We start from the raw sequence: 41,902 nt of genomic DNA on the forward strand, positions 1-41,902 counted from the left end.
ATTTTAGATTTTCAGTTTGCTTTAAGAAGGCATTCGACTTTATGAAATTTTAATTGCGATCGGGCAACCATTTATTTTTTTTAGATGGCTGTCAAAAAAACTCACCAAAGCATGAAAGCCGATCGCCTAAAAAAACCTTTCTAGCTTTTGTCAATTGATGACTAAATCACCAACTGTCAAATTATCAATTGTCCTGGTTTCGTCCCTTAATTTTTCTGGCAACTTTCCCATAAAATCCAAGGCAAATTGTGATATAATTTTAGGAGTAATTTGCAATATTTGGCAACTCTACTGAATCCAAATCGATTTTATCGCATTTTGGCATTTATAGCGGTCAAATCTAAAGTTTTAACGGAGTTTTTCAACCTATGAGTATCTCTGAGTCGCGGATAATCCCGACGGATCTGGGTGGTGAGATGTCCCGATCGTACTTGGAATACGCCATGAGCGTAATTGTCGGTCGGGCGCTACCAGATGCGAGGGACGGTCTCAAGCCCGTTCACCGACGCATTCTTTACGCCATGAACGAATTGGGCTTGACTCCCGATCGACCATTCCGCAAATGCGCCCGCGTCGTCGGGGAGGTGCTGGGTAAGTATCACCCGCACGGAGATACAGCGGTTTACGATGCCCTAGTGCGGATGGCTCAAGATTTCTCCATGCGAGAACGCCTAATCAACGGCCACGGCAACTTCGGCTCCGTTGACAACGACCCGCCCGCGGCCATGCGGTACACCGAATGTCGCCTCACAGCCCTGACTAGCGACTCCATGCTGCGCGACATCGACTCCGAAACAGTAGATTTCGGCGACAACTTCGACGGTTCCCAACAAGAACCCCTCGTACTACCGGCACGCATCCCCCAAATTTTGCTCAACGGTTCCTCCGGGATTGCCGTAGGGATGGCCACCAATATTCCGCCGCACAACTTGGGCGAAATAATTGACGGTTTCTTAGCGCTAATCCACAATCCAGGCATTACCGACCTGGAATTGATGGAGTACATTCCCGGCCCGGACTTTCCCACCGGAGGGCAAATTCTCGGCAGAGGCGGCATTCGCGATGCTTACACCACCGGGCGCGGTTCGATTACCATGCGCGGAGTCGCTGGCATTGAAACCATCGAACACGTCGGCCGCCCCGACAAAGAAGCAATTATTATCACCGAATTGCCTTACCAAACAAACAAGGCCGCGCTAATTGAGAAAATTGCCGAACTTGTCAACGACAAAAGATTAGATGGGATTTCCGACATTCGCGACGAAAGCGATAGAGACGGAATGCGCATCGTGATCGAACTCAAGCGCGATGCCTATCCCCGCGTCGTCCTCAACAACCTCTATAAACAAACACCACTCCAATCAAATTTTGGAGCCAATATGTTAGCGCTAGTAAATGGGGAACCCCAACTACTGACGCTCTCACAATTCCTCAATGTCTTCCTCGACTTCCGCATTGAGACAATTACTCGCCGGACTCAATACGAACTCCGCAAAGCAGAAGAACGCGACCATCTCCTGCAAGGCTTATTAATTGCGCTAGATAACTTAGATGCAATTATTCACCTAATTCGTGCCGCTGCCGACTCCGCAGCAGCGAAACAGGAACTGATCGATAATTACGGTCTTTCCGAACAGCAATCAGACGCAATTTTGCAAATGCAGCTTCGGCGTTTGACAGCATTAGAAGCACAAAAGATCCAGCAAGAACACGAAGAACTGCGAACAAAAATCGCCGATTTGGAAGATATCTTAGCGCGCCGAGAACGCATTTTAGAAATCGCCGAATTTGAAGCTCTCGAAATCAAAAATAAAATCGCAACTCCTAGACGCAGCGTCATCGAACACGCCGAAGGAGAAATCGATGAAAGAGATTTAATTGCCAACGAACAAGCAATTATTCTGATCACAGAGCAAGGCTACATCAAGCGGATGCCTGTCAGCACTTTCGAGGCCCAAAGTCGCGCTACTCGCGGCAAAGCAGGCGCGAAAATGAAGGAAGATGATGGAGTCGAACATTTCCTTTCTTGCTGCGATCATGACAGCGTTTTGTTCTTCAGTGACAGGGGCGTAGTTTACTCTGTCAAAGCTTATCAAATCCCCATTTGTTCGCGGACTGCCCGTGGTACTCCCGTGGTGCAACTGCTGCCGATTCCGATAGAAGAAAAAATCACTTCTATGGTGTCAGTGACAGAATTTACCAGTGAAGAATACTTGGTGATGTTGACTCGCGGCGGCTACATCAAGAAAACCGCACTTTCAGCTTTTGCTAACATCCGCACTAATGGCTTAATCGCGATTTCTCTGGAAGAAGGCGACCAATTGCGCTGGGTACGGAGAGCAAAAGTTGGTGATAGCATCATCATCGGCACGCGCCAAGGCATGGCGATTCATTTCCGCACCAATCATGAACAGTTGCGCCCTGTTGGCCGCGCGACGCGGGGTGTGAAATCGATGAAATTGCGATCGGGCGATGAGTTGATCAGCATGGACATTCTGCCGAGTTCCATTGTTGCCGAAATTGCTGATACTGAAGATTCGGAATTGGAAGGAACAGATATTGCTCTGTTAGAAACAGAAGATTCGGAATTGGAAGGGGCAGAAATTGCTGAATTGGAAGCAGAAGATGTGGAATTGGAAGACGAAGAATTAGACACGCAAGCTGAGGAAATTGAAGGCGAAGATGCCGAAGAAATTCCCACAGTTAGCAGCGAAATTCCTTCGGTGTTGGTAATCACAACTAACGGCTACGGAAAGCGGGTTCCAGTTTCTCAATTCCGCCTCCAAAGACGTGCAGGTAAGGGATTGACGGCTACTAAATTCAAGTCTAAAAAAGGCAAGGATCAGGTGGCCGCGCTGCGAATTGTCAACGAAAGCGATGAGTTGATGATTATTACCAACCGAGGGATTATTATCCGTCAGGCTGTGAGTGCAATTTCTACGCAATCGCGCACTGCAACAGGCGTGCGGGTGCAGCGCTTGGATGAGGATGATTCGATCGTAGCTGTGGCTTTGGTGCCGCCTGCGGGTGAGGAATCGGCCGAAGAAGCGGCATCCGAGGAAGTGGCAGAATAGTCATAGGTTAATGGTTTGTAGGGTGCGCTTCGGTGCACCTTACTGCTGCTGAATGCTCAAAGCAATTGGACTCGGCGGTTGAAACCGCGTCTATACAAACGATGTCCGCCTCCGCGGACTAAAGAATAAAGCTAAAACTGCGATCGCCCCTACTCAGAAGTCTTCCTTCCAAAGTCAAAGATTGTTCTCGGTGAGGTAATGATGACTCAACTCCAAGCCAAACTACTAACTGATACCTGGGTTACGGCGACTTGGGATGAATATATAGAAATCATTAAACAGCCGGAGTACGATCGCGCAAAATGCTACTACTACAACGGACAGTTGAGGATTGAAATGGCAGCAGTCGGGCCAGATCATGCTGATGATAATGGAATTATCGTCATCTTAATCAATTTATTTGGCATTGCTAAAGGTATCAAAATGAGACTGCTGGTCAATTGTAGCTACGCCAAAACGGGTGTCAGAGGTGCTCAACCTGATGCTTGTTACTACATCGGAGAGAGGGTACAAACAGCGCCTCGCGGTAGTTCTGTGGTGAATTTGGATAGCGCAGCGGCCCCAGATTTGGCGATCGAAATTGCCGACAGTTCTCTCGTTGACGATTTGGGTACAAAAAGAATGATTTATGAAGAATTAGGAGTGTCTGAATATTGGGTAGTAGACGTACAAAAAGCCCAAGTTATTGCTTTTAAAATAATTGCTAACCGGGGAAGCCAACGTCTGACAGAATCTCAAGTTTTGCCTGGGTTAAAAGTTGCTTTGTTAGAAGAAGCTTTGCGCCGCAGTCGCCAGACGGACAATACAGAAGTAGGTAACTGGTTTTTAGAGGAAGTTCGTAGTTTGTAGGGTGTGTACTGTGCACAGGCTGACGCCAAGGGCGAGAAACCCGGTTTCTACGAGTTTTATGTTTAGTAACGAGAAATCACGCAAGAAACCCGGTTTCTGATGTCTGCGTGTATCCGGCGCTGGAATCATTGACAATTGACACGATAATTGCTATAGCATAAGAGAATCAAAAAGTTAATAGCAAAAGTCTGTAAAAATGCCTTATTTAACAGCAGAAAACGACATCAAAGCACTAATCGCTAAATTTTCGCAAGCTAAAATCCTGTGGGTTGACACAGAAATAGCAGACTATAAATCCAACCCCAGATTATCTCTAATTCAAGTCTTAGCAGACTCCACCGATGCGACAGGAGATGCTACTTTTTTACTAGATGTCTTGGATAAACCGGAATTGGCAAAAGATTTCATCAGCCAAATCATGGTAAATCCAAATATTGAAAAAGTCTTGCACAACGCCAGCTATGACATCAGATTTCTCGGCAATGACGACGCGCAAAATGTCACTTGCACATTGCAAATGGCTAGAAAGATTCCAGCTTACATTCTGCCCTTACCTAATCGACAACTCAAAACTTTAATCGAAACACTTTGCGGCATTGCTTATGTAGATAAAACAGAACAAAGCGGCGATTGGGCAAAGCGTCCTCTGACGGAGAAGCAGCTAGAATATGCCAAGATGGACGCGGTTTATTTAGCCAAAGTGCATCAGCGACTGCTAGAAATCCTTGCCCAATGTTACCCCGAACCGGCAACGGAAAACTTGATATCATTGGGGGAAAAATATCAGGAAATAGAATCTCATTGGAAGCCACTAGATTCAGAAATTGCTGAAGTTAAAGAACGATTTAAAGCGGGGATGATGGCGCAAAAGCTCAAAGATAGTGCTTATTTTCAGCTTGCAAGTTCGATAACGATGAAAGTTGATTTTATGACGCTGGCGAAACTAACGCAAACTGAGGGAATTGAGTTAAATTTTCCGGTGACGCTGACAAAAGAAATTCAAAAACAGTTAGGAGAAGTCATCGCTCATCCATCTTTGCAAGTTGAAGATATTGCTAGTTGGCGGTTGAATTCTACGATGAAGCAGGGTCGAAAATCAACTACTAAGAAAATTGTGCCGGAACCGGAGACTGAGGATTTAACAGTCTTGGGGAAAAGGTATCAAGAAATTTTGCCTGAATGGAAGTTGCTGGATTCGGAAGTTGAGCATCTGAAAGAGCGGATTAAAAAAGCAATGTTGGTGCAAAATAAGGGCAATACTCCTCATTTTAAGTTATCAAGTTCCTCGATTTTGAAGGTGGATTTTGCTAGCTTGGCTAAACTTGCGCTATCTGTGGGAGTTGAGTTAGATTTTATGGTGACGCTGACTCAATACATTCAAAGGCAGTTAGGGGATGCGATTAACAAAATTGATGTGCAAATTGAGTATATTACCAGTTGGCGGATGACTGCTAAGACTGTGGAAGATGAAGATGAGGAAATTCCGTTTTAAGTGGAGGGCGGTTTCAACCGCCGTCCTATCTTAAATCTAATTGTAAGGATTTAGTAGATTGCCTGCCTCCTCTCGAAGCTTCTCAATAGAATCTTTTAAAGTAGGTAAGGAGTTGTCACTTGTTGATTGTGATCCTGAACCAAAAACAGCCTTAATTTGTGTATCACATTCTCGAACTGGAACAATCAAATCTCGAATAGTCTCAAATCCGTAGTCTTCAATATTTTTGAGAACAAGCTGTTCTAAACACCATAATCGATTACTTAGAGATTGTTGAATGATAGGTAAGTTAACCTTGGCTAAGGCTTTGATGAATCTTTTATCTCCAGTAAAAATCTGAGCAGATTTATCGTTTTGAATAAGTTTGATAGCATGAGTTGTGAGAATCGCCTCACCTTCATCGATATTTTCAATATTAGATAACTGGATAAAAATTTCTCGATCAATATCAGCTTCAGATATGTTTGCTAAATTTTTAGTAAGGTAAAGAACTTGTTTATAGTTAATAACACGATCTTCTGTTTTTCGACTTTTCCCTCCTTCAAATTTTTCCCAATCTTTTTGAAATTTATATTTTGCAGTTTCTAGGATTTTAACTTGCTCATAACTAGCATCAAATAATTTAAGAGTATTATCGAATAGCTGGAATGTAGCAAGCTTTTTGATGATGTCATTATCGATGCAATAGATACAAGCAGACAAAGCTATTCTCCTAAAATCTGGTCTAAGTAATCAGCATTGTCGTCACTTAATTCATCCCAATTTAGGTGCTGCTCTAAAAATTTGTTAATAGTCTTGTGTCCTTCTTTAGCAGGATTGATTAAATTTACACATCCCATAGACAATGCAAAATAATCTTTATTATACCAGCCATAATTTAAAGCTAATGCAGAAGGATCAATAGTTGAGTCACTTTGAATAAGTTGAATGATTTTATTCTTTAGATCTTTTGCATTGTTAAATCTTTTCTTGCCGACGGAGTTGTCAAAACTGTTGACTAGCAGTTTAACTGCAAATCGATTGCTATCTATTTCTTCTCGATCATCAGAGTCTCGCTTAATATCATCATCAATCAAAATACCTTCTTGAATATGACCAAGGGCGAGATGACCTAGTTCATGGGCAAGATCGAATGCTAGACATACGGGTTGTGTCTTACCACTACTCAAGACAATCACGGGATGCTCGGCTTGCCATTGGATCATACCTCTAATTTTGCGGGTATTTTTAGGGTAATTCTTAAAATAGACAACAGCGATACCATGTTCCCAACAGTAATCGAGCAAGCTGTATAAAGTGACTTGAGGATGTTTGGCAACTATCTCTGAACGAACTTGATGAGGGTCGGATGGGATGGGCTGAAATTCGAGCTTTATAGTATCAGCTACGACTTCCGCAACCCGTGAGGCAAGTTGATGGGCAACATCAGGTACGTCTGCTTTATCCTGTTGATGGTACTTGAACTTGGTATGGAGTAAGGGCTTAAACTGAGGCTTCTGATTATCCTCGGCTAAGAGACTCTTGAGGTCTAGATGCAGGCGTTGGGCAATATGACCAGCGCCCTCTAGGACGGCGACCGGTTTGTTGTCTAGTTCTTCATTCCACCAACTGGGCAAACCTTTCTCTCGAACGAAGTTTTTGGGAAAACCGATCGCCGAGAGTTTTTTATAGAGAACAGACATTGATAATGTTTGTGTCATTGGCTTGCCCTCCGTATGAGAATTCGCGTTGTTATATCATTATAACCTAATTGCAGAGAATTTGGCTACTAGATTTTTTAGAGAGCGTTAATCTCTATCCTATGATAGGATAAACTTTCGCAAAAGTAATACCAAAGGAAAGTTACAAACTCGAAAGATTCCCATCATAGAAGATTTGCTATCGCTCCTTTCGTCTTGGCAACCTAAGACTAACCCTAATCTACCTATTTCCTAGTCGCCACCGCTGCACCTTTGCATTTCATTTCAATCAGCCATATTTAATCAAGGTGGGCATTTGCCCACCCTAATTCCTACCTGCCTACTGTGAAATACTCATTCTTAGCATACACGCTAATAATGCAGTCGCCGACTTCAAAAAACATCCCTTCTTGCTCATCTTTAGAAAATTGCAAGTTGCCGTATTTAGAATTGATTTCCTCAGCAGTCGCCGCTTTTGCCTCCATTTCATCGGGGATAAGTCCGGTTGAACCGATGTAGAAAACTAGCGGGGAAACTTTCTCGCTGTACACTTTTTCGGCGTAGGTTTCGAGTTGCTCGTTTGCACGGGTTAAAGCAGCTACAAACTCGTCTCGATTGACATCTTCTTCCTGCCATTTAGCTTGCAGAAGCCGCAGCAAGCTGTCTGCACCAACTTGTGCTAAAGTAGCAGCAACAATTCCGTTATTATCTAACCCCAGAAACTCATCGAAAATCAGTTTCATTAAATCGTCAACTTTGGTGATTTTGGTTCGGGATGACAGCGTTTTGTGGGCGAAGACGACTGGCTCGTTTAAGGTGATGTCGAAGGTTGGTTTTGCTAGCTTTTCGCCCGTGTTTTTGTGGTAAACTTCATAAAGGCGATCGAGAAATTTGTTGGCTGAGTGCAATTTGCCGAAGTTGAGGATGTTTTTGCTGCCGATGTCGATTTTGTAGCTGACTCGCGAATCTACTCCACCGTTGGCGATCGCACTTTTCAATTCCGTATATTCTGTAGTCGTCGGAAAGTTGATGTACAAGCTTTTCGACAGATAGTGCTGTTTCAATTCTTCCAACTGTTGAGCCGTGTAACTCTCGGATTCTTCCTTCAAATAAGCCGAGAGGATGCTGGAGATAATTTTAATGTTTGCGAGTTCCTCAAACACTCCGTCAAGGCTGCCGTAACGCCCGTCAAAAGGCACTAGCGGCAAACTCTCTAATTTAATATCGTACTCTGCATGGAAGTCAAATTCTGCCACAGGCGAGCCGTCTTTTTCCAGTACACCGCTTTTGTTGAGCAAATCAAACACTGCTTTGCTGCTGATTTTGGTTCTGAGTGACTTGATATTAACTTCGCCGTCGCTGACAATGGTATAATTGTTGAAAATATTGAGATCTGTTACCAAAATTCCCGCCACTTCAGTTATTGAACTTCCATCCTCAACTTTTACCAGCTTAACTTTTCTGGCAATCAGCATATTGATGGTAGCGGTATTTTGATTGATCGCAAATGAACCCATTTGCACGTATTCGCCACCATCTATAAATTCTGTTTTCAGCCAAGGCTTGACAAGGTTGCCGTTTTCGTCTCGCTTTCCTTCAATTCGCTTCAAACCTTTGCGCTGATAGTTTTCTTGCAAGTGTTTCAAGTTGATGATGATGCTGTTTTTGTTTTCTTCCAATATCTCGATTAACTCCAGCAGGGAAATTTTGTCGCTGACTTTTACCCGATCGCCAATTACATCATTTTGCAACACATCAGGCGAAAACACAGCCCCTTCCAAATCCTCCGTAAACCCCGCTATTTGGGCATTTGTCAAAGCTTTCGCGTGTTTTTCCGTCAAAGTAGCATCGAAAGTGCTCGCCAGCGCATACTTCGCCGTATTTAAGTTACCGTCAGCGAGATTAGCTTTCGCAAAAGCAAACACCGACTCATCAGTTTGAGCAACCGGCACCTCTAGTTTGTCATACTCTTCTTTGGTTAGTTTCTGATATTTGTAAAACAGTCCCTGATCGTCTGCTTTCAGCCCGCAGATTTTCAGCGTGCTCGATGAACCGTTGATTTTCTTGCCACTTTTGGAAACAAAAATTTGATAATCGTATTCCTTAATTAACGGTTCTTCCAGCGGCGGTGTCACGGAACCGCCTAACAGTTTAGTGCTGTCGTAAAGAGCATCATAAACCATTTTTACTTCGCCAGCACGGATGCAATTTCCAGATAAGGTGTTGGCGATTTTGGAGAGCAGTTTGAAGTCAGCACAGCCATAGGATATCGTGTTGGTAAACACATCCATGTCTTTGAGTTCGTCGCAAATTTCCGTTAGTTTTGCAGCTTCGGAATTAGCACTGGGATCATTAGCATAGCCGTCTGTGTGCAAATTAATTGCGGTCACTTCTCCGGCTTTCACCAGAGTTTTTGCAAGCTGCATCGACTGCGAGATGCAGGTACAGCCAGCGGTGTGAATCTTTTGAATTGCTTTGATGTATTGAGAGTCCATTTTCATCACTTCTTGAATCGGAATTCGCTGGAAGTGACAAATTACATCTCCATTGTCTGCATAGGAAATCAGGCTGATTATTAGCTGGTAATTGTTGTATTCGTCTAAGGTCAAAAGCTTGATTAGGGTTTCTTTCAGCGGCTTTAAGTCATAATACATTGAGCCGGAGCGATCGATGATGATGATGCTGTGGGCGACTGATTTTTCTGGGATATCGCCTGGTGTTCTTTCGAGATTTGTGCGATCGACTAAATAGAATGCCTTTTCGTTTCCGGCAAAATTGTAGAGGGTAAATTTGGTGCGAGTATTGGAGGCTGCTTGGCTGCTGGAACTTTTGACCTGAGATGATTGTTTTGCTTGCCGTGCCATCGTTTTCACCTGTGTTGATTTATTCCTCAACACAATTTTGACACGCGCTTTTGTCGGTGTCAAGGCCTGAATCGAAAATTATCTGCTAGGCTAAATAAGCATTAATACTTAGCAACGGTTGCCAAAAGTAGTGTGCATCTAGGCCACAGAAACCGGATTTTTTACCGAATCTGCGGGTAACAACGAAATATTTTGGTAAAAACCTGGTTTCTGACCGCCCGCGCCAGTCCTGAAGTATTTAATTAATCATGCTTTATTTAGAAAATCCGCTGCTCAAACTTTATCTAAATCTAGTCGGATGGGTGGCGTTGGGATTCATTCTCGGCCGCCTGCTACCGAGACGCTATTCTACATATTTAGCCAAGTTTCTGTTCTTTTTTGGCACGCCGTTGAGCATTGTTGCTTTCATCCGCCGCGCCAATTTGTCTGGCGCTATTTTGATTGCGCCGCTGACAGCTTGGGTGGCAATTATAGTAGGTGGGGGACTGGCTTGGATTTTGATAAAGTTTGTCAGCGTGGAACATTTTAAGACTCTTAATCGACTCGCCCAAAATACCCCAAAACACAAAACTGCTTGGAGTTTGCCCACTCAAGGCAGTTTCTTATTAGCGGCGATGTTTGGCAATACAGGTTTTTTAGGCATTCCCGTCAGCTTGTCCTTATTGGGGCCAGAACACTTTGCCTGGGCGTTGTTTTACGACTTGCTAGGTACTGGTACGGCAATCAATTTACTCGGAATTGCGATCGCTTCTCACTGCGGTAAAAGTCGGCAGCATCAGGATTGGTTAACTCCCCTGCGGGCAATTTTTCAGAATCCGGCACTGTGGGCTCTCTGTTTGGGATTTGTCTCCCGCAGCTTGCCACTGTCGGCAAAAATCGAAGAATTGTTAACAACAGGTGCTTGGACTGTAATTACTTTATCTTTAATTACGATCGGGATGCAGTTGAGCAATTTGAATTCTTTGCATAATCTCCAACAAGTTTTGAGTTGTCTGGTGATTAAAATGCTGTTGATTCCTTTGGTATTTGGCGCGGGTTTAACGTTTGTTGGTATCGTGGGCGCGCCGCGACTTTCGCTGGTGCTACAGATGGCCATGCCTCCGGCTTTTGGTACTACTTTGTTGGCAGAAGTTTTTAATCTCGATCGCGAATTAGCAGTAACTGCGATCGGCATGGGCTGCCTTAGTTTATTATTCACTCTTCCAATATGGATGAGGCTATTTAATTTTTAAATAAAATTGGATTGGTTTATTTTAAAAAATGCAGTTTCTAGTGATATAAATCACAAATCTTAGCGATTTCAGTCATATTCATTATACTTAACTATCACAGGAGTTGGAAACTATCTTCCCTTCTGTTAAGCTACAAACAGCCCCCCCCCATGAGGCAGATAATAAAAATATGAAAACTCAAAATTTTACATTGATAGGTTATCAAACGCTCGATCGCATTTACTCAGGAACTCGCACCCTAGTTTATCGCGGAACTCGCCAATGCGACAAACAGCCCGTTGCCATCAAAGTCTTGCGGACTGAGTATCCCAACTTCAGCGAGCTCGTGCAATTTCGCAATCAGTACACGATCGCCAAAAACCTCAATTTACCCGGAATCATCGAAACCTACAGCTTGGAAGCTTACCAAAACAGCTGTGCGCTGGTAATGGAAGACTTCGGGGGAATCTCTCTCCAGGCATGGACGGAACAAGGGGAAACTCTACCGAATTTGAGGGATTTTTTGCAAATGGCGATCGACATCACCAATACATTAAATATACTCTGCCACCACCGGATCATTCACAAAGACATTAAACCCGCCAATATTTTAATTAATCCCCAAACGAAACAAGTAAAACTCATTGACTTTAGTATTGCATCTTTGCTGCCCAGGGAAACTCAAACCCTGATCAATCCTAACGTACTCGAAGGAACACTTGGCTATTTGTCACCAGAACAAACTGGAAGGATGAATCGCGGCATTGACTATCGCACAGATTTTTACTCTTTGGGCGTGACTTTTTACGAATTGCTGGCGGGACAATTGCCGTTTCAATCCAACGATGCGATGGAATTAGTACACTCTCATATTGCCAAGCAACCGCCATCACTACATGAAATCAAGCCGGAAATTCCGCCGGTACTCTCGGAGATTGTCAGCAAATTGATGGCCAAAAATGCCGAAGACCGCTATCAGAGCGCTTTGGGGCTGAAATTTGATTTAGAATTGTGTTTGCGTCAATTACAAGAAAGTGGTAAGATAGAAGATTTTGAAATAGCTCAGAGGGATGTGTGCGATCGGTTTAGTATACCAGAGAAACTCTACGGTCGCGAAACCGAAGTAGAAACCCTACTCGAAGCCTTTGAGCGCGTCAGTAGCGGCACAACTGAAATGACTTTAGTAGCTGGTTTTTCAGGGATTGGGAAAACAGTTGTAGTTAACGAAGTCCATAAACCAATTGTCCGCCAGCGCGGCTATTTCATCAAAGGCAAATTCGACCAATTTAACCGTAATATTCCATTCTCAGCATTTGTGCAAGCGTTTCGAGATTTAATGGGACAATTGTTGAGCGAAAGTGACGAACGACTGGAAAATTGGCAAACTCAAATATTGCAAGCACTGGGCGAAAATGGGCAAGTAATTATTGAAGTAATTCCCGAACTAGAAAAAATTATTGGTCAACAACCACCCGCCACCGAACTTTCAGGAACTGCGGTACAAAATCGATTTAATTTATTATTTCAAAACTTCATTCGAGTATTTACCGCCAAAGAACATCCCCTGGTGATGTTTTTGGACGACTTGCAGTGGGCAGATTCTGCCTCGCTACAGTTAATGCAACTGCTTATCTCCGAATCGGAAACCAGCTATTTATTAGTAATTGGTGCCTACCGAGATAATGAAGTCTCGCCAGCACATCCGTTGATGCTGACACTGGATGCAGTGGTCAAAGCTGGAGCAACTGTGAATACTATTACTCTGGAACCGTTGAGTTCAGAAAGTCTAAATGATTTGGTGGCTGATACCCTCAACTGTACTCCAGATTGGGCAAGACCATTGACTGATTTGGTGTCACAAAAAACCAAAGGAAATCCCTTTTTTGCGACGCAGTTTCTCAAGACACTGCATCAGGATGGGCTGATTAGTTTTACCCCCCCAACCCCCCCTTACCAAGGGGGGGCTACGGGGGGGTGGCAGTGCGATATCGTCCGAGTGCGGGAGGCGGCACTGACGGATGATGTGGTGGAGTTTATGGCGTTGCAATTGCAGAAACTGCCTGCAATAACTCAGGATATTTTGAAGTTAGCGGCTTGTATTGGGAATCAGTTTGATTTAAATACATTGGCAATCGTCTCTGCTGAGCCACAGACAGAGGTGGCAACATCTCTATGGAAAGCTTTACAAGAAGGATTAATTCTGCCCCAAAGTGAAGTTTATAAGTTTTATGTGGGACAGTCAATTCACGACAAGGAGCAAGATTCGCAGACTGTTAATTATAAATTCCTCCACGATCGCGTTCAACAAGCTGCTTACTCTCTGATTGCTGAAGACAAAAAACAGTCAACCCATCTATCAATTGGGCAGCTATTGTTACGCGATTCTTCAACCAGTGAACGGGAAGAGCGGCTATTTGAAATTGTCAACCATTTGAATGTTGGCATTGCCCTAATTACGCAACCCCAGGAACGGGAAAATCTGGCAGAGTTAAATTTAGCCGCCGGAGGAAAAGCTAAAACTGCCACAGCCTATGGAGCGGCGATCGACTATTTCGCAACAGGAATCAGACTTTTGCCCGAAACTGCGTGGGAAAATCGCTATCCCCTGATGTTGTCACTGCATGAAGAAATTGCGGAGGCGAGCTATCTCAACACCGATTTTGAGCAGATGGAACAGTGGGTTAGGGTGGTGCTGCAACAGGCTAAAACGTTACTAGATACAAGCAAAATTCAGCAAACTCGGATTTTGGGAACTAAAGCCCAAGGGCAACTCCTAGAGGCGATTCAGATTGGTTTACAGATGTTATGCTCTCTGGGAATTGAACTTTCAGAACAACCGACGGAGGCTGATATTGGACAAGCTTTTGGGGTGACGCGCGAGCTGTGGGCAGACAAACCACCCCGTACTTTGCTGGATTTGCCAACCATGCGCAATCCCCAGCTTTTGGCAGCGATGGAAATCTTGACGGCTTTGGTTCCTGCTTCCTTTGTAGCTGCTCCTACCTTGATGCCGTTGCTGATTTTCAAGCAAGTCGAATTATCCATCCAATCTGGCAATTGTCCAATTTCTATATTTGCTTACGGTGACTATGGTTTGATCTTGTGTGGCATCATCGGCGATATCGAAAACGGTTACGAGTTTGGGGAATTGGCATTAAGCCTTCTGGATCAGCTCCAACTGACACCCTTTAAATGCCGAAGCTGGTATGTGGTTCATACCTACATCAAACATTGGAAAATAACCCTCTCTGAAATCGTTCCGGCATTGCAAGAAGCCTACCGCAGTGGGATAGAAACCGGAGATATTGAAATAGGTTGCCTAAGTGCTACGGCGTACAGTTATTACGCTTATCATGCGGGGCAGGAATTAGCAGGACTGGCTCAGACAATGGATGCCTATCGTCAAACCATTCATCAATATAAGCAAACAGCAGCCCTATATTATCAAGAGATTTATCAACAAACTGTACTCAACTTATTGGGGCAGACCGAGGTTTCTTATCGCCTGACTGGGGCAATCTTTAACCAGGAAAAATCCCTCTCTGAACTGCAAGCAGCCAATCAACGCACTGCATTGTTCATGTGGCACATCAACCAAGCCATTCTTTATTATCTCTTTGGACAGGATGAGAACGCGGCTCAAAGCTCCGCCCAAACCTCCCAATACCTTGACGGTTGCGTGGCGACGTTCATGGTTCCCCTATACTCCTTTTTTGATGCGTTGATTCAATTAACCCAGTATGCAAACGCCTCCCCAGGAGAGCAACCGTCAATCCTTCTACAAGTGCAACAGCATCAAGACAAATTGCACCATTGGGCAGCTTTGGCTCCTACAAATCATCAGCATCGCTGGGAACTGGTGGCAGCCGAGCAATATCGAGTTTTAGGCAATAAACTCGAAGCTATTGAAGCTTACGATCGCGCTATTTACAGTGCCAAAACCAACCACTTCATTCAAGATGAAGCACTCAGCAACGAATTAGCCGGTAAATTCTACCTCAACTGGGGCAAAGAAAAGGTCGCCGCTGCTTATATGCAAGACTCCTACTACTGCTATGCCCGATGGGGGGCAAAAGCCAAAGTTGCAGACCTAGAAACCCGCTATCCCGACTTGCTGCACCCCATATTGCAGACCCAACAAAATCGTTATGCAATCAGCGAAAGCCGCCTCCAAACTATTAATAAATCCTCAGTCTTATATCAAACCATCCAAACAACTCAATCTAGCAGTAGCAGTATTTCCGAAGCCCTAGATTTCGAGACTATTCTCAAAGCCTCCCAAGCTCTGTCAAGTGAAATAGAATTAGAAAAATTGCTGGCTGCACTGATGTCTGTGGCGATCGAAAATGCTGGGGCAACAAAAGCAGTTCTGCTGTTGCTTAAGGATGGGAATATCGCGATCGAAGCTGTCGCATCCTTCAAGGAAGATGTCATCTCAATATCTCTACCGCTGTCAGCCAAAGAAGCGGTTCCCGCTGCTGTGGTTAACTATGTTAAGCGCACTTTAAAAACTGTGGTTTTGGATAATGCAGCAGCACAAAACGATTTTATGGCCGAGCCGTATTTGATGGAGAAAAAGCCCAAAAGTGTGCTGTGCGCGCCGATTTTGCATCAGGGTAAATTAATCGGGTTGCTATATCTAGAAAATAATTTGACAATTGGGGCATTTACGGGCGATCGCATTGAAGTCATCCAACTGTTGTGCGCCCAAGCAGCTATTTCTTTAGAAAATGCGCGCTTGTACCAACAATCCCAAGCTTACGCCCAAGAATTAGAACGATCGCTCTTTGACTTACAGCAAGCACAGTTACAGCTCGTGCACAGCGAAAAAATGTCCGCTTTGGGCAATCTCGTCGCCGGAGTCGCCCACGAAATCAACAATCCCGTCGGCTTTATTGCGGGTAATTTGACAGAAGCAAATGCTGGCTTCAATGATCTCATTGGTCAGTTGCAATTATATCAGAAAAAATTCCCTGATGCCGGATCTGAAATTGAGCAAAATGCTGAAAATATTGATTTAGATTATCTGGTAGAAGATTTGCCCAAGATGCTGTCGTCGATGAAAGTCGGGTGCGATCGCATTCGCGGCATCAGCACCAGCCTCCGCACCTTCTCCAGGGCCGATAAAGACTACAAAGTTCCCTTTAATGTCCATGAAGGGATTGAGAGTACGATCTTAATTTTGAAACATCGGCTGAAAGCTAACGAACACCGTCCGGCGATCGAAGTCGTCACAGACTACGGGAATCTCCCCAAAATCGAATGTTTTCCCGGTCAACTGAATCAAGTATTTATGAACTTGCTTGCAAATGCGATCGATGCGCTGGAAGAGTCGAGTCAAGGTCGTAGTTTCGAGGAAATTGAAGCGAATCGCAACTGTATCACGGTTCGGAGCAGTTTGGAGGGCGATCGCCACATCCTGATTACAATTGCCGATAACGGTGCGGGGATGAGTGACTCTGTGAAACAGCGGATTTTTGACCATTTATTTACTACAAAAGCTGTGGGTAAAGGTACTGGGTTGGGATTAGCGATCGTCCGCCAGATTGTAGTCGAAACCCACGGCGGTTCAATTCACGTCAATTCAACACCGGGAGCGGGAACAGAATTTATCATCAGCTTACCAACTTAAGTAGAGCGAAACAGTTAATTTTTTTCCTGACTTTCATACTCATTAACAAACCACTCACTAATTTTATGGAAAGAATAGCCATGAATAACTCCCACCAAAATCAGAACCAAAGCACAAACAGTCAAATTTTCAACTATCAAATTATTCAAACAATTTATGACGGGACTCGCACCTTAGTTTATCAAGCCATCCGTACCGATGACCAACTACCGGTTATTATCAAACTACTGAAAAACGACTATCCCACCTTCAGCGAACTCGTGCAGTTTCGCAATCAATATACCATGGCTAAAAATCTCAACTTGCCCGGAATTATCCAAACCTACAGCTTGGAAGCCTACCAAAACAGCTATGCGCTAGTAATGGAAGACTTCGGTGGAATCTCTCTAAAACAATGGGTGGAACAAGGGGAAACTCCGCCCGATTTAAGCGACTTTTTGCAAGTGGCGATCGACATCAGCAACATCTTAGATATACTCGGACGCCACCGGATAATTCACAAAGACATTAAACCAGCCAATATTTTAATCAATCCCGAAACCAAACAAGTTAAACTAATCGACTTTAGTATTGCATCACTATTATCAAAAGAAACCCAAACTCTGCTCAATTTCCATGTGTTAGAAGGAACACTTGCTTACATTTCTCCCGAACAAACCGGAAGAATGAACAGAGGAATTGACTACAGGACTGACTTTTATTCTTTAGGTATTACCTTCTACGAATTACTGACAAACGAGTTACCATTTCAATCAAATGACCCGATGGAGTTAGTGCATTGCCATATCGCCAAAGCAGCACCATTAGTAAATGCTATTAACCCACAAATTCCATCTGTACTCTCAGAAATTGTCAGCAAATTGATGGCAAAAAATGCGGAAGACCGCTATCAGAGTGCGTTAGGGCTGAAAACCGATCTAGAAAAATGTTTAGATAGGCTTAAAGAAACTGGGGAAATTCAGAGTTTTGAAATTGCACAAAGGGATCTGTGCGATCGATTCCTAATTCCCGAAAAACTTTACGGACGAGAAGCTGAAGTATCAACACTGCTGCAAGCATTCGATCGAGTCAGTCTTGGCGCAACAGAAATGATGCTGGTAGCTGGTTTTTCTGGGATTGGTAAAACAGCAGTAGTCAACGAAGTGCATAAACCGATCGTGCGCCAACGCGGTTATTTTATCAAAGGCAAATATGACCAATTTCAGCGTAACATTCCCTTTAGTGCCTTCGTGCAAGCCTTTCGGGATTTAATGGGGCAATTGCTGAGTGAAAGCGATGCCCAAATCAAACAATGGAAAACTAAGATTTTAGAAGCCCTCGGTGACAGCGGACAAGTCATTATTGAAGTCGTTCCCGAAGTAGAAATAATTATCGGTCAACAGCCACCTGCTCCAGAATTAGCAGGAACAGCAGCAAAAAATAGATTTAATTTATTGTTTCAAAAATTCACCCAAGTCTTTACCAGCGTAGAACATCCCTTAGTGATATTTTTAGATGATTTGCAATGGGCAGATTTGGCATCACTGAACTTAATGCAGCTTTTAATGGCTGATACAAGTCATCTTTTATTAATTGGTGCGTACCGTGATAATGAAGTCAACCCAGTACATCCATTAATCTTGGCTTTGAGCGAAATCAAAAAAACACAATCGACTATTAATACGATTGTTTTAGCACCCTTGACTCAAGTAATAGTAAATCAATTAGTTAGTGAAACGCTGAAATGTACAAGAATTTTTGCAGGTACTCTTTCACAATTAATATATCAAAAAACTAAAGGAAATCCGTTTTTTGCAACTCAACTTCTCAAAGCATTACATCAAGAAAATTTCATTAAATTTGATTTTGATGCGGGCTGCTGGCAATGCGACCTTGCTCAAGTGAATCAGCAACTGCTTACAGATGATGTTGTAACTTTTATGGCATTGCAGTTACAAAAATTGCCACCATCGACTCAAAATGTATTAAAGTTAGCTGCTTGTATTGGTAATCAGTTTGATTTAGCTATTTTGGCAATTGTTTCGGAACATTCAGAAATAGAAACTGCTGCTGAGTTGTGGAAAGCATTAGAAGAAGGATTGATTTTACCGAGTAGTGATGTTTATAAATTTTATCAACAAGAGTCATTAGTCAATAGTCATCTTACCCTGAACGAAGTCGAAGGATGGTCATCTGTAGACGAAGAACAACAAATGACCAATGACGGAGTACAAATGACAGCTACCTACAAATTTTTACATGACCGAGTACAACAAGCGGCTTATTCTTTGATTCCCGACTATCAAAAACAAGCAACTCATCTCAAAATTGGACAGTTACTTAGGCAAAACTTATCAGAAATAGAACAAGAGGAAAAACTGTTTGATATTGTCGAGCATTTGAACAAAGGAATTAAGTTAATTACTGAACCGAGAGAACAAGAAATATTAGCTCAACTAAATTTTAAAGCTGGAGGTAAGGCGATAAATTCTACAGCATACGCAGCAGCAAGGACATATTTCCAAATAGGAATCGAGCTACTACAAACAAACTGTTGGCACAGCCAGTATGAATTGACTTTGAACCTCCATATTGCGGCGGCTGAAGCTAGTTATTTGAATAGTGATTTTGAGGGCATGGAACAGATAACAACAGTCGTGTTGCGATCGGCTCAAACGATTTTAGATAAAATAAAAATTTATGAAATTCAAATTGCAGCGCAAGTTTTACAAAGTAATGTGGTGGAGGCGATCGCTATTGGCAGAAAAGCTTTAGAGCAATTGGGGGTTGAACTGCCTACAGAACCTGATCAATCCAAGACTAGCAGAATGCTACAAAGCCTTGCCACCCAACTCGAAGGTAGACAAATTGAAGACTTGAGCGATCTGCCATTAATGACCGATCCTAACGCTCAGGCTGCAATGGAATTGATGGCAATGTTGTTTTCACCAATTATTCAAGGAATGCCCGGTTTATTGCCATTGCTAAGTTCGATGATGGTGAATTTATCTCTTCGATCGGGCAATACCGTGGCATCAATAACTGGGTATGGTATTCACGGCATGGTATTGTGTGCTTTCTTGGAAGATCCTTCCGCAGGCTATGCTTTTGGTAAATTGGCTCTAAGTTTACTGGAAAAATTTAATATACAAAAGATTAAATCCGCTGTGATGTCTCTATTTGGTTGCTTTATTCAACATTACCGAGAGCGGTTAGATGCCACGATTCCGACTCTGAAAACAGCTTACCAGACTGGCATAGAAACTGGAGATTTTTTACACGCTGGTTTTGCTCTCGGTGGTCACAGTAATGGCAGGTTTTTTAGCGGTGAAGAACTGAATAGTTTTATTCAAGACATGGCTAATTATAGTGTGGCATTGGCTCAGGTGAAACAAGAATCTGCTCGAGTATATGTAAATTTAGGAAAACAAGCAGCAGAAAACTTGATTGAATTAGTCAGTCAACCATATTGCTTGCTCGGCAATGCTTATAATGAAACGTTGATGCTAAGTAAGCACCAGCAGGATAACGATTTAACAGCGATCGCGCAAGCCTATATCTACAAACTGCTGCTTGCTTACTATTTTGGTAATTATACAGATGCACGCAACTATATTGCCCAAGCCAAGCTGTGTTTAATGGCAGTATCGGGATCGATTTTTGTTCCTATTTTCCATTTTTATGCCGCGCTAACTCATCTAGCACTCTTCCCTACCCAACCAGAACCGGAGCAAGCCGAACTGCTTGCTGTTGCTGCCACCCATCAAACGATTCTGCACCAGTGGGCGCACCATGCCCCGATGAACCACTTGCATAAATGGTATCTAGTGGAGGCTGAGCGTTATCGAGTTTTGGGTGAAAAAAATGCAGCCAGCGAGTGTTATGACCGAGCCATAAATCTGGCTCAAGAACATCAATTTATCAACGAAGAAGCTCTCGCAAATGAATTGGCCGCCAAGTTTTATTTGCAATGGAATAAACCGCGCATCGCCCAAGAATACGCGATTGAAGCTTACTATGGCTATGCTCGCTGGGGTGCTAAAGCCAAAGTCGCCGACTTGGAAAAATACTATCGGCAATTACTTGCTCCCGTATTACAGCAAACTCGTTCTGCTCTTTGCACTAAGGAAACTATCTTCGCCTTGGGAACTTTGACATCTACCAATTCCGCCAGTTCTAGCAGTGCTTATGTGGCTTTAGATTTAGCTGCGATTCTCAAAGCTTCCCATACTATCTCAGGTGAAATTGAACTCGAAAAACTCCTTTCATCGTTGCTTTCCATTGTCATCGAAAATGCGGGAGCCGATAAATGCGTGTTAATGCTGTTGCGAGACGATCGCCTGTTAATTAAAGGCTTGATTACCCTGGGGACAGAGGCTGTCGTGTTGCAGCGCCTTCCCATTGAAGAGAGTCAAGATATTCCCCTGAAGTTGATTTACAAAGTCTTGCACAACAGGCAGACTGCCGTAATAGTTGATGCGAGTGCCGATCTGACTTTAGCAAATGACCCTTATATCATGCGCCAGCAGCCGAAGAGTATTTTGTGCAGCCCGATTTTGCATCAAGGGAAGTTGATGGGCATTTTATATCTAGAAAATAATTTAGCAAAGGGTGCTTTCACGAGCGATCGCGTTGAACTGCTCAATTTGCTATGCGCTCAAGCTGCTATTTCTTTAGAAAATGCCCAACTTTATGAGCGATCGCAGCATTATGCTCAACAATTAGAGCGATCGCTCGATCGGTTGAGTGCAGAACAATCTCGGTTGCAAGCATCCCAGCAACGACTCCAGCTATTGGTTAAGCAAACTCCAGTAGCCGTCATAGAGTGGGATATCAATTTTCTGGCTACTGACTGGAACCCAGCAGCAGAAAGAATCTTTGGCTATACCAAGCAGGAGGCTTTGGGTCGTCACTTCACATTTATCGTTCCTGAAGTGATTCAAGCACAACTAAAGGGAGTCAGCGTCGATATTATATCGCAGCAGGGTGGTAATTACAGTATTAATGAAAATCTTACAAAGGATGGCAAAACGATTATTTGTGTTTGGTATAACAATGTACTTATGAATGCAGATGGCGAGTTAATAGGAGTTGCTTCGCTGGCAGATGATATTACCGATCGTCAAGAAGCAGAACTTGCCTTAGAGCAGAAATCCCTTGCCTTAGAAAATGCCTTAAACTCATTACAGCAAGCCCAAATTCAAATTGTCCAAAGTGAAAAAATGTCGGCCCTAGGTAACTTGGTCGCCGGAGTTGCCCACGAAATCAACAATCCCGTCGGCTGCATTATTGGCAACGTTGGTGCTGTCCAAGATTCCATCAACGACCTATTTGGGCTGATTGACCTCTACAACGATAAATTCCCTCAACCAGGGACTGAAATTGAAGAGGAATTAGAGACAATTGACCTAGAATATTTACGCTCTGATTTACCCAAGTTAATCAGAGCAATGAAAGATGGAGGCGATCGCATCACCAGCATCAGCAAGAGTCTCCGCACTTTCTCCCGTGCCGATAGCGACCAAAAACAAAAGTTCAACCTCCACGAAGGGATTGATAGCACCATCTTGATTTTACGCCATCGCCTCAAGGCCAATGATACTCGTCCCGCGATTGAAGTTGTCACCAACTACGGGAATATTCCGGCGATCGAATGCTTCCCCGGACAATTAAATCAGGTGTTTATGAATATTATAGCTAATGCTATTGATGCTTTAGAAGAATCAAATATCGGTCTAAGTTTTGCAGAAATCAAAGCGAATCCTAACTGTATAACCATTCAAACATCGGTCGAAAATAAACAGGTAAAAATTGCCATCACTGATAATGCTAAGGGGATGAGTGAGGAGGTAAAATCAAAGATTTTTGACCATTTATTTACTACGAAAACTGTCGGAAAAGGTACGGGATTAGGACTGGCGATCGCGCGGCAAATTGTCGTAGAAAAACATGGCGGTTCCCTGAACGTTAATTCTATACTGGGATCGGGAACAAAATTTATCATCACTTTACCCCTTCAGGAAAAATAAACAGATTAACTTTTCCCTGACATTCAGACTCATTCAACAAACCCATCATTAACTTTCCGCCAATAATAACAATGAATAACTCCTCCACAAACTACAACCTAACGACAACCCATCAAATTCCCCACTATCAAATTGTTGAAACTGTTTATTCAGGAAGTCGAACCGTAGTCTACCGAGCCCTTCGTACCAAAGATCGACTACCTGTCGTCATCAAACTGCTGAAAAATGAGTATCCTAGCTTCAGCGAACTGGTGCAGTTTCGCAACCAGTATACCATTTCCAAAAACCTTCATCAACCTGGAATTATCCAGACCTATAGCCTGGAGCCCTATCAAAATGGCTATGCCTTAGTCATGGAAGACTTTGGGGGGATTTCTCTGAAAGAATGGGCAATGAGCGGAAATCTACAATCAGTACAGGAGTTTTTAACTTTAGCGATCGCACTGTGCAACACCTTAGATATATTGTATCGGGAGCGGATTATACATAAAGACATCAAACCCGCCAATATTCTTATTAATCCTGAAACAAAGCAAGTTAAATTAATTGACTTCAGTATTGCATCTCTGCTACCACGAGAAACCCAATCCCTGCTTAACCCCAATGTTTTAGAAGGAACACTTGCTTATATTTCTCCCGAACAAACAGGAAGGATGAATCGGGGAATTGACTACCGTACAGATTTTTATTCCTTGGGTGTAACTTTCTACGAATTACTGACAGGAGAATTACCTTTTCAATCAAATGATGCGATGGAATTAGTACATTATCATATTGCGAAACCAGCACCAAATATGAATCAACCTCACCCCAACAGGTTGCCGTTGGCGGGTGAGGTTGATTTTCCTATTCCCCAAGTCCTTTGTGATATCGTCATGAAACTGATGGCGAAAAATGCTGAAGATAGATATCAAAGTGCTTTAGGGTTGAAATATGATTTAGAAAAATGTTTAACTCAACTCAAAGAAACTGGTGAAATTCAGAGTTTTGAAATAGCTCAGAGGGATCAGTGCGATCGCTTTATCATCCCTGACAAACTTTATGGACGAGAAGCTGAAGTATCAACCCTCCTCCAAGCATTTGAAAGAGTCAGCCTTGGTGCAACGGAAATGATGCTGGTAGCTGGTTTTTCTGGGATTGGTAAAACAGCAGTAGTCAACGAAGTTCATAAACCCATTGTGCGGCAACGCGGTTATTTTATTAAAGGGAAATATGACCAATTTCAGCGGAATATTCCCTTCAGTGCATTTGTCCAAGCATTCCGGGATTTAATGGAGCAATTGCTAACCGAAAGTGACGCACAAATCCAGCAATGGAAAAACCAAATATTAGATGCTGTTGGCGAAAATGGACAGGTAATTATTGAAGTCATCCCGGAATTAGAACGGATTATTGGTAAGCAATCACCAGCAGTGGAATTATCAGGAACGGCGGCACAGAATAGATTTAATTTATTGTTCCAGAAATTTACCCAAGTTTTTACAAGCATTGAACATCCCTTAGTGATGTTCTTAGATGATTTGCAATGGGCTGATTCAGCATCACTGAATTTAATGCAGTTATTAATGGCTGATACAAGCCATCTGTTCTTAATTGGTGCATACCGTGATAACGAAGTCAATCCAGCACATCCATTGATGTTGACTTTGAGTGAAATTGCCAAAACACAAGGCACGATTGATACGATTACTCTAGCACCTCTGAGTGAAATCCAAATAAATCAATTAGTTGCGGACACCCTGAAATGTCCAGAAAAATTAGCATGGAATCTTTCTCAACTCATATCTAAAAAAACACAAGGTAATCCATTTTTTGCGACTCAGTTTCTCAAAGCATTGCATCAAGATAAGCTGATTGAATTTAACTTTGAGTTGGGGTGTTGGGAATGTGACATTACACAGGTAACTCAGCAAGCGGTTACAGATGACATTGTGGCCTTTATGGCATTGCAATTAGGAAAACTACCGCCATCAACTCAACAGGTGTTACAACTAGCAGCTTGTATTGGCAATCAGTTCGATCTAGCAACTTTGGCAATTGTTTCAGAACAGTCAGAGGTAGAAACAGCAGATTCTTTGTGGAAAGCATTACAGTCAGGGTTGATTTTACCGATTAGTGATGTTTATAAGTTTTATGTCGGGCAAGAAACTCTAGCAGTTCCTCAAGAAAATAAACAGACTGTTACATACAAATTTTTACACGATCGAGTACAGCAGGCTGCCTATTCCCTGATTCCCGATGACCAAAAACAGACGACTCATTACCAAATTGGACAACTGCTGCTTGCTAAAATATCACCAGAAGTCAGAGAAGAGCGAATCTTTGAATTAGTTGATCAATTAAACTATGGAACGGCATTAATTAGCGAACAAAAAGAACGAGATGAACTGGCTAAATTAAATTTGATAGCCTGTCGCAAAGCCCGAAGTGCAACGGCCTACCAAGCTGGTCGCGAATATGCCCGCATTGGCTTGTCTTTATTAGGAGAAACAGCTTGGCAACAGCACTACGATCTTACCCTCACTTTCCACGACCTTGCGGCAGAATTGGCTTCTCTGTGGGGGGATTTTTCAGAGATGGAGCAGTGGGTCGAAACGATTTTTTCCCAAACGCGATCGCCCATCGAGCAGGTTAATGCCTGCTTAACCACCATTTTCGCCAAAATTGCCCAAAAACAACCCGCCGAAGCGATCGCGATCGCTCTAGACTTTTTGAGTAAATTGGGAGTTGTTCTCCCCGAATGCCCCACGGAAGAAGAGATTCAGCAGTCTCTTACAGAAGTAACTCAATTGATGGAAGGACGGAATATTGAAGCATTAATCCACCTTCCTCAGATGACAGATCGGCAAAATATTGCCATTGTCGAACTTGCAAATTGTATTATGCCCGCCGCTTATATCTGCGGTTCTCCTTTATATTCCCTCGTGGCGGCCTTATCTGTCAAACAATCGATTCAATATGGCAATACCGCCGCCTCTGCTTTTGGTTATGCGGCTTACGGACTCATTACTTGCAATATTTTACAAGATGCGATCGCCGGGGTGAAATTCGGTCGGTTAGCCCTCCAACTCGTCTCCGACTTAAATGCTAAAACAGTCAAACCGGAAGTGTTGGTGATGGTGGGAGTCTCTCTATTACACCGTAATGCTCCCGTTCGGGAAATTCTAGGAGTCTTACAAGAAGGATATGAGACCGCCCTCGAAGTGGGCAATTTAGAATTTGTCGGCTACGCGGCTCACCAGTTTTGTCTCACTTCTTTTTGGTGTGGTCAGCCTCTAGCCTCCTTAGAACAAGAAACTCGCGCCTATTACAAAGGATTGGTATATTTTAATCAATTGATACCGGCCAGTTGGTGTCGAATCCATTGGCAATCTATGTTAAATTTGCTGGGCACTGCGGAACATCCCGGAGTGTTGTCTGGAGAAGCCCTGCAAGAAGCGGAGTTTTTGCTACAGTCTGCCAATGATTTGTATGGCTTGTATTTCTTCCATTTATACAAGCTCATGTTATGTTACCTTTTTGAAGACATCGAAGCGGCACAAAACTGTGCTGTTGAGGCTGGGCGTTTTGTTATAGCTGCTACGGGAAGTATTGGCGAACCGCTATTTTATTTTTATGATTCTTTAATGGCTTTAGCGATGTGGAAGTTGCAAGATCGAAATTGCGCTCTCTTCGCGAGTTCAGAAATTGGCCAACGAGTAGAAAAAAACCAAACTAAACTGCGACAACAATGGGCAAATAATGCTCCCATGAACCATCAACATAAAGTCGATTTAGTGGAAGCAGAAAAATGTCGGGTGTTGGGACAAAAATTAGAAGCAATGGAACTCTACGACAAAGCGATTATCGGTGCAAAAGCCAATGAATTTATTCACGAAGAAGCCTTAGCTAATGAACTGGCAGCTAAATTTTACCTCGACTGGGATAAACAGCGCATCGCTGGGGAATACATGACGAACGCCTACTATGGCTATGCTCGTTGGGGCGCTAAAGCTAAAGTTGCCGACTTGGAAAGACGCTATCGGCAACTGCTTGCTCCCATCCTCCAACAAACCCGTTCTCCCCTGTCAACGCACGAAACTATCTTCGCCTTGGGGAGTGTGACATCCACAATTTCCGCTACATCCAGCAGTAGCAGTGTCTCTGGGGTTTTAGATTTAGCTGCTATTCTCAAAGCTTCCCAAGCTATCTCAGGCGAAATTGAACTGTCCAAACTACTTTCATCGTTACTTTCTATTGTCATCGAAAATGCTGGAGCTGATAAATGTGTGTTAATGCTCTTGCGAGACGATCGCCTGCTAATTAAAGGCTCGATCACCCTGGGGACAGAGCCAGTCGTGTTGCAGCGCTTTCCTATTGAAGAGAGTCAAGATATTCCCCTGAAATTGATTTACAAAGTCAAGCACAACAGGCAGACTACTGTAATAGTTGATGCGACTGCCGATCTGACTTTAGCTAATGACCCGTATATCATTCGTCAGCAGCCGTATAGTATTTTGTGCAGCCCGATTTTGCATCAAGGGAAGTTGATGGGTATTTTATATTTAGAAAATAATTTAGCAACGGGGGCGTTCACGCGCGATCGCGTGGAACTGCTCAATTTGCTATGCGCTCAAGCTGCTATTTCCCTAGAAAATGCCCAACTTTATGAGCGATCGCAGCATTATGCTCAACAACTAGAGCGATCGTTTAATGAGTTAAGTGCCGCTCAGTCTCGCTTCCATAACTTGGTAGACAATTTACCGGGGATAGTTTATCAATCCCACATGAGTACCGAGGGGATGCTGTCACTGAACTACATCAGTGCTGACTGTTACAGCTTACTAGAAATTACCCCTGAGCAAGCCATGTCTAATGTCGAGTTTTTCGAGAATCTGGTGCATCCAGAGGATATGGCAAGTTATCAGCAGGTCACGAATCAGGCTATGAAAACCCAAGCTCCTTGGGAGTGGGAAGGGAGGATTGTCACGTCATCTGGAACTGTTAAGTGGATTCATGGGGAATCAAGAACTGAAAAGCGGGCTGATGGTTCAATAGTCTGGGATGGATTATTTTTGGATATTAGCGATCGCAAACAAGCAGAAATTGCCCTACAGCAGAAATCCCTTGCCTTAGAAAATGCCTTAAACTCGTTACAGCAAGCCCAGCTCCAAATTGTCCAAAGTGAAAAAATGTCAGCCTTGGGGAACTTAGTCGCCGGGGTAGCCCACGAAATCAACAATCCCGTCGGCTGTATTATTGGCAACGTTGGTGCTGTCCAAGATTCCATCAATGACCTATTTGGGCTGATTGACCTCTACAACGATAAATTTCCTCAACCAGGGACTGAAATTGAAGAGGAATTAGAGACAATTGACCTAGAATATTTACGCTCTGATTTACCCAAGTTAATCAGAGCAATGAAAGATGGAGGCGATCGCATCACCAGCATCAGCAAGAGTCTCCGCACTTTCTCCCGTGCTGATAGCGACCAAAAACAAAAGTTCAACCTCCACGAAGGGATTGATAGTACCATCTTGATTTTACGCCATCGCCTCAAAGCTAATGAGACTCGTCCGGCGATTGAAGTTGTCACAAACTACGGGAAAATTCCGGCGATCAATTGCTTTCCCGGTCAATTAAATCAGGTGTTTATGAATATTCTTGCCAATGCGATAGATGCGTTGGATGAATCAAATATAGGTCGGACTTTTGCCGATATTCAGGCGAATTTTAACTGCATTTCCATTACAACCTCCGTCGAAAATAATCTGGTTAAAATCACTATTACTGATAATGGAAAGGGGATGAATTCAGAGGTAAAACAAAAAATATTTGACCATTTGTTTACTACAAAAGCCGTTGGCAAAGGAACAGGATTGGGATTGGCGATCGCAAAGTCTATTGTGGTCGAAAAACATGGCGGTTCCCTGAACGTTAATTCTATACTGGGATCGGGAACAGAATTTATCATCACCTTACCCCTTTAGGGAAGATAAACAGATAAACTTTTCCCTGACATTCAGACTCATTCAACAAACCCATCATTAACTTTCCGCCAATAATAACAATGAATAACTCCTCCACAAACCACAACCTAACGACAACCTATCAAATTCCCAACTATCAAATTGTCGAAACCGTTTATTCAGGGAGTCGAACCGTAGTATATCGGGCCATCCGTACAAAAGATCGACTACCTGTCGTCATTAAACTCCTGAAAAATGAGTATCCAACTTTCAGCGAACTGGTGCAGTTTCGCAACCAGTATACCATTTCCAAAAACCTTCATCAACCTGGAATTATCCAGACCTATAGCCTGGAGCCCTATCAAAATGGCTATGCCTTAGTCATGGAAGACTTTGGGGGGATTTCTCTGAAAGAATGGGCAATGAGCGGTAATCTACAATCTTTACACGAGTTTTTAACTTTAGCGATCGCACTGTGCAACACCTTAGATCTATTGTACCGGGAGCGGATTATACATAAAGACATCAAACCCGCCAATATTCTTATTAATCCTGAAACCAAACAAGTCAAATTAATTGACTTTAGTATAGCATCTTTACTCCCACGAGAAACACAGACACTTGTCAATCCTAATGTTTTAGAAGGGACACTAGCTTATATTTCTCCAGAACAAACAGGGAGAATGAACCGGGGAATCGACTACCGCACAGATTTCTATTCTTTGGGTGTAACTTTCTACGAGTTACTCACTGGAGTTTTACCATTTCAATCAAACGATCCGATGGAGTTGGTGCATTGTCATATTGGGAAACTTCCACCCCTAGTACATGAAATTAATCCAGAAATTCCGTCTGTAGTCTCAGAAATCGTCAGCAAATTGATGGCAAAAAATGCCGAAGATAGATATCAGAGTGCATTGGGACTAAAGTTTGATTTAGAAAAATGTTTAACTCAAATTCAAGAAACGGGTTCGATTGATAACTTTGATGTTGGGATGAGGGATCAGTGCGATCGCTTTATCATCCCTGACAAACTTTATGGAAGAGAAGCCGAAGTATCAACCCTACTCCAAGCGTTTGAACGTGTTAGCCAAGGTGCAACAGAAATGATGCTGGTAGCTGGGTTTTCGGGAATTGGAAAAACCGCAGTTATCAACGAAGTTCATAAACCCATTGTGCGGCAACGCGGTTATTTTATCAAAGGCAAATTTGACCAATTCAACCGCAATATTCCCTTCTCTGCCTTTGTGCAAGTATTCCGCGATTTAATGTGGCAGTTGCTTAGTGAAAGCGATCGCGAATTACACATCTGGAAAACTCAGATTCTTCAGGCGTTAGGTGACAATGGACAGGTAATGATTGAGGTGATTCCCGAATTAGAACGCATCATTGGTAAGCAAGTACCTGCGCCAGAATTATCAGGAACGGCGGCACAAAATAGATTTAATTTACTATTTCAGAAGTTCATTCAAGTCTTCACAACTAAAGAACATCCCTTAGTGATATTTTTGGATGATTTACAGTGGGCTGATTCTGCCTCACTCAATTTGATGCAAATCTTGATGAATGAGTTGGACAGCCACTATTTATTGATGATCGGGGCTTACAGAGATAATGAAGTTTCACCAGTGCATCCCTTAATGTTGACATTGGATGCGATCGCCAACGCCACCATCAATACGATTACCTTACATCCCCTCAGTCAAGGTAGCTTGAACAAGCTAGTTGCTGACACTCTCAACTGCCATATCTTGAGCGCACAAGCCTTAGCAGAACTGATTGCTGTCAAAACAAAAGGTAATCCCTTTTTTGCTACTCAGTTTCTCAAAGCATTGTATCAAGATGGATTGATTCAGTTCGATCGCAACTTGGGGCATTGGCAGTGCGATATTGCTCAAGTCAGAGCCTTAGCAGTCACTGATGATGTCGTGGAATTTATGGCATCACAGTTACAAAAACTGCCGAATTATACCCAAGATATTCTCAAATTAGCCGCTTGTATTGGCGCACAGTTCGATTTGAATACGCTGGCGATCGTCTCTGAGCAATCTGAATCTGATGCCGCCGTCGCCCTCTGGAAAGCCTTACAGGAAGGGTTGATCATCCCCCAAAGTGAAATTTATAAGTTCTATGTGGGCGAACTGGATATAACCCAAAACACACAAACTGAAACGCTCAATTATAAGTTCCTCCACGATCGCGTCCAACAAGCTGCTTATTCCTTGATTCCAGAAGCAAAAAAACAAGTAACCCATCTCAAAATTGGACAATTACTATTGGATAGTTGTTCGCAATTAGAGCAGGAAGAAAAACTGTTTGATATTGTTAGACATTTAAATGAAGGAATTGAATTAATCACACAATCGCAGGAACGAGAAGCCTTAGCTCAACTTAATTTAAAAGCTGGGAAAAAAGCCAGAAATTCTACAGCCTACGCCGCCGCAAGGGGTTATCTAAAAACAGGGATTGAGCTATTACAACCAGACTGCTGGAAAACAGAGTACGAATTAGCCTTGAATCTCCATGTGGCGGCAACGGAAGCAAGCCATTTGAGTGGTGATTTTGAGGATATGGAACATCTTGCTGCATTAGTATTGCAGCAGGCGCAGACAATTTTTGACAAAGTGAAAATTTACGAAATTCAAATCGCTGCACAAACATCCCAAAACAAAATATTAGAGGCGATCGCAGTGGGAAGAAACGCCCTAGCCCAATTAGGAGTAGAACTCGCCACGGAAGTAGACGAAGCCAAGATTGGTAAAGCCTTACAAGATATTGGCAGCCAACTCCGGGGAAGAGAAATTAGCGAGTTGATTGATTTGCCTGTGATGAGCGATCGCACTGCAATCGCCGCCATGCAACTATTAGGAGTATTGTTTGCACCCCTATTGGTGGGAATGCCAGGTTTACTGCCCCTCTTGGGCGCAACGATGGTGAAGTTGTCGCTCCAGTTTGGCAATGCCCCCGCCTCGACGGCAGGATATGGGCTTCATGGCATGGTGCTGTGTGCCTTTTTGGGCGAAGTCGAAACAGGCTACGAGTTTGGTAGATTAGCACTCTCGTTGGTGGAGAGGTTGAATGCTCAGTCCATGAAGTCCCTCACTCTAAACTTATTTGGGGCTTTTATCCAACATCATCAGCAAGCGGTATTGGCAACGCTACCGACGCTGAAAGATGGCTACACCACTGGCATAGAAACAGGCAATTTTCTCTACGCTGGCTACAACGTAACAGGTTACGCCTATAATGCGCTGTTTGCAGGTGTAGAGGTGGACGCATTGTTATCCGAATTGGCTGCTTACAATGTTGTCCTAGCTCAGATCAAACAAGATTCGGCGCATATTTATTCGGACATGGTGCGACAAACGTTGGAGCATTTGAGAGAAACGGTGAGCCAACCAGATTGCTTAACTGGCACTATCTATGATGAGACGCTGATGCTGCCGAAGCACCAGCAAGATAACGATCTTACCTCGATCGCCATTGTCTACATCTACAAACTGCTGCTTGCCTACTACTTTGGCAATTATCAGGCTGCCTTGAACTACATCACCCCAGTCAAGTCCCATTTGATGGCAGTATCGGGAATGGTTTTTATTCCCAGTTTCCATTTTTATGCCGCGCTAACTCATCTGGCACTCTTCCCCATCCAGCCAGAACCAGAGCAAGCCGAAATACTTGAGCGAGCAGCAAGCCATGAAATAATTTTGCATCGCTGGGCGCAGAATGCCCCGATGAATCACCAACATAAGGTGGATTTGGTAGCAGCAGAAAAATGTCGAGTCTTAGGCAAAAATTATGAAGCAGGGGATTACTACGATCGCGCCATTTTTGGAGCAAAAGCCAACGAATATATTAACGAAGAAGCTTTAGCCAACGAACTAGCAGCCAAATTCTATCTCAACTGGGGTAAAGAGAAAGTTGCCGCAGGTTATATGCAGGAAGCCTATTACTGTTATTCCCGTTGGGGAGCCAAAGCCAAAACTGATGATTTGGAAAACCGCTATCCCGAATTGCTCCGCCCGATTTTGCAGCAGTCCGAACCCTCGGTGACAATGTTAGGCACACTAACAACGATCGCATCTCCCGGCTATTCCCTTCACTCCAACACCCGCAAAAGTTCTAGCAGTTCCAGCATCAATACAACCCTCGATTTTGCTGCCATTCTCAAAGCCTCCCAAGCACTTTCGAGGACGATTCAGTTAGAGGATCTGATCCACCAACTGACCCAAGTTATTCTGCAAAATTCGGGGGGCGATCGCTGTGCGTTAATCTTACCTTCGGAGAATCAAGTCTGGGAAGTGCGGGCGATCGCCACACCCACCGAAACTCTACTCTACTCCGAACCCCTGGAAAACAACCCCAATCTCCCCGTCAAACTGATTCAATATGTCAAAAACACTCACAAAGTCGTGGTGATTGACGATCTAGAAACCGATTTACCCGTAATTGATAATTATTTGACACTACAGCAGCCTAAAAGTGTGCTGTGTTTACCCGTTCTCAATCAAGGAAATTTGGTCGGTATTTTGTATCTCAACAATCGCTTAACCAGTGGTGTGTTTACCAGCGATCGCATCATTATTCTCGACTTTCTCTGCTCCCAAGTGGCTATTTCTCTAGAAAATGCCCGGCTTTACAATCAAGTCAAGCAGACCCTCACCGACCTGCAAAATGCTCAATTACAAATAGTCCAAAGTGAAAAAATGTCAGCCTTGGGGAACTTAGTTGCCGGTGTCGCTCACGAAATCAACAATCCCGTCGGCTGTATTATTGGCAACGTTGGTGCTGTCCAAGATTCCATCAATGATCTATTTGGGCTGATTGACCTCTATCAAGAGGAACTCCCGCAACCTAGCCCCACCATTGAAGAAGAATTAGAGACAATTGACCTAGAATATTTACGCTCTGATTTACCCAAGTTAATCAGAGCGATGAAAGATGGGGGCGATCGCATCACCAGCATCAGCAAGAGTCTCCGCACTTTCTCCCGTGCCGATAGCGACCAAAAACAAAAGTTCAACATCCATGAAGGGATTGATAGCACCATCTTGATTTTACGCCATCGCCTCAAGGCCAATGATACTCGTCCCGCGATTGAAGTTGTCACCAACTACGGGAATATTCCGGCGATCGAATGCTTCCCCGGACAATTAAATCAGGTGTTTATGAATATTATAGCTAATGCGATCGATGCGTTAGATGAATCAAATATAGGTCGGACTTTTGCCGAAATCCAGGCTAATCATAACTGCATTTTTATTACAAGCTTCGTAGAAAATAATCTCGTTAAAATCACTATTGTTGACAATGGAAAAGGAATGAATGAAGAGGTAAAACAAAAAATTTTCGAGCATTTGTTTACGACTAAAGCTGTTGGTAAAGGAACAGGATTAGGATTGGCGATCGCGCGGCAAATTGTGGTGGACAAACACGGCGGTTCAATTCACGTCAATTCAACACCGGGAGCGGGAACAGAATTTATCATCAGCTTACCAACTTAAGTAGAGCGAAACAGTTAATTTTTTTCCTGACTTTCATACTCATTAACAAACCACTCACTAATTTTATGGAAAGAATAGCCATGAATAACTCCCACCAAAATCAGAACCAAAGCACAAACAGTCAAATTTTCAACTATCAAATTATTCAAACAATTTATGACGGGACTCGCACCTTAGTTTATCAAGCCATCCGTACCGATGACCAACTACCGGTTATTATCAAACTACTGAAAAACGAGTATCCCACCTTCAGCGAACTGGTGCAGTTTCGCAATCAATACACTATTGCTAAAAACCTTAACTCCCCCCTGATTATCCAAACCTACAGTCTAGAACCATATCAAAATGGCTATGCCTTAGTGATGGAGGACTTTGGCGGGATTTCTCTATCTGCTTATCTCCAAGTAGCAACCGATCAAAACCAACTTGCTAAATCTTTATCTTTAGCAGAATTTCTCAACCTGGGTATACAACTGACAGATATTCTAAACTATCTCTCTCAAAATCGAGTCATTCACAAAGATATTAAACCCGCTAATATTCTGATTAATCCCGACACCAAACAAATTAAACTAATTGACTTTAGCATTTCTTCCCTGCTGCCACGAGAAACCCAAGAAATCCAGAATCTTAATGTCTTAGAAGGAACATTAGCCTATCTCTCTCCAGAACAAACCGGACGGATGAATCGAGGCATTGACTATCGTAGCGACTTTTATGCCCTTGGTGTCACCTTTTATCAATTATTAACAGGACAGTTACCATTTATCTCTGACGATGCAATGGAATTGGTGCATTGTCATCTAGCAAAACAGTCAATACCCATCCATCAAATTAATAGCAAAATTCCCATAATTTTGTCACAAATGATAAGTAAATTGATGGCAAAAAATGCCGAACACCGCTATCAGAGTGCATTAGGATTAAAACATGATTTAGAGATTTGTCTAGCTCAACTAGAAAAAACGGGTAACATTGACACCTTTAAATTAGGACTGGGAGATATTACAGACCGATTCCTCATACCAGAAAAACTCTACGGTAGAAAAATTGAAGTTGATAATCTATTAGCTGCGTTTGAACGAGTCGCTAACCCCCCTGAGTCGCCCCTTAATAAGGGGGGACATAGGGGGGTAGAAATGATGCTAGTGGCAGGGTTTTCTGGGATTGGTAAAACGGCGGTAGTAAATGAAGTTCACAAGCCAATTGTCAGACAACGGGGCTATTTCATCAAAGGCAAATACGACCAATTTCAGCGTAATATTCCCTTTTCAGCCTTTCTGCAAGCCTTCCGCGATTTGATGGGGCAATTGTTATCAGAATCAGATACTCAGTTACAAATATGGAAAAGCAAGATTTTGACAGCAGTTGGCGATAACGGACAAGTCTTGATTGATGTAATTCCTGAGTTAGAACGCATCATTGGTAAACAGCAAATAGCACCAGAACTATCGGGAAATGCAGCCCAAAATCGCTTCAATATGCTGATGCAAAAATTTGTGCAAGTATTTACACAAGCCGAACATCCTTTAGTAATGTTTTTAGATGATTTGCAGTGGGTAGATTCGGCATCATTGAAATTGTTGCAACTGTTGATGGAAGATACGGGACATTTATTGGTGTTAGGTGCTTATCGGGATAACGAAGTTTCTCCTACTCATCCATTTATTTTGACAGTGGATGATATTCAAAAAACGGGGGCAACAGTGAATATAATTACCTTAGCTCCCTTGCAAAAAGATGACATTAATCAATTGATTTCAGATACTCTTAGTTGCGAACCAGAGATTTCCAAACCTCTGAAAAAACTGGTATATCAAAAAACTCAAGGTAATCCATTTTTTGCTACGCAATTCCTCAAGGCGTTACATGACGATGGGCTGATTACTTTTGACCCCCCTCAGTCCCCCACCCCATCCGGCTTCCCCTTGTCAAGGGGGAGGATCAAAGAGGGAAGACAAGGGGGGTGGCAGTGTGATATTGCACAAATCAAAGCCTTAGCACTCACCGATGATGTAGTAGAGTTTATGGCGTTGCAATTGCAGAAATTGCCGATAGAAACTCAGGATATTCTTAAATTAGCCGCTTGTATTGGAGCGCAGTTTGATTTAGCTACTTTGGCAATTGTCAGTGAAAAGTCGCCAGAAGTTGCTGCTACTGCTTTATGGAAATCTTTGCAAGAGGGCTTGATTATTCCGACTACAGAAGCTTATAAGTTTTTTACTCAATCTGATAATGAATTGGTTTTTAGTGCAGCGGCTAATCCGACTTATCGGTTTTTGCACGATCGCGTCCAACAAGCTGCTTATTCGCTAATTCCTGAAGATCAAAAACAAGCAACTCATCTCAAAATCGGACAATTACTCCTACAAAATTCCTCAGAGATAGAGCCAGAGGAAAAACTGTTTGATATTGTCGGGCATTTGAATTTGGGAATTGAGTCGATAGAGAAACCTAGTGAACGAGAAGCATTAGCTCAACTAAACTTAAAAGCTGGACGTAAAGCCAGAAGTTCTACGGCATACACAGCAGCAAGGATATATCTGCAAATAGGGATTGATTTACTCACAATCAATTGCTGGGTTGATCAGTATGAATTAACTCTAAATCTCTATGTTGCATCTGCCGAAGCTGCCTATTTGAATGCTGACTTTGATGGCATGGAAAAAATGGCAGAACAGGTGTTACAAAAAGCTCAGACGATTTTAGATAAAGTTAAAATTTACGAAATTTCAATCGGCGCCCAGACAGCCCAAAGCCAGATGTTAGAAGCGATCGCAATAGGAAGAGATGCACTGGAGCAATTGGGTGTTAAACTCCCCACCGAAACTGATGAAACCAAAATTGGCAAAGCACTACAAAACCTTGCCAGCCAACTCCAGGGTAGACGGATTGAAGAATTGGTTGACCTACCAATGATGAGTGATGCGACAACTCAGGCAGCAATACAACTATTGGGAACTTTATTTCCCCCCGTTTTTCTGGGAATGCCGGGATTGCTACCCGTGCTTAGCTCCAGGATGGTGAGTTTATCGATCGAATTTGGGAATGCACCCGCATCGACTGTGGGATACGCAATTCACGGAATGGTATTGTGTGCCTTTTTGGGAGATGTGGAAACGGGCTATAGCTTTGGTAAATTGGCGATGAATGTGCTCAATCGATTCAATGTACGCGAACTAAATGCCACAATTCCCGCTTTTTTTGGGAGCTTTATTCAGCATCACCAAGAACCTATAAGGGCAACGATACCGACGCTGAAAGGTAGCTATACGGCTGCTATAGAAACAGGAAATTTTTTACAATCTGGCTATAGCATACTCAATTACCTAGAATCCAACCTTTTCGGAGGGGTGGAACTGGAGAATTGGGAGACCGAAATAACAACTTATAGTGCTGTTATGGCACAGGCGAAACAATATTCGGCTCAGGCTTATTTTGATATGATGCAGCAGACTGTTAATAACTTGAGGAAAGTCTGTATTCTATCGGATTGCTTAATCGGCCCGACCTACGATGAAACGGTGATGCTTCCTAAGCATCATCAGAATAATGAACTCACGGCGATCGCTAAAGCCTATGTTTATAAACTATTACTTGCCTATTCTTTTGGCAACAATACGTCTGCCTTAGACTACATTGCCAAAACGCAGCCATATTTGATGGCAATATCCGGATTGATTCAAGTTCCAATTTTTCATTTCTATGCAGCCTTGACGCACCTAGCAATTTTCCCCACAAAGCCAGAGCAAGAGCCATCCGAAATACTCGCCCTGGTGGAAACTCATCAAACTACTCTGCACCAGTGGGCGAAAAATGCTCCTATGAATTATTTGCATAAATGGTATTTAGTTGAAGCAGAAAAATATCGGATTTTGGGTAATAAAGCCGATGCAATAGAGTTGTACGATCACGCCATATCCCTAGCTCAAGAAAATCAGTTTCTCAACGAAGAAGGACTGGCCAATGAACTGACCGCTAAGTTTTATCTGAATTGGGGTAAAGAAAAGGTCGCTCAAGCCTACATGATTGAGGCGTATTACTGTTATGCCCGATGGGGAGCTAAAGCCAAAGTTATTTATTTAGAAAAACGTTATCCCCAACTCCTCGATCCTCTCCTTCAGCAATCCCGATTCTCTACCTCTTTCAAGGAAAATATTACGCGAGGAACGATCGCTTCCAGTAACACTTCTAGCAGTGCCTATGAAGTTCTAGATTTGGCAACTATGTTCAAGGCTTCTCAAGTCATTTCTGGGGAGATGGAACTTGATAAACTATTGACTACTCTATTACAAATAGTGGTCACAAATGCTGGAGCAAGTAAGTGCGTCTTACTGCTAAAACAAGATACTGAGTTACAGGTAGCAGCCTTTATGGAAGAGGGACAAGAACCGCAGATCTTACCACCGATGCCGCTAGAATCAAGTCAGGATGTGGCGATCGCTTTGGTGAATACTGTTAAGCGGAGTTTGAAACCTCTGGTACTGGTTGATGCGAGGGTAAATGCTGAGTTTTGTGGCGATCGATATATTGCACAGCACCAGCCTAAAAGTGTCCTTTGCAGTCCAATTCTCAATCAAGGTAAGTTGATTGGAATTTTATACTTGGAAAATAACCTAACGGTTGGGGCATTTACAAGCGATCGCGTGGAACTGCTCAATTTGCTATGCGCTCAAGCTGCTATTTCCCTAGAAAATGCGCGACTCTATGAAAATTCTCAAAAATATACACAACAGTTAGCACAATCTCTAGCAAAATTGCAGGCGAGTGAAATCCGTTTCCAAAATTTGGCAAATAATATTCCTGGTACGGTGTACCAATTACGTCTGGGGGCTGACGGTTCAATTTCAACACCTTATGTCAGCTCTGGCTGTTTCGACTTATATGAGTTAGCACCAGAGTTAGTAATGTCAGGTGTACATAGTCTTAACGCTATGCATCATCCTGATGATGACCTAACTATTACACAAGTAATGATCGCCTCTGGCCAAAATCTAACACCATTTGAGCAAGAATGGCGTATTATTGTGCCTTCAGGAATCGTAAAATGGGTTTGCTGTGCTGCTAGGCCAGCGCGTCAAGCAGATGGTGCAATCTTATGGGATGGAGTGGTAATTGATATTAGCGATCGCAAGCGAGCAGAACTTGCTGTGCAGCAAAAGACGCAAGATTTAGCAGAAGCATTAACCGAGTTACAAAACGCTCAATTACAAATAGTCCAAAGTGAAAAAATGTCCGCACTGGGTAATCTTGTGGCTGGGGTAGCTCACGAAATGAATAATCCTTTGGGTTTTATTTCTGCTAGTCTCCACCAAGCCAAACCCACCTTTAATGACATTCTTGAACACTTAGAACTATATCAAGAAACGCTAACAGAGCCAACTGAGGAAATTATCGCTCATGCCGAAGAAATTGACTTGAATTATAGCTTGGAAGACTTCCCAAAAGTCATTGATGCCATGTCTATCGCGTGCGACAGGTTAAGTAAGATCAGCACTTCACTCCGAACATTCTCTCGTGCAGATCGCGATCATAAAGTTCTTTTCAACATTCATGAAGGCATTGATAGCACGATTTTGATTCTCAAACATCGTCTGAAAGCCAATGATCAACGTCCCGCTATTGAAGTGATTACCAACTATGGCAATTTACCTCAAATCGAGTGTTTCCCGGGACAACTAAATCAGGTGTTTATGAATATCTTGGCTAATGCCATTGACGCATTAGATGAGTCAAATGTTGGACGAAGTTTTCAGTCAATTAAAGCCAATCTCAACCGAATTACTGTTACCACTTCAACTGCCGACAATTTCGTGAAAATTACCATTTCTGATAATGGTAATGGAATGAGTGAAGAGCTAAAACAAAAGATATTTGACCATTTATTTACCACGAAGGCGGTAGGAAAAGGTACTGGGTTGGGGTTGGCGATCGCCCGCCAGATTGTAGTCGAAACCCACGGCGGCACAATTGAGGTGAATTCCGATCGGGGAAGTGGCACTGAATTTGCGATATTTTTACCTGTTAGCGAACAAAATTAGAAGCCATTCGTCATTTAATAAAATAGGTTCGTAGCGCGGACTTTAGGCCGCTGAAATTGATGCGGACTCGCATTCCGCACTACAAACCTATTGATTGATCGCCCATCAAGACACTCGCACCAATCTCCCCCGCTGCTTCGCGACTATTGCCAAAATCTCAACTATGCTAACGTAGGCAAGCAGTAATGCCCTGCTACCAAGGCTATTAACCTAATTTAAAGAATTCTTTTATTGAGGAGCGGTGTATCCCTATGGCAAATCTGATCGGCACAGACAGCAACGACTTTATTCTAGGAACTCCGCAGGGCGATCGAATTCGCGCTTTAGATGGCGATGACACGCTCCTGGGCGCCAGTGGAGATGACACCCTAGAGGGGGACGCGGGCAACGACCAACTGCTCGGAGGCGACGGAGCAGATTCGCTGTTTGGGGGCGAAGGAAATGACGAACTCATTGGCAACCAAGGCCGCGATTTTGCTTTAGGCGGAAACGGCGACGACTCAATTTTCGGCGGTTTAGGCAACGACATCATCGAAGGCAACGATGGGTTAGACACCTTATTCGGAGATGCCGGCGACGACGTGATTCGCGGCAACGCGGGCTTTGATGTGATTGCCGGCGGTACTGGCAATGACAGCCTGGTGGGGGGTGACGGAGACGATTCGGTGTTTGGGAATGGTGATAACGACTATCTCTACGGAGATATCGGGAACGATTCTCTCAACGGCGGTAGCGGCGGAGATCAACTGTTTGGGGGTGACGGCAACGACTATTTGGCCGGCAGCGACGGCGACGACACTTTGTACGGTAATGCTGACGCCGATTCGCTGTTGGGAGAATCCGGCAACGATCAACTATTCGGCGGCAAGGCTGACGATACACTTTCTGGTGGCAGCGGTTTGGATACCATTCGTGGCGATCAAGGCGACGACTGTCTGATGGGAGATGAAGGTAATGACTTCCTGTTTGGGGGCAAAGGTAATGATGTTCTCGACGGCGGTTTTGCCGATGATTCCTTGGTCGGAGGTCTGGGCGACGATACAATTTTGGGCAGTTTCGGTAATGATAATTTATTTGGGGCTGAGGGTAATGATTCTCTGGTTGGAGGTGAGGGTTCGGATACTCTGACTGGCGGTAGCGGCAGCGATGTCTTTGGATTGGGAGCGGGCCCGGGAAGTTTGGTTTTAATTACTGATTACAATGAGGCTGAGGATTTCTTTGGACTGCCGAGCACTTTATCTTTCAGTCAACTGCAAGTCAGCCAAGGTAACGGCGCTAATCTCAGAGATACGGTAATTACGATCGACGGCAAGCTGTTAGCAATTTTGGTCAACACTCCGTCGGCGCTGATCGATGCTACTGATTTTATCAGTGTGAGTGGGACGTTTGCCCCCAGGCCGACGACAACGACAACTACTACGACAACTATTACGACTACTACGGGAACGGAAACGACTCCGACTCCGACGACTACGACTCCAACTCCGACGACTACGACTCCGACTCCGACGACTACGACTCCAACTCCGACGACTACGACTCCAACTCCGACGACTACGACTCCAACTCCGACGACTACGACTCCAACTCCGACGACTAC

At 43.4% G+C, this 41,902-nt stretch carries 13 protein-coding genes; 10 read left to right on the forward strand and 3 right to left on the reverse strand.

Going from position 1 to position 41,902, the window contains the following annotated elements:
- The first annotated feature begins 368 nt into the window (after nt 1–368).
- The 3 genes from gyrA to QUB66_RS06900 all read left to right on the forward strand — a co-directional run bounded on the left by gyrA (nt 369) and on the right by QUB66_RS06900 (nt 5,415).
- The gene (gene gyrA, locus QUB66_RS06890; RefSeq protein ID WP_332966997.1) at nt 369–3,074 is read left to right on the forward strand and encodes a DNA gyrase subunit A; all 2,706 of its coding nucleotides are present in this window, start codon (nt 369–371) and stop codon (nt 3,072–3,074) included.
- 198 nt (nt 3,075–3,272) lie between these two features.
- Nucleotides 3,273–3,923 carry a Uma2 family endonuclease gene (locus QUB66_RS06895; protein ID WP_332966998.1) on the forward strand — a complete coding sequence of 217 codons (651 nt, stop codon included), beginning with the start codon at nt 3,273–3,275 and terminating at the stop codon, nt 3,921–3,923.
- 196 nt (nt 3,924–4,119) lie between these two features.
- On the forward strand, nt 4,120–5,415 hold the full coding sequence (locus QUB66_RS06900) for a ribonuclease D (protein WP_332966999.1): 1,296 nt from the start codon (nt 4,120–4,122) through the stop codon (nt 5,413–5,415).
- A 36-nt stretch (nt 5,416–5,451) separates the two neighbouring features.
- Here QUB66_RS06900 and QUB66_RS06905 read toward each other — a convergent pair whose 3' ends face one another.
- The 3 genes from QUB66_RS06905 to QUB66_RS06915 form a co-directional block, all read right to left on the reverse strand.
- Entirely contained in the window at nt 5,452–6,117 is a 666-nt protein-coding gene (locus QUB66_RS06905) for a hypothetical protein (protein WP_332967000.1), read from the reverse strand.
- Between the two features lie 2 nt (nt 6,118–6,119).
- Nucleotides 6,120–7,115: an ImmA/IrrE family metallo-endopeptidase gene (locus QUB66_RS06910; RefSeq protein ID WP_265236960.1), complete on the reverse strand. Its 996-nt coding sequence runs from the start codon at nt 7,113–7,115 to the stop codon at nt 6,120–6,122.
- Nucleotides 7,116–7,426: 311 nt separating this feature from the next.
- Nucleotides 7,427–9,958 carry a vWA domain-containing protein gene (locus QUB66_RS06915; RefSeq protein WP_332967002.1) on the reverse strand — a complete coding sequence of 844 codons (2,532 nt, stop codon included), beginning with the start codon at nt 9,956–9,958 and terminating at the stop codon, nt 7,427–7,429.
- Between the two features lie 248 nt (nt 9,959–10,206).
- Here QUB66_RS06915 and QUB66_RS06920 point away from each other — a divergent pair, with 248 nt between their 5' ends.
- The 7 genes from QUB66_RS06920 to QUB66_RS06950 all read left to right on the forward strand — a co-directional run.
- The gene (locus QUB66_RS06920; protein ID WP_265236965.1) at nt 10,207–11,190 is read left to right on the forward strand and encodes an AEC family transporter; all 984 of its coding nucleotides are present in this window, start codon (nt 10,207–10,209) and stop codon (nt 11,188–11,190) included.
- Nucleotides 11,191–11,359: 169 nt separating this feature from the next.
- Nucleotides 11,360–16,801: a trifunctional serine/threonine-protein kinase/ATP-binding protein/sensor histidine kinase gene (locus QUB66_RS06925; RefSeq protein WP_332967004.1), complete on the forward strand. Its 5,442-nt coding sequence runs from the start codon at nt 11,360–11,362 to the stop codon at nt 16,799–16,801.
- Between the two features lie 80 nt (nt 16,802–16,881).
- Nucleotides 16,882–22,809 (forward strand): trifunctional serine/threonine-protein kinase/ATP-binding protein/sensor histidine kinase, encoded by a 5,928-nt coding sequence (locus QUB66_RS06930; RefSeq protein ID WP_332967005.1) that lies wholly within the window; start codon nt 16,882–16,884, stop codon nt 22,807–22,809.
- 71 nt (nt 22,810–22,880) lie between these two features.
- On the forward strand, nt 22,881–28,778 hold the full coding sequence (locus tag QUB66_RS06935) for an AAA family ATPase (protein WP_332967007.1): 5,898 nt from the start codon (nt 22,881–22,883) through the stop codon (nt 28,776–28,778).
- Between the two features lie 80 nt (nt 28,779–28,858).
- Nucleotides 28,859–34,261, forward strand: a complete 5,403-nt coding sequence (locus QUB66_RS06940; protein ID WP_332967008.1) for a trifunctional serine/threonine-protein kinase/ATP-binding protein/sensor histidine kinase — start codon at nt 28,859–28,861, stop codon at nt 34,259–34,261.
- 80 nt (nt 34,262–34,341) lie between these two features.
- Complete coding sequence (locus QUB66_RS06945) at nt 34,342–40,302, forward strand: trifunctional serine/threonine-protein kinase/ATP-binding protein/sensor histidine kinase (protein ID WP_332967009.1); 5,961 nt, start codon at nt 34,342–34,344, stop codon at nt 40,300–40,302.
- Between the two features lie 251 nt (nt 40,303–40,553).
- The coding region (locus QUB66_RS06950; RefSeq protein WP_332967011.1) for a calcium-binding protein at nt 40,554–41,902 on the forward strand (1,349 nt) is incomplete at its 3' end.

Source organism: Microcoleus sp. A2-C3, assembly GCF_036706065.1.
GTDB lineage: Bacteria > Cyanobacteriota > Cyanobacteriia > Cyanobacteriales > Microcoleaceae > Microcoleus.

Excerpts from the sequence above, each read along its gene's own strand:
- QUB66_RS06940 (WP_332967008.1), top strand. The coding sequence starts at position 28,859 with ATGAATAACTCCTCCACAAACCACAACCTAACGACAACCTATCAAATT.
- QUB66_RS06920 (WP_265236965.1), top strand. The coding sequence starts at position 10,207 with ATGCTTTATTTAGAAAATCCGCTGCTCAAACTTTATCTAAATCTAGTC.
- QUB66_RS06900 (WP_332966999.1), top strand. The coding sequence starts at position 4,120 with ATGCCTTATTTAACAGCAGAAAACGACATCAAAGCACTAATCGCTAAA.
- QUB66_RS06895 (WP_332966998.1), top strand. The coding sequence starts at position 3,273 with ATGATGACTCAACTCCAAGCCAAACTACTAACTGATACCTGGGTTACG.
- gyrA (WP_332966997.1), top strand. The coding sequence starts at position 369 with ATGAGTATCTCTGAGTCGCGGATAATCCCGACGGATCTGGGTGGTGAG.
- QUB66_RS06910 (WP_265236960.1), bottom strand. The coding sequence starts at position 7,115 with ATGACACAAACATTATCAATGTCTGTTCTCTATAAAAAACTCTCGGCG.
- QUB66_RS06935 (WP_332967007.1), top strand. The coding sequence starts at position 22,881 with ATGAATAACTCCTCCACAAACTACAACCTAACGACAACCCATCAAATT.
- QUB66_RS06925 (WP_332967004.1), top strand. The coding sequence starts at position 11,360 with ATGAAAACTCAAAATTTTACATTGATAGGTTATCAAACGCTCGATCGC.
- QUB66_RS06915 (WP_332967002.1), bottom strand. The coding sequence starts at position 9,958 with ATGGCACGGCAAGCAAAACAATCATCTCAGGTCAAAAGTTCCAGCAGC.
- QUB66_RS06945 (WP_332967009.1), top strand. The coding sequence starts at position 34,342 with ATGAATAACTCCCACCAAAATCAGAACCAAAGCACAAACAGTCAAATT.
- QUB66_RS06930 (WP_332967005.1), top strand. The coding sequence starts at position 16,882 with ATGAATAACTCCCACCAAAATCAGAACCAAAGCACAAACAGTCAAATT.